Here is a 42,133-nt window from a genome sequence, read left to right as displayed (position 1 = left end):
CGACGCGCACCGGGTCACTATCGCAGCACCACCGGTTTGATCGTCAAGTCGCCGGCCGGCACCCACGCGCCCACCCCGGCCGTGAGCAGCCACCGGGCAGCCCGCCACCGATGGCCGCGGCGCCGCGCGGGCGAGGCGCTCCCCGGGCTCCGGCGGGCCGCCCGTCACCTTCTCGGCGCGGCGATGGGGGGCCCGGGTGAACCGGTAGCCCCGGACAGCCATCCCCGGTCGCGCTCCGCATACGAATGTGTGTGGATGGTGACAGGCCGCCATTTCGTGGCGGTCCGATCGACCATCACCACCCTTATCTGGAAGGGCTCTTCCCCCATGCGTACTGCGCGCCGTGTCCTGACCGTCTCCGCCCTCTGCCTCCCGCTCGTGCTCGGCGGGGCGACCATCGCCTCCGCCGCCACGCCCGACAACATCCCCTCCCTGAACTACGACCACGGGGCGTTCTCCGTCGGCCCGAACGGCAGTGCCCTGCACATCACCGACGTCCAGTTCGGTCCTGACGGCGCCTCGTTCCTCGACGCCGCCGTCGCGGTGGGCCCCAACGGCGTCGCCGGCTACGCCACCGAGACCGGTATCGGCATCGGGGGCTGATCCCCGCCGCTCCCCCATGCCGGGTGCCCCGGGACGGTTCGTCCCGGGGCACCCGCACGTCCGGGGGCCGGGCCGCGCGGGGCGCGCCGGCGGGTGCGCGGCGCTCACCCCGCCCGGCGCGGGCTGACGAGCATGCGGATGTCGTCGGCCGCCCAGAGGACGAACCGTTCGGCCGGGACCACCCGGTGGCCCGGCACGGGCCGAAAGCGCAGGCGCTTGAGGAGGACGGCCAGCAGCAGTTCGCACTCGACCATGGCCAGGGCGGCGCCCTCGCAGCTGCGCGGGCCGAACCCGAAGGGGACCCAGGCCAGCCGCGCGCGTCCGGCCGCCTGCTCCGGGGCGAAGCGCTCGGGGCGGAACCGTTCGGGCTCGGGCCAGTGGTCGGGGTTCAGGTGGACGGCCCAGAACGGGTAGAAGACCACCGCCCCGGCGGGGACCTCGTACGCGCCGAGGGTGAGCGCCTGGGTGGTCTGGCGCGCGCCGTACGGGCCGGGCGGGTAGAGGCGCATCGACTCCTGGAGGACCGTCCGCAGGTACGGCAGGCGCCGCAGGTCGGCGTACCCGGGGGCCGCGCGGTCGCCGAGGACGCGGTCCAGTTCCCCGGTGACGCGTTCGGCCGCCCCGGGGTGGCGGCCCAGCAGGTGCAGGGTCCAGGAGACGGCCACGCCGGTGGTGTGGTGGGCGGCGAGCATCGCCGCGAGGACGGTGTCGCGGATCCGGGCGGGGCGCTCGCCGGCCTCGACCAGTGCGCCGACCAGGTCGCTGCGGTCGGCGCGGGCGCCGTCGCGGTGGGCCGCGATCACCCGGTCGACCGTCGCGCGCAGGAGGGCGAGCGCCCGCGCGGTCCGCTCGGCGCGCTCCTGCGGGTCGACGGCGGGGGGCACCTGGTAGAGCCGTTCCAGGTAGTCGGCGAGCACCTCCTCGAAGGCGGCGGCGACGACGTCCGGGCCCTCCACCTCGCCGCCCAGCGCGTACGCGCAGATCATCCGCAGGGACAGGGCGGTCAGGTCCTGCTGCAGCGCGACGGCCTCGCCCCGCGCGCCCCGCGCGGCCCAGCGGTCCGCGAGGCCGGTGGCGAGCGCGGTGAAGCGGTCGAAGGCCTGCTCGTGCGAGGGGCGGCCGGCCAGGACCGAGAGCAGGGTGCGGCGCCACGGGGCGTGTTCGTCCGCCGGGAGCACTTGCAGGTTGCCGGCCTCGAACAGCGGGTCCAGGAAGGAGAACAGGCGCTCGGGGCGGCGGTCCAGGTGCGCGGTGGCCTCCAGCAGCACCGGGTCGGCGACCGACACGGCCGTCTCGGCGCCGGGCAGCTGGAACCGCGCCACGGGGCCGTACTCGGCGTGCAGCCACAGCTGGTAGGCGTGCAGCCCGCCGGCCTGCGCGATGGCGCCGACCCCGCCGTCCGGCCGGGGGTCTGGACCGGGGATCTTCATCGGACCTCCTGGTGACGCATGGTCGGATGCGCCGCCCGGACGGTGGACGCGGGCGGCGGGCCCGGGGGCCGTGGGGACCAGGATCGCGTGGGAGCGGGTCCGCCGGCAGGTGGCGACACCGGATGAAATGGCCAGCGCTTGCAAGCAATCAGCGTGCACAACTATTGTGGCGTCACGCAAAGTGCACTTGCAATCATTCGAGAAGGTTTCCCCCGGCCCCGCCTCCGCCGACAGGAGTCCGCCCATGAGCACCACCCTCTTCACCCCCTACACCCTGAGGACCCTGGCCGTCCCCAACCGCGTCTGGATGGCGGCGATGTGCCAGTACAGCGCCGCTCCGGACGGCGACGCGGCCGGCGCCCCGACGGACTGGCACTTCGCCCACGTCGCGGCCCGCGCCACCGGCGGCACGGGGATGATCATCATGGAGGCCACCGCCGTCAGCCCCGAAGGCCGCATCACCCCCTACGACCTCGGGATCTGGAACGACACCCAGGTCGCGGCCTTCCGGCGGATCACCTCCTTCCTGACGGCACAGGGCACCGTGCCGGCCCTCCAGCTCGCCCACGCCGGCCGCAAGGCGTCCACCGAGCGCACCTGGATCGACCGCGGCCGCGCCCTCGCCCCGGACGAAGCCCACGGATGGACGCCGCTCGCCCCCAGCGCCCTCCCCTTCGCCCCCACCCGGACCAGGCCCGACGAACTCACCGAGGAGCAGATCCGCGGGATCGTCCGGCAGTTCGCCGACGCCGCCCGGCGCGCGCTCGACGCCGGCTTCCGGGCCGTCGAGATCCACGGCGCCCACGGCTACCTGATCCACCAGTTCCTCTCCCCCCACAGCAACCACCGCACCGACGCCTACGGCGGCTCCTTCGAGGGCCGCATCCGCTTCGCCCTGGAGGTCGTCGACGCCGTCCGCTCGGCGTGGCCCGAGGACCTGCCCGTCCTCTTCCGCATCTCCGCGACCGACTGGCTCACCGAGAACCCGCAGGACGGCCGCACCGGGTGGACCTCGCAGGACACCGTCCGCCTCGCCAAGGAACTCCTGGCCCACGGCGTGGACCTGATGGACGTCTCCACCGGAGGCCTCGTCCCCGACGCCACGATCCACGCCGGACCCGGCTACCAGGTGCCCTTCGCCGAGGCCGTGCGCAGCGGGGCCGGCATGCCCGTGGCGGCCGTGGGCCTGATCACCGACCCCGTCCAGGCCCAGGACATCCTCGCCGCCGGCAGGGCCGACGCCGTCCTGCTCGGCCGCGAGCTGCTGCGCGACCCGTACTGGGCGCGCCGCGCCGCCGCCGAACTCGGCGCCCGGGTCTCCACCCCCGTGCAGTACCACCTCGCGTAGCGGCGCCCCGGTACGGGCGGCCGGGGGCTCACGGCGGGCGACTACCTCGACGCGTACGTCCTGGAGTGGACGCTGCACCATCTCGGCCCGGTCGCGTTCCTGCCCGGGGTGCCGGGGCCGCCGGCGCAGGGGCTGCGGCGCTCGCGCGCGCTGCTGGCGGGGATCGCCGGGGCCGCGTTCCCCGCGTCGTTCTCCGACCGGGACGCGCTGCTGGTCGGGACGGGACGGCGCGCCCCCACCGGTGCGCAGCGGGCGCACCGGGCGCTCTGGCGGGGCGGTTGCCGCTGGTCCTGGGCTGATCGGCGGCTGGGCGGCGTCGGAAATTTTTGTCGGGTCCCTGTCTAGTTCGCTTGCGTCCTGGTGTGGTGGGATGTGCCCGTCACGGGATTGAGGGCGCTGACGGGGGTGCGCGGTGAGGGGTGGACGGCTGTGCGGGCTGGACGGGGACGCGGCGCGGCTTGCCGCGGCGGGCCTGGTCCGGCTGGGTGCGCAGGAGTGGGTGGGCGACGCGGCCGGGGCTCCGGCGTGGCTGGGGCGGATGCGGGCGGCGTCGTTCGCGGACGCCTGGCTGGCGTTCGGCGAGCCGCCGGTGCCGGGGCTGCGGGTGCCGGCCGGGGAGGTCCTGCGGGCGCTCGCGTACCGGGCGGCGGAGCTGGTGCTCCAGGCCCGCGAGGGGGACGTGCCGGCGGTGCTGGAGTGGCTGGGCCGGCGGTCGGCGGAGGCCCGTGAGCAGGCGGGCCGGGCGGAGGTGACGCACCCGGCCGAACCGGCCGCGCTCGCCCTGGTGTGGCACGGCGTCCAGGCGGTCACCGCCGGGGACGGGGACGGGGGCGGGGGCGGGGACGCTTCGGCGCACGGCCGGGAGGCGCACGGTCGGGAGGCGCACGGTCGGGAGGCCCAGGGCCAGGAGGCTGAGGGCCGGGAGGCGCACGGCCGGCGTATCGACGAGCGGGGCGAGGCGTACGTCCGGGAGCGGCACCGCCGCCGGGACACCCTGGCGCTGATGCTGGCCTGTGCCCGGATCGCGGCCGCCGCGCTGGTGGAGTCGTGCGGCGGCGATCCGGGCCGGGTGGACGGGTGGCTGGAGGAGGACGCGGCCCGGTACATGGCGCTCGGCGGCCCGGCGCCGCTGTGGGTGCCGGGCCGGCCCGGGCAGCCGACGGGGTGAGGCCGGGGCTCGGCGGGACGGCGGCCGGGCTCAGCGGGCGGGGAGGCTGAGGGTGGCGTGCAGGCCGCCGCCGGGGGCGGGGGCGAGGCCGAGGTCGCCGTGGTGGGCGTCGGTGACGGCCACGACGATGGCCAGGCCGAGGCCGTGACCGCGGCGGGCGGGGTCGGACTGGGCGGTGCGGCCGCGACCCCGCAGGAAGGGCTCGGTGAGGGTGGGGACGGTCTCGGGGGCCAGGCGGGGGCCGGTGTTGGTGACGGCGAGCCGGACCCGGCCGGGGCGGTCCGGATCGGCCCCGGTGGTGACGGTGACGGATCCCCCGGTCGGCAGGTTGTGGCGCAGCGCGTTCTGCAGCAGGTTGACGGCGGCCTGGCGCAGCAGGACCGGGTTGCCGGTGGCGGGGGCGGGCCGGCAGTCGGTGGTGACGGTGACGCCCAGGGCGGCGGCCTCCTCCTGGACGGCGGCGAGGGCGTCGCGGGTGGTGCGGGCCAGGTCGAGGGGTTCGAGTTCGGGGGCGGTGTGGCCGAGGTCGGCGAGTTGGAGGAGGGCTTCGCTGATCTCGATGCCGCGCTGGTTGGTGTCCTGGAGGCGGGCGACGAGGGTGGTCCAGTCCTGGCGGGCCGGGTCGGCGGCGGCGACCTGGAGCATGGTGCGGGTGATGGCCAGGGGGGTGCGCAGTTCGTGGGAGGCGTTGGCGGCGAAGCGCTGCTGGGCGTCGAAGGAACGCTGGAGGCGTTCGAGCATCTCGTCGAAGGCGTCGGAGAGGTCGGTGAACTCGTCGCGGGGGCCGGCGAGGGCGATGCGGTGTTCGAGTGCTCCGCTCGCGGCGCGGTGGGCGGCCCTGGTGATGTCCTGGAGGGGCCGCAGGACGCGGCCGGCGATGAACCAGCCGCCGATCGTGCCGACGGCGGTGAGCAGGGCCAGGGCGTAGCCGGAGATGGTGAGCAGGGAGCGGAGGATCTCCTGGCGGGAGGGGGCGGAGAGGCGGTCGCGGGGGTTGGAGGAGGTGAGCGGGTAGTTGGGGATGTAGCGCATGCCGACGTAGACGACGGCCAGGCAGAGGGTGCCGGTGATGACGGCGAAGAGGGTGTAGCTGAGGGTGAGCCGCAGGCGGGCGGTCAGGCGGCGCGGTCGCGGCGCGGGGCGGGTGCGGGGCGGGGCGCTCACGTGGGGGTGCCGTCGGTGAGGCGGTAGCCGACGCCGGGCACGGTCTGGATCACCCAGGGTTCGCCGAGTCGTTTGCGCAGGCCGGAGATGGTGATGCGGACGGCGTTGGTGAACGGGTCGGCGTTCTCGTCCCAGGCGCGTTCGAGGAGGTTCTCGGCGCTGATGACGCCGCCGCGTGCGGTCATCAGGACCTCCAGGACGGCGAACTGCTTGCGGGAGAGGGCGACGTAGCGGCCGTCTCGGTAGACCTCGCGGCGGAAGGGGTCCAGGCGCAGTCCGGCGTATTCGAGGACGGGGGGCGCGGCCTGGGCGGGGCGGCGTGCCAGGGAGCGCAGCCGGACGACGAGTTCGGCGAGGTCGAAGGGTTTGGTCAGGTAGTCGTCGGCGCCGAGTTCGAAGCCGGCGACCTTCTCGTTGAGGCGGGCGGCGGCGGTGAGCATGAGGACGCGGCAGCCCAGGCGGTGCTCGACGATGGTGCGGCAGACGTCGTCGCCGTGGGTGCCGGGGATGTCGCGGTCCAGGACGACGACGTCGTAGGTGTGGACGGCGAGGCGTTCGAGGGCGGTGTCGCCGTCCGTGACGATGTCGCAGGCGATCGCCTCCAGGCGCAGGCCCGCCTGGACCGCCTCGGCGAGGTAGATCTCGTCCTCCACCACCAGGACCCGCACGCGCTGTTCTCCCGTCCCGCTCTTGCTGTCGTTGCTGTTGCCGTTGCCGTTGCCGTCCATTGGACACGAACGGGCCTATCGAAAACGTATCGGCTAGTGCAGACGTCCTGGTAACACCGCTTTTCCTTCCATGGTGTGGCCGCCGGGTTTCCCCGTCGCGGCGAAAGTGACGAGCGCCGGGAGGCAGGGATGGACGGGACGACGCGCCAGGAGGCGACGCGGTGGCGGCCGGTGGGGGGCGGCCGGCGGGCGGTGGCCGTGGGCACCGGGGCGGTGGTGGTGCTGGCGCTGGCCGGCGCCTGCGCGGCCGCCGATCCGCCGGCGACCGAGGCGGCGCTGCGGACCCTGGCGGCCACCGTCGCGCCGTTCTCCTCCTCCCTCGCTCCGGGGTCCGGTTCCTCGGCGGGGGCGGACGGCGACATTCCCGACGGCACGACGCTGACCCCGTTCGACACCGGGGCGCCGGCGGTGGGCAACCTGGACGGGCCGCTGCTGGCAGCCGTCCAGCAGGCCGCCCGGGACGCGCGCGCCCAGGGCATCGAGATGACCGTCACCTCGGGCTGGCGCAGCAAGGAGTACCAGCAGCGGCTGCTCGACAAGGGGGTGGCCAGGTACGGGAGTCTGGAGCGGGCCAGGCAGTTCGTGAACACGCCGGAGAAGTCGGCGCACGTCTCGGGCAAGGCGATCGACATCGGTCCGACCAATGCCGACTACTGGCTGATCCAGCACGGCGTGCGGTACGGGCTCTGCCAGGTGTACGCCAACGAGATCTGGCACTTCGAGCTGCTGACCAGCCCTGGCGGGACCTGCCCGGCGCTGTTGCCCGACGCGGCCGGGTAGGGGGCGTTCATGATCCGATCGCAGGAGGGGCTCGCGCCGGGGGCGGGGGCGGTCTCAAGGCCGGGAGCGGTGGCGGGGGCGGGACAGGGGACGGTGGGGGGCGCCTCGGCGGGTGTCTCCCGCCCGGGCGGCCGTCGATGCCGTCGGCGGCGGCGGCGGCGCGAGCCGGTCGGGCGCTGGCGGCGCGGCCGTGTGGCCGCCGCCGTGGCCCTGCTGACCGCTCTCGCCCTGGCCGGTCACCGGCGGGTGCCGAGCCTGGGCGTCCAGTTGGGGAGCCTGTGGGAGAGCGCCCTGCCCTGGGCCGGTGTCGTGGTGCCCGCCGTCCTGCTCGCCGCCGCGCTGCGGCGAGCGCCGGTGCCGGCGTGCGCCGCGGTGGTGCTGGCCGCGGTGTGGGCCGTCGTGCTCGGGCCGGTGCTCGCCGGCGGCGGGCCGCCGCCGGGGGGCGGTGCGGGCCCGACCGGCGGTGCGGGCCTGACCGTGGTCACCCACAACGTGAGCGCGCAGAACCCGGACCCCGCCGGCACGGCCCGGGCGCTGCTCGCCGCCCGCCCCGACCTGGTCGCCCTGGAGGAGGTCACCGACGCCGCGCTGCCCGTCTACCAGCGCGTGCTGGACGCCGAACTGCCGCACCGCACGCGGATCGGCACCGTCGCGCTGTGGAGCCGCTACCCGGTGACCGACGCACGGCGGCTGACCATCGACCCGGGCTGGAGCCGCTCACTGCGGGCCGAAGTCCAGGCGCCTGGTGGGCCGTTGGCCGTGTACGTGGTCCATCTCGCCTCCGTCCGGCTCAACGTCACCGGCTTCGCCACCGCTCACCGCGACCGCAACCTCGCCGCGCTCGGCGCCGCGCTGGACGAGGAGCCGCTGCGCCGGGTGCTGCTGCTGGGCGACCTCAACACCGCCGCCGGGGACCACGCGCTCACCCCGGTCACCAGCCGGCTGAGCTCCGCGCAGGACAGCGCGGGCGGCGGCTTCGGGTTCACCTGGCCGGCGGTCTTCCCGCTGGCCCGGATCGATCACGTCATGACCCGGGGCCTGCCCGCCACCGCCGCCTGGACCCTGCCCGCCACCTCCAGCGACCACCTGCCCGCCGCCGCCCGGCTGACGGTGTGAGGGGCGTGCGGGCGGCGGGCGCGGGGGCGGCGGGCCCGGGGGCCGGTGTCAGGCGAGGAGGTCGGACTGGAGGGTGACCACCTGGCGGAAGGCCGCGTCCGGGACGCCGTCGGGGTTGGTCATGGTGACGACGGCGACGAGGTCGGAGGCACAGAGGTAGGCGATGCGGGCGTTCGGGGTGCCCTTGGCGCCCTTCGCCGAGCTCTCCTGGGCGTCCAGGTGGACGCCCTCGACGGTGTCCCAGGCGCTGTGGGAGGTGCTCTTCGCGCCGGGCAGGGCATTGGGCTTGGCGTCGGAGCGCAGGGAGGAGAAGACGTTCCAGGACTCGAAGGAGGCGCCGAAGCGCAGCAGCCGGATCTGGGTGCGGGTGCCGTCGGAGGCCGTCCACTCCCGGACGGTGGCCGCCCGGCAGGCGTCCTGCAGGAGCAGCGCGCGGAGCTCGGCCGGGTCCCGCTGCTCGGCGAGGATCGCGTCGCAGGTGACCCAGTCGGCCGGAGCCTGGCCGGCGGGGGCCGTGGACGGGCTCGCGCCCGCCGACGCCGAGGCCGACGTGGAGGCGGAGGCGGTCGGGCTCGGGGTCGCGCTCGCCGACGGGGTGCCGGTGGCCGAGGCGGTGGGAACCGGGTAGAGCGCCGGGGTGAGGCTGCCGCCGGCCTCCTTGGGGGCGGGCAGCAGCAGGTAGCGCAGGTCCGCGGCGTGCAGGGCGTTCTTGCCGCCCGTACGGTCCGGCGTGCTGCTGCCGGAGGGCAGTGGCGGCAGCGTCAGCGGCGGGAAGGTGTAGCGGCCGTCGCCCGGGGTGGCCAGGCCGGGCAGGTCGGTGCGCTCGGGGGCGGTGACGGCCAGCGCGGCGCCGGTGCCCGCGAGGGCGAACACCAGGGTGGCGGTGGCCCAGCGCGCGGCCGCCCTGCGGCGGGCGCTGCGCCGGGCGAGGCGGGCCTCGTGCTCCTCGGGGGTCTCCGCGGCGGGAGCGGCGGGGAACTCGGCGAAGGTGCCCGCGGGGGTCTCGACGGCGGCCTCAGCGGGGGTCTCGGCGGGGGCGGCGGGCTCGTGCGGGGTTGCGTGGTCGGTCATGCGGACGCTCCCGGGCGGGCGAGGCGGTCGAGCTGCAGGGTGAAGAGGGCGACGATCCGGTCCTTGGGCAGCGGTGCCACGCCCTCGACGTTCATGACCACCAGGAGGTCGCCCTCGGCGGCCGAGCACTCCAGGTAGTCGATCGGCGCGGACGGCGGCGCCGGCATCAGGTAGCAGTGCGCCTCGGGGTGGCCCGGGATCTCCGGGCCGATCCGGAACAGGCCGGTGTCGCCGGTGAAGACCGCGGTGTACTCGTTGAGCTTCTGCACTTCCTGCTGGTTGAACTGGCGCAGCTTCAGGCCGACCACCAGGTCGTCCTCGCTGGTCCGGTACGTCCGCACGCCGGTGGCCTTGACGTGCAGGCCCTCCCAGTAGGAGCGGAGCTTGTCGCGCTTGTCCTTGGGGATCTGCTGGAGTTCGTCGTCCAGTTCGGCGGACAGGAACTCGGCGCCGAGTTCGGTGTCGTTGCCGTAGCCGCCCTCGTCCGGGCCGGGTTCGTAGCCGGCCGGGACGGGCAGCAGCAGGTCGCGCAGCGAACCGAAGTGGTTGCCGTTGGACTTGGCGCCGAACGGCGTGGCCGTCGCGGTCGGGACGGGCGCGGCGGACGGCCCGGCGGCGACGGCCGGGGCGGGGTCGTCGTACTGGGTCTTGATGATGCCGACGCCGATGGCCACCCCGGCCAGCGCCGCCGCTGCCGTCGCGGCACCCGCGCGCAGCAGGCGGCGGGAGGCGGGGCGCGGGGCGGCGGGATCGGCGGCGGTCGGCGCGGCGGGATCGGCGGCGAACTGCTGCTCGGCGGCGGACTGTTCGACGGCGGCCGGGGCCGCCTCGGGGGCGGTCGGCGCCGGCGTGGCGGCCGGGGTCCCGGTCATGCTGTTGTCGGTCATACCAGCCGCTCCCATTGCTGCTTGGCGAGGTCCTTCACGACATCGGGGTTCACCGGCTTGGGGTCGAAGACCTCCACCACCATCGCCACCGTGCCGCGCTGGGCTACGGCCTGGCCGTAGTAGTACCGATCGGCGCTGTCGGCCCAGTACCTGGGTTCCTCGTCCACCCGGTAGCCGCCGTTGGCGCCGTCGGCGAACGGCTTCAGGTTGCGGGTGGTGCCGACGGCGTGCGTGGCGGCTTCGTTGGCGCGGTCCGGCGCGTACTGGACCAGCGACACGCGGTACCTGGTGTCGCCCTTCTTCCAGTCCACCTCGGCCGCGCGCCGGAAGCCCCGGGAGTTCAGGTCCTTGAAGTCGCGGACCGCGCTGTCGCTGTGCTCGGCGAGCTCGCCGACCGACACCCAGCTCGGCTTGTCCGGGAATTCTCCCCAGGCGGCGCTGCCGTCCGGGGCACCGATCAGCAGTTTGAGCAGGTCGCCGTCGATGGCCAGCGGCTTGGGCTGCTGGGCGGCGAAGGCGGTCGGGTCGACCGCCACGGCCGGGTAGGACGGGCGCGCGACCTGGATCGGCGGCAGCGGCGTCGGCGGGCGCTGGGCCTGGACGGCGTAGCCGACGCCGCCGCCGGCCAGGGTGCCCAGCACCAGGCCGGACACCGCCAGCAGCACCGGGCGCGGGCGGCGCGGGGCGCGGGGCGCCCGCTCGGGGGCGGGCGGCAGGAGCTCGGAGGCCGGCGCGTCGGACGGGAACGCCTCGGCGGAGGGCGGCGGTTCGGTGGTGAACTGCGGTGCGGTGAAAGGCAGTTCAGCGGCGGGCAGTTCAGCGGCGGGCGGTTCGGTGGCGGGCGGTTCGGTGGGCGCGGTGTGGGGCCGCGGCGGGGCGGCGGGCGCCGGCGCGGTGCCGGGCGGGGGCAGCGCGGGTTCGGTGGTCACGGGGTGGCTCCAGAGGAGGGTGGGAAGGACGGCGTCGGGACGGGCGGCGGCGCGGGTTCAGCCGCGTTCAACCGCGTTCAGCTGCGCTCAGCCGCCGGAGGCGAGCCACTCGCGCTGGCGCTTCATCAGCCCGCTCAGCAGCGCCTTGTCCGGTGTCCCCTTCACCTCGACGTCGATCGTGTACTGGACGTCGCCCTGGCTGGAGATGCCGGTCATCGAGCCGGTGTACGCCTGCTGCTTGGGCTTGTGCAGGTAGCCGTGGGCGTTCGGGTCGCCGTCGATGTCGATCGGGTCCTGCGACTTGAGGGTGTATCCCTGGACGAACTCGCGCGCCATCGAGGTGGAGCCGAAGCGCAGCAGGGTGACGGTGACCTCGGCCTTGCCGTCGGCCGTCCGGTACATCCGGGTGGCGCCCGACCGGTAGCCGTACGAGCCGAGGATGTCCATGATGCCGTCCTGCTTGCCGAACAGGTCGGCGACGTCGTCGTTGGTCATGGTCATCCCGTCCGCGGGCCCGTACGACTCGCCGCCGTCCGGGATCGGGAGCAGGAAGTAGCGCAGGTCGCCCTCGTGCTTGCCGCCGTTGACGGTCCCCTTGACGGTGCTGGCCGGCTTGGGGGTGGTCGGGGCGGCGGTGGGCGTCGGCACCGGTAGCGGGGTGGCGGAGGCCGTCGGGCTCGGGCTGGAGGCGGTGGTGGTGGCCGGCGCGGGTGCGGCGGCGGCGGCCGGGCGGGTGTCCGGCCTGCCGACGGCGACGGTCACCGCGGCGCTGGTCGCCGTGACGGCAAGCAGGCCGGCGGTGGCCAGCGCGACGCCGACGGCGCGCGGCAGCCGGCGCGCGGCCGGTTCGGGTGCGGCGGCGTGCTGCGGCGCAGCGTCGGGCTGCGGTACGGCGGGGTGCTGTGGCGCAGCGGGGTGCTGCGGCACGGCGGCCGGTTCCGGCGCGGCGTCGGGCTGCTCCGGAACGGCGGCTGTTTCGTTTTCGGGCGCGGACAAGGAACTCCCCCGGGAAAATGTGGGATCTCGCGCGCGGACTTCCTCGCAAACCGCTCCCCCGGCGGTTCTCCGGACCGTCCATCACGCGTCTCAGCAGGCATTATGAGAGACCGTTCGCATCGCTGCCAACAAAGTTAATCGCCGCACTCCGGTCCAATACTCGATGAATCGGACACGTCGTGATGTAACCGCAACAGGCGGTCCTGGCGTGGTACCGGGGTACCGTGCCCCCTCCGATGATCGGTCCGGGGTACCACGGATCGCGCCGGCGCCGCGCCTAGCGTGGAGTGTGAGGGAGGCCGGGACGGTCCGGCCCCGGAGCGTAGGGGTGAGCGATGATCGAGGCGCACCAGCTGACGAAGCGGTACGGGGAGAAGACCGCCGTCGACCGGCTCGACTTCATGGTCAAGCCCGGCACGGTCACCGGCTTCCTCGGGCCCAACGGCGCCGGGAAGTCCACCACCATGCGGATGATCGTCGGGCTGGACGCGCCCACCAGCGGCTCGGTGCGCGTCAACGGGCGCCGTTACGCCGCGCACGCGGCGCCGTTGCAGGAGGTCGGGGCGCTGCTGGAGGCCAAGTCGATCCACCCGGGGCGCTCCGCGTTCAACCACCTCATGGCCCAGGCGCACACCCACGGCATCCCGCGCTCGCGGGTGGAGGAGGTCGTCGAGCTGACGGGGCTGCAGTCGGTGGCCAGGAAGCGTGCCGGGGCGTTCTCGCTGGGCATGGGCCAGCGGCTGGGGATCGCGGCGGCGCTGCTGGGCGACCCGGCGACGGTGATGCTGGACGAGCCGGTCAACGGTCTCGACCCGGAGGGCGTGCTGTGGATCCGCAACCTCCTCACCTCGCTGGCCGCCGAGGGCCGCACCGTCTTCGTGTCCTCGCACCTGATGAGTGAGGTCGCGCTGGTCGCCGACCACCTGATCATCGTCGGGCGGGGCCGGCTGCTGGCCGACACCACCGTGCAGGACCTGGTCCGCCAGGCCGGTGGCGACGTGGTGAAGGTGGCCAGCGCCGATCCGGCCCGGCTGCGCACGGCGCTGGCCGGGCCCGGGGTGGAGGTCACCGGCCGTTCCGGTTCGGAGGAGCTCCTCGTCACCGGCCTGGCCGCGCGGGAGATCGGCCTGCGGGCCGCCGAGCAGGGCATCGCGCTGTTCGAGCTCACCACCCGCACGGTCTCCCTGGAGGAGGCGTTCATGGAGCTGACCAGGGACGCCGTGGAGTACCACGGCACCACCACCGCGACCGGGCCCGCCGCCAGTGCGGGTGCCGGCGCCGAGTCCCCGAGGAGCGCGGCATGAGCACCATCGCACCGAGCCAGCCGTCCGCGGCCGCCGACCGGCGGCCCGCGCGCCCCGCCTACCGGGTGACGCCCGTGCGCGTGCTGCGCTCGGAGTGGGCCAAGCTGTGGTCGCTGCGCTCGACCTGGATCACGCTGGGCCTGGGCCTGCTGTTCCTGGTCGCGTTCGGGTTGATCGCCGCGTTCCAGTTCAAGTCGAGGATCACCTCGGGGCGCCCGATGGATCGGGGGGACTTCGCCGACGCCAGTGCCCTGAGCCTGTCTCTGTTCGGCACCAACTTCGCGCAGCTGGCGTTCGGCGTCCTGGGCGTGCTGGTCGCCGCGGGCGAGTACTCCACCGGCATGATCCGCTCCACCCTGGCCGCGGTGCCGCGCCGGCTGCCGGTGCTGTGGTCCAAGGCGGCGGTGTACGGGGTGGTGGTGCTGCTGCTGGGCACCGTCGGGGTGTTCGTCGCCTTCGCGGCCGACAGCGGCATCCTCTCCGGTACCCGCGCGGCGATGACGTTCTCCGACGCCGGCGTCCTGCGCGGCCTGCTGGGGGCCGGGCTCTACCTCGCCCTGGTGGGCGTGATCGGTGTCGCGCTGGGCGCGCTGCTGCGGTCGGTGGCGGGCGGCATCTCGGTGCTGGTGGCCTCGCTGATGCTGGTCCCCGGCCTGATCTCGCTGCTGCCCTCGTCCTGGCAGGACCACATCAGCCCGTACCTGCCCAGCAACGCGGGCCAGGCGATGTTCGCCCTGCACCACGACGCGACCACGCTGTCGCCCGCCGCGGGGCTGGCGGTCTTCCTGCTGTGGACGGTGCTCGCCCTGGCGGGCGCGGCCGTGCGCCTGGTGCGCAGCGACGCCTGAGGGCTGGGAGACTGCGTGGACGTCCCGGTGCGGTGCCCGTTCGAGTCGGGTGCCGCACCGGGCCCGTTTCGTATCCGTTCCGGGGTGAGCTGGACGAAGGTGACGACCGTTTGCGGGTGAGCTGGACGAAGGTGACGACCGTTTGCGGATGGGCTGGACGAAGGTGACGACCGTTCCGGACGAGCTGGACGAAGGTGACACCGTGAGCGAGCACGACACCGCCGTGGGGGCGGGGGGCGACCCGCTGTCGGGGTACCCGGTGTTCGCGCGCCTGGCCCGGCTGGGGCAGCGGGCGCGGCAGGCGGACCGCGACCACCCGTGGGTGCTGGACACCGCGGTGGTGGTCGCGGTCTTCCTGCTGTTCTGCCTGCCGGACCTGCTGCCCTTCCACGACGGCGGGGAGCGGGCGCGCGAGCACCGGATCGTCTTCGCCCGCCCGCCGCTGGCGGCGCTGCTGGCCTTGCAGGCGGGGCTGCTGCTACCGCTGCTGTGGCGCCGGCGGCGACCGGCGGCGGCGTTCGCGGCGGTCGCGGCCGTGTTCGTCCTGCAGTGGTCGCTGGGGGTGGCGCTGCGCGCGGACGTCGCGCTGCTCGTCGCCCTCTACAGCCTGGCCCTGCACGGGAGCCTGCGGCACCTGGCGTGGGCGTGCGCGGCGATGACCGGCGCGTCGGCACTGGTCGCGGTGGAGCTGTCCGGCGGGCTGCCGGTCGGGGACGCGCTGTTCTTCCTGTTCAGCGCGGCGACGGCGGCGGTGGCCGTCGGCATCGCGGTGCGCATCCGCCGGGCCCAGCTCGCCGGGCTGCGCGAGCGGGCGGCGCGTCTGGAGGTCGAGCGCGACCAGCGCAGCCGGCTGGCCACCGCCACCGAGCGCACCCGGGTGGCCCGGGAGATGCACGACATCATCGGCCACAACCTGTCCGTGATCATCACCCTGGCGGACGGCGGCGCGTACGCGACCGAGGCCTCCCCCGAGCGGGGCCGGGAGGCGCTGCTGCTGATCGGGGAGACCAGCCGCCAGGCGCTGGGCGAGCTGCGGCGCATGCTCGGTGTCCTGCGCGACCAGGGCGAGCAGGGCCCCGAGTTCACGCCGCAGCCGGGCATCGCCGACCTCGACGGGCTGTGCGCGCGCATCCGGGCCGCCGGGCCGCAGGTCGTGTACACCGCGCGCGGCGAGGTGGAGCGGCTGGACCGCGGGGTGCAGCTGATGGCGTACCGGATCGTCCAGGAGGCGCTCACCAACACCCTCAAGCACGCCGGGCCCGACACCCGGGCGCACGTGACGCTGGCCGCCGAGGGCGGCCGCCTGCGGGTGCGGGTGCGGGACGGCGGTCCGCCCGGCGGGGCGGTGCGCGGCGGTGCGGCGGGCGAGGAGGGGCACGGGCTCACGGGCATGCGCGAGCGCGCGGCCCTGTACGGGGGCACCGTCACCGCCGGGCCCGGGCCCGGGGCAGGATGGACCGTGGAGGCCGTCCTCGACCTCACCCCCGACGGACCCGACGGCCCCGGCGGACCCGGCGCCTTCACTCCCGATCCCGACCCCGACCCGACAGGCGGCCTGACGTGACCACGGTCCTCATCGTCGACGACCAGCCGCTCCAGCGGTACGGCTTCCGGATGCTGCTGGAGAGCCAGCCCGGCACGGAGGTCGTCGGCGAGGCCGCGCACGGCGCCGAGGCCGTGCGCCTGGCGGCCGACCTGCGGCCCGACGTCGTCCTGATGGACATCCGGATGCCTGGCATGGACGGCATCGAGGCCACCCGGCGCATCGTCGCCACCGGCGGGCGCTCGCGCATCCTCGTCCTGACCACCTTCGACCTCGACGAGTACGCCCACGCCGCGCTGCGCGCCGGCGCCAGCGGCTTCCTCCTCAAGGACGCCCGCCCGGAGGACCTCCTGGCCGGGATCCGCGCCGTCTCCGAGGGCGACGCCGTCGTCGCCCCCGCCATCACCCGACGCCTCCTGGACGCCTACGCCCACCACCTGCCCGTGCGCCCGCCCGGCGCGGCCGCCGAGGACGATCCGCGGCTGAACGCCCTGACCGAGCGCGAGCGCGAGATCCTGGTCGCGGTCGGCCGGGGCTGGACCAACGGCGAGATCGCGCAGCGCCTGGTGCTCGCGGAGTCGACCGTCAAGACGCACGTCAGCCGGGTGCTGTCGAAGATCGGCGCCCGGGACCGGGTGCAGGCCGTGATCTTCGCCTACGACCGCGGCCTGAACCGGCCGAACCCGCCGGCCTGAGCCGTCCCGCTCCTGCCGCGGGGGGCGCGGCGTCAGGGGCGCTTCTTCGGGGCGGCTTCGAGGTCGGTGGCGGCGGCGGCCAGGATGGCGCCGAAGACGTGGGCGATGACGGGCTTGCCGACCCGGCGGGCGAAGGCCGCGCCGACGAGGGGGATGGGGAGCGCGAAGCCGGTCGTCCAGACGACCAGGGTGCCCTCGGGGACCTCCTCGAAGGTCATCCGGCCGAACTCGTGCCGGGCCGGCGGGAAGCTGCGGTCGACGGTGTAGTCGAAGCCGTGCGGGGCGTTGTAGGCGGTGATCCGCTCGTTGAACCAGCCGATCAGCCAGGTGTGCAGCCGCACGGCGCCCACCCCGTAGGGCGCGCCCTCGCCGGGCCGGGCCAGGCGCGCCCTGAGCACGAACGGGGAGCGGGTGTAGTTGGTGCTCGTGGCGCACCAGTCGAACACCTCGGCGATCGGCGCCGCGATGACCCGTCGCACGGTCACGGTTTCCATGGCTCGTCCCTCTCCTGCAGCGGGGGGCGCGGGTGTCTGCCGCGCCCTGTTCACCGATGAAGACCGGGCGCGGGGCGAAACCGTGACATCGGGCGGGGGCGTCCTCGGGGGTGGCGATGCCGCCTGCCTACCATTCGGCTCTGGGCGTGCGGGCCATGAGCAGGTCGACGGCGCGGTCGGTGGTGACGGTGCCGTCGAGGATGGCGACGACGAGTGCGGTGATGGGCGGCACGCGTACGTCAGACGTCGCCGAACTCTCCGGAGCGGACGGCGGCGACGAAGCTCGACCAGGCGTCGGCCGGGAAGACCAGCGCAGGACCGTGGGGATCCTTGGAGTCACGGACCGGGACAGTGTGGACTACATTCGCATCGACCTCGACGCAGTTCCCTCCCTGGGTGCTGTATGAACTCTTGTACCAGGTGACATTGCGATCATCCATGCTCAAAGCCTTTCCGCACGTTTCGAATGAACTCGATGCTCGCTGCTCGGGACAGCGCCTCGGCCTGGAGATGATCGTACTCACTGGCCCACTCGGCCAGCGTCTCCGGATCGCGTTCGAGGTAGCCGCGCCGCTGCGTCTCGCCGTACCCCACGATGGACCTGTTCGGCATGGTCAGCAACGTAATTGGATGCCCGAACGGGCGGTTCTCGCCTGCTGCGGTAGGGCACACCTGCACCAGAAAACGGGGACGTGCAGCGAGTGCTTCCAGGTGCCTGAGTTGCGCCACCATGACGTCCCGACCACCGATCGGCCGCCGTAGCGCCCCCTCATCTATCACCACCTGGACGTGCGGCGCCGGATCTCGGGCGAGGGACTGCTGTCGGAGCAGCACCTTCTCGGTTCGTTCGTCGGCCTGCTGCCGAGTTGCGATCCCCCTCAGGACAGGCGCCTCCTGAAAAACTCGGCTGTACTCGGGCGTTTGGAGCAAACTCGGAACCAGGTTGATCTCGAACAGTCTCAGGGCGATGGCTTTCGCTTCATTGCGCAGGTACTCATCGAAGCCTTCGAACAAGACCCGCCGACCGGACGTACTCCACTCCCTGAGGAACCTCTCTCCCGACCCGAACACTCGATCAAGTGCCGTTGAGATCTGTTGACTTGGTTTCCTTCGGCCGTGTTCGAGCGCGGAGATGTACGACGATGTACAGCCGATCAGCTCGGCAAGGTGCTCCTGAGTCCAGCCTCGCTGCTCGCGCGACGTGCGAAGTAGTACGCCGAACTCGGCGGCTGGGGATGTCGGGGGGTCAAGTTCCCGCTTGTTCAAGGCTGTTCGTCCTACCAATCTGACACTGTGGGACAAGTTGAACAGCTCCGCAGCCTAGAGGACAGTTGGCGCCCCCAGTAGTCGTCGGACTACGGAACGGAGTCGCTGTCGTGACGCGCAAACGCACCCCCGTGTCCCCTGGGCCGCGATACCGCCCGCAGGTCGGCGAACTGGTTGCGGACTTGAGGTCCGTTCCGACCGGGCGGGATCAACAACTCGGCCAACCGGCCGAGTTGTTGATCCTGTCAGCACCACCACGAAATGGAGGCGCAGCACAGATGACAACCGCACCGTGGGGTACCACCCGGATGGGGCCGTTCACGGCTACCGTCCCGGTCCCGCAGTACACGCCCGTCATCGACCCCGAGACGCAGATTGCGGTGATCGTGGACGAGCACGGACGCACGGTCGAGTTGGGCGGGCATGGCACCAGCACGAGCGGCCTGACGCCCACCACGACCACGCCCGACGGAAACCCGGGCGGGCCGACCGACGCCGACAGCACCGAGTCCTACGATCAGGACCAGAGCAACGGCTGATGAACGGCCGAAGCGGGTCGGTGCTGGTGCTGACCAATCCCCTTGACGTGACCGCGGATGCGGTACTGCGGGTGCTCGCCGAGCGCCGAGTTCCGGTGGTCCGGCTCGATCCCGGCACCGACCTGCACACGGGTGCCTCGCTGATCGCCACGTACCGCACAGGCCAGCAGCAGGGCACTCTGCGCACCGCCAGCCGGGACCTCGACCTCTCCGCCGTCCGGTCCGTCTGGGTGCGCCGGGCCTCACCCTACGAAGGGCCCTCCGAACTGGACGGCCAGGACCGCCGGTTCGCCGCCGCGCAATCCCTGTGGGGTGCGGGCGGCATCCTCGCCTCGCTCCCCGCCGCACACTACGTGAACCACCCCTGGGCCAACCGTGCGGCCGAGCACAAGCCAGCACAACTGGCGGCCGCGCAGCGCTGCGGGTTCCCGGTCCCCGACACGGTGATCACGAACAGCGCGAACGAGGCGCGGGAGTTCGTGGCAGCCCGGGCCGCCGGGGCGGTGTACAAGCCGTTGTGGAACATCCCCTACTCGATCGGCGGGCAGCCTCACGCCGTGTGGGTACGCGAGGTCGATCCGGCCGACATCACCGACGCCGTGTCCGCCTGCCCGCACCTCTTCCAGGCGAAGGTGCCGAAGCTGTTCGACGCAAGGGTGACGGCCGTCGACAACCGCCTGTTCGGCGTCCGGATCGACAGTCCCGACCTCGACTGGCGGCGCCGCCAGGACCGGATGACGTGCACCCCGATCGACGTACCCGAGCCGGTCGCACGTTCGGTCGCCGCCTACCTCGGAGAACTTCGTTTGGTCTACGGCGCGTTCGACTTCGCCGTGACCGCCTCGGGCGACTGGTACTTCCTCGAATGCAACCCGAACGGCCAGTGGGCATGGCAACCGGCCGAGACCACCGAGGCGATTGCCCACGCCCTCGCCGACCAGCTACAGAAAGGCCGTGACGCATGAGCACACCGGCTGAACTCCGCACCGCTCTGGCCGACAGGCTCACCGAGGACGGCACGCTGACCGAACGCGAGTGGGACAGCGCGGTGAGGGCCGTTCCCCGAGAGCTCTTCGTCGGAACCTACTTCGCTCCGGTCGCCGGCAGCGTTCCGACTGTCTACCGACCCGTCCGTCCGGGCGAGCCCGGGTGGCTGGTGGGGATCTACGATGACCAGACACTGGTGACCCAACTCGACGGCCGCATCGGGCCCGAGGACACCGCTGGGGAGACCGTGACAGGCATCCCGTCATCGTCGTCCACCCTCCCGTCCGTCGTACTGCGCATGTGGCAGCAGTTGGGCGCCGAGGCCGGGCACCGGGTACTGGAGATCGGCACGGGCACCGGGTACTCGACCGCCCTCGGCGCACACCGCCTCGGGGACGCCAACCTCACCAGCATCGAGTACGACCCCGCAGTCGGCGCGGCAGCGGCAACGGCGATCAAGACTGCGGGATTCTCCCCCCGGTTGATCATCGGTGACGGGCTGCGCGGCGACCCGGGCGGCGGGCAGTACGACCGGATCATCGCCACCTGTTCTGTCCGGTACATCCCCCTCTCTTGGCTCCACCAGGTCAAGCCCGGCGGCCGAATCCTGGTCACCCTCTCCGGGTGGAGCTACGCGAACGCCCTCGTGCTGCTCGACGTGACCGGACCTGGCGAGGCCACCGGCCGGTTCCTGACCGGCCAAACCGGTTTCATGATCGCCCGCCCGCACGACCGACCGCCCCGCCCGACGCTGGACCTCCTGCCCGGCAAGGAACGTCCGACCCGCATCGACCCGGCGAAGCTGGACAGTTGGACGGGCGGTTGGGTAGCCCAACTTGCCGAACCCGGGGCAATCCGCATGGGTGTGGGGGCTCAACAGATCCTCTGGGACCTGGCCACCGGATCGCAGGCCCGGACGGCGCCCAACCCCACCGGCGGGTGGGCCGTGACTCAGCGCGGGCCCGTCGCCCTGTGGGACCAGGTCGAGCAAGCGGTTGAGACCTGGCAGGCGGCCGGTGAGCCGCACCAGGATCGCTTCGGGATCACCGTGTCGGCGGCCGGACAGCGGGTCTGGCTCGGCACCGAGGACGGGCCCGGATGGAATCTGCCCGTATAAACCTGGCTCAGCCCTGCGCCGAGCCGTGTCGCACCGTAATCAATCCATCATGGAATCCTCCCGTCCTGCGAGGGGGGAAGGGCCCCTGGAAACCGCCGACCGCCGTCCGGGAAGCCGCACGCGCCCTCTCCCCCGTGGCGCCGGCTGGTGCTTGGATCGGCGACCATGACTGACACTCCCTCACGTATGGCCGACCACTGGTGGTGGCGGCCCGGCTGGACCACGGGTACCCGCTGGTACACCTGGCACCTGGTCTTCGACGGCGCCGACGACCTCCACGGCCTCGCCGCCGACTACCGCCACGCCTTGGCCGACGTGCCCGGCCTCGACCTCGTCCCCGACCGCTGGCTCCACCTCACCATGCAGGGCCTCGGTTCCACCGACGAGGTGAGCGCGGCCGACGCCCGCGCCATCGTCGACGCCGCCACCAGCCGCCTTGCGAAGATCCCCGCCTTCGACCTCGTGCTGGGGCCCGCGATCGTCGCCCCCGAGGCCCTGCTCCTCACCGTCGACCCCGCAGAGCCCGTGCGCGCCGTCCGCTCGGCCATCCGCGCCGCCATCGCCGACGTCTGGCCCGAAGTCCCCGAACAGGCCGACGGCTTCCGCCCCCACGTCTCCGTCGCCTACTCCAACGCCGACGGACCGGCCCAGCCCGCCGCCGACGCCCTTGCCGGCGTCACCACCTACCCCGCGACCGCCCGCATCGCTTCCGCCGAACTCATCGTCCTCGGCCGTGACCGGCGGATGTACGAGTGGGAGGCCGCCGCCCGCGTGCCGCTCGGCTGGCAAGGGGCGGACCGGGCGCGGGCCGAAACCGTGGCGTCGGGTGGGGGCGTCCTCGGGGGTGGCGAGGGTGGGCGGGTGAACGGGGAGAGGGGGGCGGGGTGGGACGCGAGGCTTCCGTGGAGTGGGGGGCGCTGCACCGGCGGTGTGCGGTGGGTGTGGTGGCGGGGGTGGCGGTGCTGGGGGGCGCGGCCGGGCCGGTGGTGTGGGCGGGGTCGCAGGACCTGCCGGGCGATCGGCGGTGGTGGCTGGTGGTGTGCGGGGTCGCCCTGGTGGCGGCCGTCGGCGCCTCGCTGCCGCTGCTGCGTCAGGTCGCCGCCGTCGAGTACGCCGCCGCCTTCGTGGCGCTGGTGGTGCTGCTCGCACTCGCCCTGGGCACGGTGTTCGCGGCGGCGCAGGCCGCCTACGCCGTCCGGACCAGGCTGCACGAGCCGCCCGGCGTCACGGCCACCGTGACGGGCTGCCGGACGACGGGCCGGGAGCTGGACGACCAGAACCAGGGCCACGACGTCTACGGCTGCACGTACCACTGGAGCGTCGGCGGCCGGGAGTTCAGCGAGGAGCGGCCCACCGGGAAGCTGTATCCGGACGGGCACGAGACCAGGGTGTGGCTCGCCGGCGAGCGGATGATCACGGGCCGGCCGAGCCTGCTCGGGATCCCGCTGTGGATCGCGCTCGCCCTGGCCGGGCTGGTGGGCACGGTCCGGTTCGCGATGGCCCTGGCCTGGAAGGCCCGCGAGGTGGGCCTGCGGCGCTAGGGGGTGGCCGGAATCCGGGGTGGCGGGCGCGGCGCTCTGGCAGCATCGGGCGGATGGGGCAGCGGGAGGGGATCGGGCGGCGCTTCGTGGTGGGCGCGGGGTACGCGCTGTACCGGGGGCCGTTGGCGGACAGTACGTCACATCGGCACGCCGCGTTCCAGGTTGCCGTCGCGTCGGCGGGCGGCGAGGTGACGATCGTGGACGGGGCCGGGGTCCGCCACCGGGGCGCGGCGGTGGTGGTGGCGCCGATGGTGTGGCACCGGATGGCGCCGGTGCGGGAGGTGTCGGCGTTCTTCGTCGATCCGCACTGCGCGTTCGCGGACCGGCTGCGGGCGGGGTGCGGTGACGGTGTCACCGTGGCACCCCAGTGGCGGGACCTGGTGGAGGAGGACCTGTGTCCGTCCGGGGTGCTGCCGTCGGCCGAGGTGGACGTGCGGCTGTGGGCGGCGATGGAGGCGCTGACGGACCACCGGGTCGCGCTGCCGGGGCTGGCGGCGCGGGTGGGGCTGTCGCCGCAGCGCCTGCGGGCGCTGGCGCGGCGGCAGTTGGGGGTGCCGCTGGCGCGCTGGCGGATCTGGCGGCGGCTGGCCCGCGCCGCCGACGCGCTGGGCGAGGGGCGCACGCTCGCCGAGGCGGCGCTGGCGGGCGGCTTCGCGGACCAGGCGCACTTCAGCCGGCAGATGCGGGAGATGACGGGGCTGACGCCGTCCGCGGTGCTCCCGGTGCTGCGTGCCTCGGGCCGGGCGGGCGGCCCGGCGGGCGGCCAGGACCCCACGGGACCCGACGGGCGGCCTACGCGCGGCGGGCGACGTAGAACGACAGCGAGCCGGTGAGCGTGGCGACGGTCTCGGTCTCGCGCACGCCGTGGAAGCCGGCCTCGGTGATCAGCCGGGGCAGGATGCCGTCGGCGTTGGGCTGGGTGTCCTCCTTGCCGTCCGCCAGTTGCACGATGCGGAACGCCAGGCGCATGGCGGCCGTGCGCTGGCGCCCGAAGTCGGCGATGACGAGCTTGCCGCCGGGGCGCAGCGCCGTGTGCATGGAGGCGAGGACGGCCTGTTTCATGGGGATGGGGCACTGGTGGAGGACGAGGCTGGAGACGACGGTGTCGGCCGTTTCGGCGCCCACGAGGTCGGCGACGGCGTCGCCCATGCCGATGTGCCATTCGGGGGTCACTCCGGCGGCGGCGGCCTTGCGGCGGGCCACTTCGAGGGTGGTGGGGTCGGGGTCGACGCCGATGACGCGGGCGCGGGGTTCGACGCGGCCGAGGAGGACGGCCAGTGAGCCGGTGCCGCAGCCGACGTCGAGGATCACGTCGTCGGGGCGGGGGGCCACGTGCATGGCGAGCAGGCTGCGCCACAGGCGTTCGCGGGTGAGGGAGACGATGGGGTCGTAGAGGCGTACGGGGCCGAGGCGGCCGGCGGCGGGGGTGAAGGCGCGATCGGTCATGGGGGTCAGTGTCGGCCGGGGGGTGTGGTGGCGTCTTGAACGAATCGCTCGCCGGGCGGGGCGGGTTGGGGTTTCCGGGCCGGTTGCGGGGGTCGGTTGCGGGGGTCGGGTTCCGGCCCTCCGAGGGCACATAGAAAGTCTATCGACATATGACGTTGGATGACTTATCGTGATCGTCGCGGTGGTCCGGCGCGGCCGGCCCGCCGCGACCACCGTTCGGCCCTGCGAGAGGACCTCCGTGCCCCGTCGTTCCCGCACGTCCACAGCACTCGGCATCGGCGCCACCGCCGTGGTGGCGCTGGCCCTGGCCGCGCCGCCCGCCCTGGCCGGGCCCGCGGCCGCCCCCGACCCGGTGCCCTCCCTGGTGGCCGGTCAGGACACCGCCGCCCCGCAGCTGGTCACCGGCCTGGCCGAGCCGGCCGTCGGCAGCCCCGCCGACGCCGCCCGCGCCCACCTCGCGGCCCACGCCGACCGCTACCACGTCGACCCCGGCGAGCTGGCCGAGGTCGGATCCGAGAGCACCGCCGACGGCCGGCGCACCGTCAGGTTCGAGCAGCGCCACGACGGCGTGCCCGTGTTCGGCGCGCAGTACCTGGTGCATCTGACGGGCGAGGGCGCCGGGCAGCGCGTCGAGTCGGTGGGCGGCAAGTACTTCACCGGCCTGACCGCGCCGACCACCGCCACCGTCCCGGCCGCCGCCCTGCGGGATCTGGCGCTCGGCTCCGTCCAGGACCCGAAGGCCCGGGCCGCGGCCACCGCCGAGGACCACGGCCTGGTCGTCCTGCCGGACGGCGCCGGCCGGCTCGCCCAGCGCTTCACCGTGCACGCCGCCGACCCGGCGACCGGGGCGCCGGCGGCCCGCGAGGTCTTCGTGGACGCCACCGTCGGCGTGGTCGCCCTCGCCTACGACACCCGCGCCCCGCTCCCGACGGGCGGCAATGCCGGGAGCGCCGCCGACGGGAGCGCCGCGGCCGGCCTCGAACCCGCCACCGGGACCGCGCCGGACGCCCACGGCAACTCCGCCAAGGTGAACATCGCCCGCCTGCCGGACGGCAGTTACCAGCTCACCGACCTCACCCGGCCCGCCGCCATCACCACCTACGACGCGGGCGGCCGGGACGAGATGGACTTCGGCGGCGCCATCCCCGCCGACCTCCCCCCGGCCCACTCCCCCGGCCCGGACTTCCCGGCCTCCGCCGGCACCAGCGGTGCCACCGACGCCAGCGTCAACGCCGGTATCGTGTACGACTTCTACCACGACCGGTTCGGCCGCAACGGCCTGGACGGCAAGGGCGGCGCGATCACCTCCGTCGTCAACGTGACCCAGGACGGCGCCCCCTACGCCAACGCGTACTGGGACGGGAAGAAGATGGTCTACGGCAGCGGGGGCCCCAACTACTACCCGTTCTCCGCCGCCCTCGACATCGCCGGGCACGAGATGACCCACGGCGTCATATCGAACACCGCCGACCTGGCCGGCATGGGCCAGGCCGGCGCGATGAACGAGGGCATCGCCGACTACTTCGGCAACGCCATCGAGGTCACCGCCCGCGGCATGTCCATGAACGACCCGGCGGCCGCGCTGCTCGGCGAGAGCAAGTGCCGCACCGGCACCCCGCAGGCCTGCGCGGACCGCCGGATGGACGACCACCGCACCACCGTGGACGACTACCTCGGCGGCACGGTCGACAACGGCGGACAGCACCTCAACGCCACCATCTTCAGCGGCGCCCTGTGGGACGTCCGGCGCACCCTCGACCCGCTCACCGCCGACCGGGTGGTCTACCGGGCGCTCACCGCCTACCTCACCCCGCTCGACGACTTCGTGGCCGGGCGCAACGCGGCCCTGGCGGCCGGCCGCGACCTCGGCCTCAGCCACGCCCAACTGCGCACCGTGGCAGCCGCGTTCGACGCGCACGGGATCAAGCCCGGCTGGGAGAACCGGATCGGCATGGACAGCCGCACGCTGGCGCGCAACCTCTCCTACTCGATGGCGCCCCCGGCCGCCGGCGGCGGGCACTGGGTGGCGATGGCCCCCGCCCCCGACCCGGTCAAGGGCACGGGCGGCACCCGCCCCGACACCACCGCGCTGTACACCGGCTCCACCACCGGGCGCGGCGCCCCCGTCCGGCTCAGCCCCGACGACGGCCGCTACCACAGCTGGCCCGCCACCGACGGCACCACCGCCGTGTGGAAGGCCATCGGCACCACCGCCCAGAACCACAGCCGCGAACTGCTGGCCGCACCGCTGTCCGGCGCCGGCCCGGTCCGCAGCCTGTTCCTCGCCGACGGGACGGAGCCCGGCAGCCCCCAGGTCTCCGGCGGCGACATCGCCTTCACCGTGAACGACTTCACCACCCACCGCACCAGCATCCGGCTGTCCCACGACGGGGCCCCCGCGGTCGAACTGCCGCTGGCCGACGGGCACCACCCGGACGACCTCACCCTCAAGGACGGCTACCTCGCCTGGACCGAGTCCTGGCAGGACGGACAGCAGTACGTCACCGCGCCGACCGTCTACTCGATCGCCGCCGGCAAGGTCACCGCGCAGTACACCGCGCACGCCGCCCCCGGCGCCGCCACGACCACCGCCTCCTCCGCCCGGCTCGCCGGCGGACGGCTGCTGTGGCTGGACACCCCCGCCGGCGCGACCGCCCGCTCCTCCATCCGCTCCGGCGCCCTGGACGGCTCCGGCGTGACCGAGGTGCTGGCCGCCGACTCGCCGAACGCCCCGACGCGCGGCGGCAGCCTCGCCTCCTCCGACCAGGCCGTCACCTACAAGGTCGACGGCACCAAGCCCGCCGGCGGCTGGACCAACGCCGCACTGCCCAAGCTCTGGCAGCTCCCGACCGGCGGCGGCACCCCGCAGCGCCTCTCCTGCGACCGGGGCGGCCAGGACCAGCCCGCCGCCGACCAGGGCACCCGGGTGGTCTGGCTGGACTCCACCCCCGGCCGCACCGACCTGGTCGTGCGCGACCGCGCGGCGGGCACCTGCTGACCGTCTTTCCCTGACCCCTCACCCCCCAGGGGTCCGGCCCGGCACGGACGGCTCACAGCCAACCGCGCCGGGCCGCCTGCACGCCCGCCTGGAACCGCGTGGTGGCCCCCAACTGAGCCAGCAGCGCCGAGACCCGGCGCACCACCGTGCGCCGCCCCAGCCCCAGCCGCCGGGCGATGGCGTCGTCCGTGGCACCACTGGCCATCAGGGACAGGATGCGGCGGTCCCGCTCACCGATCTGCAGGTCGACGGCGGACACCGACGCCGGGACGGCCAGCCGCCAGAGCGTCTCGAACACCGCGGCCAGCGCCCGCAGCAGGCCCGAGGGCCGGATCAGCAGCGAGACGACGCCCGGGCGCCCGTCGGCCGCCAGCGTGACGATCGCCAGGTCGTCGTCGCCCAGGGCCAGCTTGAGCGGCGGCTCGTCCAGCGTGCGGGCCTGCTCCCCCGCCTCCATCATGCGCGCCATGTTGGGGCCCGCGACCGGGTCGTCGAAGGCGCAGCCGTGGTAGATCGAGCGGTAGACGACCCCGGCGGCCATCCGCTGGCGCTGCAGCACCTCCTGGTCGAGGTAGTAGGCCGAACTGCCGGAGTAGGGCGGCACGTCGATGACCCGCACCTGGTGGCGGGCGGCCAGTTGGAGGCGCCGGCTGGCCGCCAGCACCTGGGCGGCGTCCTCGACCACCTCCAGGGCGCCGTAGGTGCCGGCGTCGCGCCGAGCGAAGCGGTAGAGGCGTTCCAGTTCCGCCCCGGCCCGGCGCGCCGCGGCCTGCCGGACGGCGTCGCTCTGCAGCACCGCCTCGACCACCCGGCCGGGCGGCAGCGCCTCCCAGGCGCGGTCGCGGTGACCGTCGTCGCGGTGACGGTCGTCGCGCGGGCCGTCGTCGCAGTGGCCGTCGTCGCGCGGGCCGTCGCCGCGCGGGCCCTCACCGTTGCAGGCCACGACGACTCCCTCGTCGGCGAGTTCCCTGAGCACGGCCAGGACGGCGCCCTCGCCGAGGCCGACCCCGGCCGCCAGCTCCGCCGCCCGCGCCTGCGGACGGCCGACCAGGCAGCGGTAGATCCGGCCGCGTTCGGAGTCTGGATCCAGCACGTCGTGCACGACGTCCCCCGTCATCGTGTCGGTGTATCGGTGTGTCGGTGTGTCGGCTCGTCAGCTCGGCGCTGTGCCGTTGTGTCGGCCCGTCCGCTCGTCCGCTCGTCGGTTTGTCGGCTTGTCGTTGTGCCGGTGTCGCCCGGACGGGCCGTCGGAGGCTACCCACGCCGGTGGCGCACATGCGCCAGTGGCCCAGGTGCGCCGCAGGGCGCTCTGGCGGACCGCGAGGTGATCTCGCAAGAGTTGTCGGTGCTCAGACAGTTCCGGCGGTTCCCCCCGGGAACGGCGGCACCCTCACGGCCAAGGACGACCCATGACACCAGCCCAGCCCGCCCGGCGCCCGCCCGTGCGGCCCCCGCGCGCCCGGCTCCGGTACGCCAGGACGGCCGTCGCCGCCCTGACCGCCTGCCTCCTGCTGCTGGGCGTGCCCGCCGCGCACGCCGAGGCCCCCGCCCCGCCGCCGATGAAGGACGGCTTCGGGCTCACCCAGGTCGGCGCCCCCACCGGCAGCGCCACCAACTTCGTGCTCACCGTCACCACACCCCAGGTCGCCGGGGAGCACACCATCCGGATCCTGCTGCCCGCCGACTACGCGGCCAGCCCGGCCAAGCGCTACCCGGTCCTGTACTTCCTGCACGGCGCCTCGGACAACCCGAGCGACCCGGCCCTGGCCTACCCCGCCCTCACCGCCGCGCAGTCGATGATCACCGTCATCCCGGACGGCGGCCTGCGCGGCTGGTACACCGACTGGCTCGACCAGAACACCGCCGCCGGGGCGCAGAACTGGGAGACCTTCCACCTCGACCAGGTCGTCCCGTTCATCGACGCCAACCTGCGCACCCTGACGGGCCGCAGGAGCCGGGCCGTCGGCGGCCTGTCGATGGGCGGCTTCGGCGCGCTGCACTACGCGCAGGACCGGCCCCAGCTGTTCGGCCAGGTCCTCACCATGTCCGGCGCGAACGACCTCTCCGTGAACGAGATGATCATCCGCGGGGCCGTGGTCGCCACCCTGACCAACGCCGGCACCGTGCTGTGCGGGCCCAGCGACGGCAAGCCCTGCGGCCTCGACTTCGGCCCCACGGTCTCCAGCGACGCGATCTTCGGCTCGCCGTACCCGGTGTTCAACGCCGACTGGCGCTGGAACGCCGCGGACCCGGTCTCCCGGGTGGGCGCGCTCGCCGACACCGGCATCGCGGTCTACACCGGCAACGGCAACGGCAGCGCCTCCGACATGGAGTTCTGGGCCGAGGGCACCGCCAAGCGCCTCAAGGACCGCCTGGACGCCCTCGGTTACCGCTACCACTACGTCGACTACGGCAACGGCGCCGGCTGGGGCACCGCCTGCAACGGCGGCCACAGCGCGGGCTGCTGGGCGCAGGACCTCGTGGACTACGTCCCGCGCCTGGAAGCGGCCTTCGCCGCCGCCTGACCGGCCCGCCCTCCCCTTTCTTTCCGACTTCTCTCCCCTCTCCCTCTCCCCGTTCCCGACGAAAGGACCCGACCCCGTGCTCTCCGCCACGACCCCGAGCCGACCGGCTCCCTGGCTGCGCCTGATCGCGGCCGTCCTGGTGGCCTGTTGCGCCGCCCTGGGCTTCACCGCCTCCCCGCTCGCGACCGCGCGGGCCCACGCCGCCACGGCGCCGGCCGCCGCCTGCGCCTCCCCGCAGCAGTGCCTGACCATCAAGTCCCTCAGCAACGGGCGCCAACTCGACGTCCAGAACGGCACCATGGGCGACGGCGCCTACATCGTCACCAACTCGGCGCCCGGCTACCACCAGTCCTGGCGGCTGAGCGTCGACCCCTCCGACTTCTCCTTCACCATCGTCAACAACGACACCGGCAAGTGCATCGACCTGGCCTTCTTCACCCCGGCCCTGCGCCAGCAGACCTGCGCCGGGCAGGCCAGCCAGCGGTGGTTCCTGCAGCCGGTCGCCGGGGCCGCCGACGCGTTCATGATCCGCCATCTGGGCGACAACACCTGCCTGGACCTGCTGCTCGGCGCCCAGTACGACGACGCCTGGACCGACCAGTACACCTGCAACGGCACCGCCAACCAGCAGTGGTCCACCGGCTTCCCGCAGGCCGCCCGCAGCCTCGCCGTCGACCACGCCGCCAAGCAGTGCCAGAAGGACGTCTCCTCCTGCTCCTGGGCCGTCAAGAGCGAGGCCCCCGCGGCGCCGCTGCCCAAGATCTGCGTCTCCTCGATCTGGTTCAACAACACCAGCAGCGCCGCCCAGCAGAACTTCGCGGTCACCAACATGACCGGCTGGTCCAGCACCCTCGGCGGGGAGATCGGGGCGGAGATCTCCGGCGGCGCCCCCGGCGGCGTCTTCACCACCGCGGTCAAGACCGCCGTCAACTACAGCAACGTCTGGCAGGGCTCGACCACCGTCAACAACGCCGTCACCGTCAACGTCCCGCCCCAGCAGTACGGCTGGGTGACGCTGGCCGAGCTCGCCCGCAAGGTCACCGGCAACTGGACGTTCGACGCCCGCGGCTTCCCCTGGACCGCCGAGGACACCGTCACCGTCCCGCTCACCTCCGACCCCAGCGGCGGCGCCACCCTCTACATCGCCAACACCAGCCCCACCTTCACCAGCTGCACCTGAGCCCCACCGCACGACCGACAGCCAGCCGCCGCCCGGCCCCGCCGGGCGGCGGCCCCGCTTTCCCCCGGCCCTTCCCCTAACCTCACCTGCCCTGACCTGACCTGACCTGCTGACAATTGTCACGGTCGGCCGGTGCGGCAGCACACTGCCGGGCGGGGGCGCGGCGCGGACAGCATGGGGGCATGACCTCCACCGACGTGAACCACCCCGACACCGTTCGGGCCTTCCGCACCGTCAGGCGGCTGGTGTCCGCCTACCTGGGCCTGAGCGTCGTCACCCTGGCAGCCGCCTACGTCCTGCGCAACCACCCCGACCTGGTGAACCCGGCCGTGTGGATCCGCGGCACCCTCGTCGTGGCCAGCGCCGTGGTCACGTACCTGTTCACCACCCGGGCCGCCCGCGGATCGCACGCGGCGTACCGGCGGCTGCGGATCATCTCGGCCGTCATGATCGCCGCGATCGTCGTGATCATCTGCGTGCCGGGGACCTTCCCGTTCTGGATGAAGGCCGAGCAGGCCCTGTGCGGGCTGGTGCTGGCGGGGGTGGCCGCCGTGATCAACGGACGCCACCTGCGTACCCTGTTCGCGCGATCCGACGCGACGTGAGGCGGGCGAGGGTGGACGAGGACACGCAGGCGACCCTCCCCGGGCACGCCGCCGCGGAGCGCGCCACAGGGGAGCGCGCCCCGCAGCGGTGGGTACAGGGCTGGCGGCGGATCATGCTGAGCGCCGGGATGCTGGTCTACCCGTGCCTGACCGCCGTCGCCGTGAGCGGCAACGTGTCCGGGGCGGCCCTGGTCGCCGGGTACGCGGTCGTCGGCGCGTTCTGCCTCTGCTTCGTCCTCACCGCCACCGCGATGATCCACCGCCGGCGACGGCAGGTGCTCCTGCTGCTGGCGGTGATGAGCGCGCTGTTCCTGGCCGCGCTGCCGTTCGCCCACGAGAACGCGTTCTACCTCGCCATCGTCGTCGTCTCCTTCGTCGCCGTGCTGCGGCGCCGCCACGCCACCCTGGTGACCGTCACCGCCACCCTGGCCGCCCTGCTGGTGCCGTGGGCGGTGCCCGCCTGGCACGCCGGGCCCGGCACCTTCCAGGCGCTGGCACTGCTGTTCACCGTGCTCACCACGGGGGCGTTCGCGGAGATCGCCACCACCAACCAGGCCCTGGTGGCCGCCCGGGCCGAGGTGGCGCGGCTGGCCTCGGAGGCCGAACGCAACCGGATCGCGCGCGACCTGCACGACCTGCTCGGGCACTCGCTCACCGCGATCACCGTCAAGTCCCGCCTGGCCCAGCGCCTCGCCGCCAAGGACCCCGACCAGTCGCTGGCGGAGATGGCCGCGGTGGAGTCGCTGTCCCGGCAGGCGCTGGCCGACGTCCGGGCCGCGGTCACCGGCTACCGCGACGTCACGCTGGCCGGCGAACTCGCGCGCGGACGCGAACTGCTGCGCGCCGCCGGGGTGGTCGCCGACCTGCCGACGTCCACCGACCCCGTCGCCACGCGGGACGGGGAACTGTTCGGCTGGGTGGTGCGCGAGGGCCTGACCAACGTGGTCCGGCACGCCCGGGCCGACCGCTGCACCGTCACCGTCACCGGCTCCTCCGTGGAGATCCGCGACGACGGGACGGGCGCGGACGGCAGAACCGGCGGGACCGGCAGGACCGGCGAGGGCAGCGGGGTCGGGAAGGGCCTGAGGGGGCTGCGGGAACGGGTCGCGGCGGCCGGCGGTACCGTCGAAGCCGGCCCGCTGAGCCCGCGCGGGTGGCGGCTGCTGGTCACCGTCCCGCCGAGCGCCCGCCACGGGCGCGCCCCCGCCCGGAAAGGGACGACATGACGATCCGCCTGCTGCTCGCCGAGGACCAGGAACTGGTCCGCACCGCGCTGTGCGCCCTGCTCGACCTGGAGGACGACTTCGAGGTGGTCGCCGCCGTCGGGCGCGGCGACCAGGTCGTCGACGCGGCCCGCGAACACCGGCCCCACGTGGCCCTCCTGGACATCGAGATGCCCGGCCTCGACGGCCTGGCCGCCGCCGCCGTCCTGGCCCAGCAGGTGCCCGACTGCCGGGTCGTCATCCTCACCACCTTCGGACGCGCCGGCTACCTGCGCCGGGCGATGGAAGCGGGCGCGGTCGGCTTCGTCGTCAAGGACGCGCCGGCCGAAGTGCTCGCCGACGCCATCCGCCGGGTCGCGGCGGGCGAACGCGTGGTGGACCCGGAACTGGCCGCGGCCACCCTGGCGGCCGGCGCCTCCCCGCTCACCGCCCGGGAACGCGACGTGCTGAACGCCTCCCGCTCCGGGGCCGGCGTCGCCGAGATCGCCGGCAAGCTCTACCTCTCGGAGGGCACGGTGCGCAACTACTTCTCCTCCGCCATCGCCAAGACCGCCAGCCGCAACCGCACCGAGGCCCTGCGCACCGCCGACGACCGCGGCTGGCTGTGACACCGCCGGACGACGGGCGCAGGGCTGCCGGACTGCCGGGGCAGGCGTCAGAGCCGCTCGACGGTGACCTGGGTGATCACGACGTCCTCCACGGGGCGCTCACCGTCCGTGGGGACGGCCGCGAGGGCGTCGACGACGGCCCGGGAGTCGGCGTCGGCGACCTGGCCGAAGATGGTGTGCCGGCGGTTCAGGTGGGCGGGCGTGCCGACGGTGATGAAGAACTGCGAGCCGTTGGTGCCCGGGCCGGAATTGGCCATGGCGAGCAGGTAGGGCCTGGTGAAGTGCAGTTCGGGGTGGAACTCGTCGGCGAAGGCGTAGCCCGGGCCGCCGGTGCCGCTGCCGGTGGGGTCGCCGCCCTGGACCATGAAGCCGGCCACCACGCGGTGGAAGAGCGTGCCGTCGTAGTACGGGCCGCTGCCGGGCCCGCCGGTGCGCGGGTCGGTGTACTCCCGGGTGCCCTCGGCGAGTTCGACGAAGTTGCGGACCGTCTTCGGCGCGTGGAACTGGAACAGCTCCAGCCGGATCGGGCCCAGGGTGGTGTGCAGGGTCGCGAACAGGCCCTTGGCCATGGCGGACTCCTTTGCTCGGGTGGTCAGTTGGGGGCGGGGACCGGCTCGACGGGGCCGAAGTCGCGGAAGGTGCCGTAGGTACGCGTCGGGGTGCCCCTGATCTCGACGCGCTGGTCGAAGCGCACGGTGCGGCCCTGGGCGTCGATCCACTGGTCGAGCTGGAAGGACGCCACCCCCATGCGCTTGAGGTTGAGGTAGCGCTCGGCGTCCACGGCGCGCATCTGCTCCACGCCGAGCGTGCCGGACAGGTGGAAGGCGGGCGCGCCGTTCTGCTCCTCCATGCCCTTGCGGGCGGCGGGGCCGAGCGCCAGCAGGGCCTTCGCGTAGCCGTGGTAGTCGGCGATCCGGTCGGCGAGGGGGGACTTGCGCCAGCCGCTGCCGGACTTGATGTACGCCGCGTCCTCGGTGACGACGACCGGGTCGCCCGCCGAATCGCCGCCGGCGCCGAGGGACTCGGTGAGGCGGCCGGTGCGTACCTTGCCGTTGAGGTTGATCCGGCCGGTGGTGGTCGCGACCAGCGGGCCGCCCTCGGTGCGGAAGTCCTGGGAGGCCGCGTAGGGCGTGCGGGCGGCCTGGGCGAGGGCCTGCTCGGGGTCGATCACCCCGCCGGCGGGCGCCTCGGCCGGGGCCGAGGCAGGTGCGGACGCCGGGGCCGATGCCGACGCCGGGGCGGACGCCGGGGCCGATGCCGACGCCGGGGCGGACGCCGGGGCCGATGCCGATGCCGGAGCGGACGGCGGGGCCGATGCCGATGCCGGAGCGGACGGCGGGGCGGCGGGGGTCTGGGCCGCCGAGGGGGCGGCGTCGTCGTTGCAGCCCGTCAGCGCGGTGAGGGAGAGCACGGTCGCGGCGGCGGCCAGGACGGTGGTGCGGCGAATCGTCAAGAAAGGTCTCCGGTCGAGGGGATCGGTGTCGGCATCCTGGCACACGGCGGGCTCGCCACCGCACTCGGCGCAGGGGCGGGGCGCAGGTCAGGGGGGGTGGGTCGGGGCGCGGGTCGAGCGGATCCCGCGCGGCGCCAACTTCCCTGTAGGACAGGCCTGGTGTCCACTTGTATGGCGGATCGGCCCGGTTTCGGGTGGGTCGGGGGCGCGGGCGGGGGGCTCGGCTTGAGAGGATCGGCCCGGAAACGGGATGGACGGGAGAGGGGTGAGGCGTGGTCGGTGCCGTGCTGGTCGGTGTCCTGGTGATCGTGGTCGGCGGGTGCGTGTGCGTGGTGTGGGCCGAACGCGGCGGCCCCCGCTGGGTGCGCGCCGTGGCGTCCGTGACGCTCGCCTCGGGGTCCCTGCTGCGCCGCTCCTCGCGCAGCCGGCGCCGGAACCGGAGCCTGAGCGGCGGTGACAGCGGCGACGGTGGCGGCGGCGATGGTGGCTGAGCGCCCCGCCCGCGGGCGCGAAGACGACGAGCGGCTGCGGCGGGTCTTCGAGGCGGTGCTGGCCAAGACCCTGTCCGGGACCGGACCGCTCACCTGCACGGGCCTGGACGAGGACACCGAGAACGCGCTCTGGGCGGTCTGGGAGGCGTACCCGCACGCTTCGGCCGAGCTGGTGCAGGCCGCGCGGCGCGCCTTCGCGGGCCAGCTGGACGGCAGCAACGCGGCCCGCTGGCACGCGGACCTCGCCCGGGCGATCGCCGAGCGCAGCCCCCGCGGCTGAACGTGCGTCCCCGGACGTCCGGGCGTCCCCGGACGCGTGGGCGGCCGGGGACGCTCGGGGGCGTCAGCTCTCGGTGGAGCGGCGGCGGGAGGCGACGACGAGCGCAGCACCCGCGGCCAGGGCCGCGGCGGCGCCGCCGGCCTCCCAGCCGAGGCCCTCGGTGCCGGTGGCGGCGAGCTGGCCGGGGCGGGTGGTGACCGTGGTGGTGCCCGTGGTGGCCGTGGCCGTCCCGGCGGTGGTGCCCGCCGCGGTCGTGCCCGTGGTCGTGCCCGTCGTGGTGGTCAGGGCGGCGGGCTGGACGGCCGACTGGGCGCCGGTGGCGGTCTGCGGCTGCTCGGCGGGCCGGGCCGGCTGCGGGGCAGGCTTGTTCGCGGCCTCGTCCTCGGCGCGGGCCGTGAACTGGCCCTCCTTCAGGAAGTCCAGGATGTCCTGGTAGCTGCCCCGCAGCGCCTTGTCAGCCGCCTTGCTCAGTGCCGGTCCGGCGCCGTCGGAGATCCGGACGACCTTCAGCCGGTTGTCGGTCTGACGCCACTCGCCGAGCTCGACGTCCAAAAAGTGCCGCACGTCGGCGGCGGTGCCCGCGAGGGCCTTCTCCCCCGCCGCGCGCACGCCCGGGCCGGTCTCCTTGTCGTCGAGGATGCCCTGCACCTTGGCGCGGTCCTCGTCCTCGGCGCGGGCCGTGAACTGGCCCTCCTTGAGGAACCTGGCGATGTCCTCGGCGCCACCGTTGATGGCGGCCCTGGCGGCCTTCTTCACGGCCGGACCGCCCGATCCGAAGATCATCGCGGCCTTCAGCAGGTTGTCGCTCGTACGACACCTGTCGAGTTCGACCTCCAGGAAGTGCCGCACGTCGGCGGCGGTCCCGGCCAGTGCCTTCTCCCCCGCCGCGCGCACGGCCGATCCGGTCTCCTTGTCAGCGAGGATGCCCTGCACCTTGGCGCGGTCCTCGTCCTCGGCACGGGCCGTGAACTGGCCCTCCTTCAGGAAGTCCAGGACGTCCTGGTAGCTGCCCCGCAGCGCCTTGTCGGCCGCCTTCTTCAGCACCGGCCCGGCACCGTTGGTGATCCAGACGACCTTCAGCCGGTTGTCGGGCTGACGCCGATCGTCGAGTTCGACCTCCAGGAAGTGCCGCACGTCGGCGGCGGTGCCCGCGAGGGCCTTCTGGGCGGCCTCGCGCACGGCCGGGCCGGTCTCCTTGTCGTCGAGGATGCTCTGGACCTTGGCGCGGTCCTCGTCCTCGGCGCGGGCCGTGAACTGGCCCTCCTTGAGGAACTTCGCGACGTCCTCGGCGGTGCCGCCCCGCAGGGCGGCCGTGGCGGCCTTCTTGACGGCCGGCCCGCCGACGGCGAGGACCTGGTAGGCCTTCACCCGGTTGTCGATCACGCGCTGGTCGTGGAGCTCGACGTCCAGGAAGTGCCGCAGGTCGGCGGCGGTGCCGTTCAGCGCCTTCTGGGCCGCCTCGCGCACGCCCGGGCCGCTCTCCTGGTCGGCGAGGATGCGCCGCACCTCGGCGCGGTCGTGCTCCTCCTGGCCCGTCCCCTGGTCCTCGGCGCCCTTGGACGCGGTGTCAGGGCCGGAGACGCCGGCCGGCTGGGGGTTGTCGGCGGCGGAGGCCATCGACGGGAAGAGGACGGTGGGGGCCAGGACGGCGGCCGCGACGACGGCGGACACCCGGGGCATCTTCATTCAGCACCTTGCGTTGTGCGGAGAGATTGTGAACGCCCGCCAGCATAGATCGTCTTTTACGGTTGCCATACTAAGTATTTGCCGTCGCCCGCACCGCACCCTCGCAGCACCCGCGGCACCCGCAGCCCCAGACCCTAGGGTGGGGCGGATGAGCTTCCACGTGGTTGTCGGATACGGGCCCGCCGGGGCCGCCACCGCCCGCCTGCTGGCCGGGCAGGGGCACGCCGTACGGGTCGTCACCAGGACGGGGAGCCCCGCGCGGGGCGGGGCCCCGGTGCCCGGCATCGAGCACGTGGCGCTGGACGCGGGCGATCGCGCGCGGCTGGCGGAGACCGCACGAGGCGCAGTGGCGATCTACGGCTGCGCGGCGCCACCGCTGCCGCAGTGGGCGGCGCGGTGGCCGGCGCTGGCCTCCTCGCTGTGCGCGGCGGCCGAGGCCACCGGGGCGGTGCTGGTCATGCTCGGCAACCTCTACGGCTACGGGCCGGTGCGTGGCCCGATGACCGAGGACCTGCCGCTGGCCGCGGCCGGCCCCAAGGGGCGGGTGCGGGCGGCGGCGTGGGAGCAGGCGCGGGCGCTGCACGGGGCCGGGCGGATCCGGGCGGTCGAGGTGCGGGCCTCGGACTTCTTCGGCCCCGGGGTGACGGACGGCGGGCACCTGGCCTCGCGGGTGATGCCGGGCCTGCTGAAGGGCCGGAACATCGCGGTGCTCGGCGACCCGGGCGCGCCGTACAGCTGGACGTACCTGCCGGACGTGGCGCAGGCGTTGGCCGAGGTCGCGGGCGAGGAGCGGGCCTGGGGACGGGCCTGGCACGTGCCGACGGCCCCCGCGCTGCCGGTGCGCGTGATGGTGGAGCGGCTGGCGGCGCAGGCGGGTGTCGGACCGGTCGCGGTGCGCCGGCTCCCGCAGGCGCTGCTGGGCGCGGCGGGGCTGTTCTCCCCGCTGCTGCGTGAACTGCGCGAGGTCCGTTACCAGTTCGACCGTCCGTTCGTGGTGGACTCCTCCGCCTACGAGGCTGCCTTCGCGGTGCGCGCGACCGCGCCGGAGGAGCAGGTGGAGGCGACGGTGCGGTGGTGGCGCGAGCGGGCGCAGGGGCGTTGAGCCCCCGGGCCGGTCAGTGCTTGAGGGCGTCGGCGCCGCGGTAGCCGGCGGGCACGCCCCGGGCGAAGACCACGTCGGCGGTCATGTGGCGGGTGCGCAGCGGGAGGATCTCCTGGTAGGCGGGCGAGTCGTACCAGGCGCGCAGGCGCTGGTGGTCGGGGAACTCGATGAGGATGAGGTCCTGTCCCCAGGTGCCTTCGACGGTCTCGATCCGGTCGCCGTGGATGAGGAAGCGGCCGCCGAAGGGGTCCAGGGTGGCGTCGATGCGCTGGAGGTACTCGACGATGTCGGGGCCGAACTCGACCGAGTGGACCTGGGCCATCGCGTAGGCGGTCATCGCTGTTCTCCTGGGGGTTGGTCCGGTGTCCGTGGTCTCCGACGGTACGGGTGGGGGCGGTGGGGGCGAATCCGTCGCGGATCGGTAGGGGGTGCGTAGCGCGGCCGCCCCCGGCGGGTGCCGGGGGCGGGCCGGCGGGCGGTCAGGTCGTTGCAGGCGGTCAGGTCGCGCCGGGTCGGGTGGTCAGGTCGTGGTGGGTGGTCAGGTCACGCCGGGTCGGGTGGTCAGGTCGTGGCGGTGTCCTTGGCGGCGGGTGCCGGGTGGGTGGTGGCGGGTGCGGCCCCGGCGGGCGGGGCGGGGATGGTGGCGGCGACCGCGGCGGCGGCCAGGGCCACGCCGCAGCCGATCAGCAGGCCGACCCTGAAGCCGCTCTCCGAGGGCAGGGTGTGGCCGCCGAGGGTGGTGGTCAGCTGAGCGAGGACCACGCCGACCACGGCGGCGGAGACGGAGGTGCCGAGCGAGCGCATCAGGGTGTTGAAGCTGTTCGCCGACGCCGTCTCGGACAGCGGCACGGCGCTCATGATCAGTGCGGGCATCGCGCCGTAGGCCAGGCCGACGCCGCTGTTGCACACCAGTGTCACGACCAGGACGCCCCAGGTGGAGCCGATGAGCACCATCGAGAGTCCGTATCCGGCGGCGATCGCGAGGGAACCGGCGACCAGGGTGAACTTGGGGCCGCGCGCGGCCGACAGGCGTGCGCCCAGTGGTGAGACGGCCATCATCATCAGGCCGGAGGGCGCCATCCACAGGCCCATGGCCAGCATCGACCGGCCCAGGCCGTAGCCGGTGGCCTCGGGGAGTTGGAGCAGCTGGGGGATGATCAGCGCCTGCGCGTACATGCCGAAGCCGACCAGGACGGATGCGGCATTGGTCAGCAGGACCCGGGGGCGGGCCGTGACCCGCAGGTCCACCAGCGGTTCGGGGCAGCGCAGTTCCCACCGGCCCCAGGCGAGGAGCAGGACGGCGGCGGCGGCGAACAGGCCGAGGGTGAGGGGGTCGGTCCAGCCCCAGTCGGCGCCCTTGGAGACGGGCAGCAGGAGGCAGACCAGTCCGGCGCCCAGGCCGGCCGCGCCGACGGGGTCGAAGCGGCCGCCGGCGGGGCGCCGGGCGGGGGCGGGGACGAGGAAGCGGATCATCGCGGCGACGACGAGGGTGAGGGCGGCGGCGCCCCAGAACAGGGCCCGCCAGCTGGCGTACTGGGCGACGGCGGCGGCGATCGGCAGGCCGAGGCCGCCGCCGATCCCCATCGAGGCGCTGACCAGGGCGATGGCGGAGCCGAGCCGTTCGGGCGGCAGGACTTCGCGCAGCAGGCTGATGCCGAGCGGGACGACGCCCATGCCCATGCCCTGGAGGCCGCGGCCGATGATCATCGGTACGGCCGCGGAGGCGAGCGCGCACAGGACCGATCCGATGAACAGCGGTACGCAGCAGGCCAGGAGCATGCGGCGTTTGCCCAGCAGGTCGCCCAGGCGTCCGCTGATCGGGACGAAGACGGCGCCGGCGAGCAGGGTCGCGGTGATCGCCCAGGAGGCGTTGGACGGCGCGGTGTGCAGCAGTCGGGGCAGTTCGCCGATCAGCGGGGTGACCAGGGTCTGCATGATCGCGGCCACGGTGCCGGTGAAAGCGAGGGTGGCGACGATGCCGGTGGTGGGGGTGGTGCCGGCGGTCGGGGCGGTGCCGGTGGTGGGGGCGGTCGTGCCGCCGGGCTGGGGGCCGTCCATGGCGGGCTCCTCGGAAACGGAATGTGTATCGTGCATATTATGTGCATCGAGCACACTACATGGCCGGGTCACGCCGTCACACCCCTTTGCCATACTGGACAAGGCCCGCGAAACCCGCAGGTCAGCGGTGCGGCGATGAGGGTGAAGGGCGAAGGACGACGGCATGGGAGAACGTACGGACCTGGTCGAGTTCGAGTACATGGTGCTCGGCCGCCACCACTACCTGAGCCAGTCCGCCGCCCGCCCGCGCGGCAGCACCCTGGAGCGCAGCGCGTACATCCTGCTCAGCCGCATCCGCATCCAGGGCCCGATGTCCATCGGCGAGCTGAGCGAGGCCTTCAACCTCGACGCCTCCACCCTCAACCGGCAGACCGCCGCCATGACCCGGGCCGGCCTGGTCGAGCGGATCGCCGACCCCGACGGCGGGATGGCCCGCAAGTTCCGCCTCACCGACGAGGGCGACCGCCGCCTCGACGAGGAGCGCGAGGCCCACGTGGAGGCCCTGGACCGGGTGATGGCCGGCTGGTCCGCCCAGGACGTCACCACCTTCGCCGCCTACCTGCGCCGCTTCAACACCGACATCGAGCACCTCGACGGGCGCCCCTGGCCGCGCCCCTGACCAGTCGGGTGTCGAACGACCCCCAGGAAACTGGGATACCGGCGATTGATCGCGCGCTGACAAGCTGACCGCGGCGGACGGACCGGGTGGCCCGGGGGCCCTCCGGACCGGCCACCGCCCCTCGTCGTCTCCCCTCCTTGGAGAGCACTGTGCGTTCGCTAGTCCGGCGTATCGTCCTCGGCATCGCGCTCGCCCTGACCGGCCTGGTGCTGGTCCCGGGCGGCTCGGCCTCGGCCGACACCCCCTCGACGGTCCTGCTCAACCAGAAGTCCGAGCGCTGTCCCAACGGCGCGATATGGGGCGGGCAGGGTCTGCACCCCTGCGCGCCGTCCGACAACCCGGGCCAGTGGGTGTTCAAGCCCGTCCCGGGCCTGCCGAGCGTCTACACCGTCAACAACGCCGCCGACCAGCGCTCCTGCCTGACGGTCGACAGCACCCCCTCCGGCGTCCAGTGCTACGCCAACGACACCTCGCAGATGTGGCGGGTCACGCCGTGGACCGCGGCCGACAGCACGCCGCGCTACGGCATGCTCGGGATCCGGCTGCAGAACATCTCCACCTCCCAGTGCCTGGACAACACCGAGCACAGGATCGGCGGCGGCTGGCGGCTCTACATGTTCGACTGCAACTACGGCGGGTACCAGGAGTGGGACATCGCCCGCAACACCTACGAGGCCCTGTTCGGCGGCGTCGCCACCCACAACGGCATGACCTGGGCCACCCTTGAGCAGCGCGCCGACAACGTCGTGCACGTCGGCAACGACAACAGCAGCAACGCGTACAGCGGCGACACCCCCGCCACCGCGCAGCTGCCCGTACTGTGCCTCAAGCAGGACGGCCGCCCCGCCCCCGCCGGCGTGCCCACCAGCGGCTACCACAGCTGGGCCGGCGGCGAGGTGAAGGCCACCATCCCCACCTCCGGCAGCCAGCTCACCAGCCGGACCGCCGCCGACCAGCTCTGCGCCGGCTACTTCGGCACCGGCTTCCGGATGGCCGAGTTCCACGACGCCAACGGCTGGGGCCTGTGGGCCAACGGCACCCTGCCCGCCGGCACCCGCTTCTGGACCGCCATCAGCGACCAGCCGGCCAACCCCTGGAGCTGACCGCACCCGGACGAGGGAGGGCGGGCGCCGACCCCGGCGCCCGCCCCTTCTCATTGCCGATGTGCGCACCGACCCCGAGTCGGCCACCTGGTTTCCGGCGGTGCCGATCAGGTCGCGCGCTGTCCGTGGAGGAGGACGGGCAGCGCGCGGCCCGCCAACGCCTCGCTGACGCGGGCGGTCTGGGAGGGCGCCATGACGTCGG

Annotated in this window: 42 protein-coding genes and 1 pseudogene; 26 read left to right on the top strand and 17 right to left on the bottom strand. The window is 74.0% G+C overall.

The window, feature by feature from the left end; genetic code table 11:
* Window positions 1-327: 327 nt before the first annotated feature.
* A complete protein-coding gene (locus AB0O19_RS36545; protein ID WP_363589091.1) occupies window positions 328-603 on the top strand; it encodes a hypothetical protein in 276 nt (91 codons plus the stop codon).
* A 104-nt stretch (window positions 604-707) separates the two neighbouring features.
* On the opposite strand, the gene AB0O19_RS36540 is transcribed toward AB0O19_RS36545, so the two are convergent.
* Window positions 708-2,033, bottom strand: coding sequence for a cytochrome P450 (locus AB0O19_RS36540; RefSeq protein ID WP_363625880.1), 1,326 nt, complete (start codon window positions 2,031-2,033; stop codon window positions 708-710).
* Window positions 2,034-2,277: 244 nt separating this feature from the next.
* Here AB0O19_RS36540 and AB0O19_RS36535 point away from each other — a divergent pair, with 244 nt between their 5' ends.
* Together AB0O19_RS36535 and AB0O19_RS36530 are read left to right on the top strand one after the other, a co-directional pair.
* Window positions 2,278-3,381, top strand: coding sequence for an NADH:flavin oxidoreductase/NADH oxidase (locus tag AB0O19_RS36535; protein ID WP_363625878.1), 1,104 nt, complete (start codon window positions 2,278-2,280; stop codon window positions 3,379-3,381).
* A 412-nt stretch (window positions 3,382-3,793) separates the two neighbouring features.
* A complete protein-coding gene (locus tag AB0O19_RS36530; RefSeq protein WP_363625876.1) occupies window positions 3,794-4,549 on the top strand; it encodes a hypothetical protein in 756 nt (251 codons plus the stop codon).
* A gap of 30 nt (window positions 4,550-4,579) precedes the next feature.
* Here the strand turns inward: AB0O19_RS36530 and AB0O19_RS36525 are convergent, their stop codons facing one another.
* Both AB0O19_RS36525 and AB0O19_RS36520 read right to left on the bottom strand, forming a co-directional pair.
* Window positions 4,580-5,713: a HAMP domain-containing sensor histidine kinase gene (locus AB0O19_RS36525; RefSeq protein ID WP_363589083.1), complete on the bottom strand. Its 1,134-nt coding sequence runs from the start codon at window positions 5,711-5,713 to the stop codon at window positions 4,580-4,582.
* Window positions 5,710-6,381: a response regulator transcription factor gene (locus AB0O19_RS36520; protein WP_363625882.1), complete on the bottom strand. Its 672-nt coding sequence runs from the start codon at window positions 6,379-6,381 to the stop codon at window positions 5,710-5,712. Before AB0O19_RS36520 ends, AB0O19_RS36525 begins: the two co-directional genes overlap by 4 nt.
* Window positions 6,382-6,570: 189 nt before the next feature.
* On the opposite strand from AB0O19_RS36520, the gene AB0O19_RS36515 reads away from it, so the two are divergent.
* Window positions 6,571-7,221 (top strand): M15 family metallopeptidase, encoded by a 651-nt coding sequence (locus AB0O19_RS36515; RefSeq protein WP_363625874.1) that lies wholly within the window; start codon window positions 6,571-6,573, stop codon window positions 7,219-7,221.
* A 192-nt stretch (window positions 7,222-7,413) separates the two neighbouring features.
* The gene (locus AB0O19_RS36510) at window positions 7,414-8,337 is read left to right on the top strand and encodes an endonuclease/exonuclease/phosphatase family protein (RefSeq protein ID WP_363625872.1); all 924 of its coding nucleotides are present in this window, start codon (window positions 7,414-7,416) and stop codon (window positions 8,335-8,337) included.
* Window positions 8,338-8,385: 48 nt separating this feature from the next.
* Here AB0O19_RS36510 and AB0O19_RS36505 read toward each other — a convergent pair whose 3' ends face one another.
* From AB0O19_RS36505 to AB0O19_RS36490, 4 genes are all read right to left on the bottom strand, one after another.
* Window positions 8,386-9,408, bottom strand: a complete 1,023-nt coding sequence (locus AB0O19_RS36505; RefSeq protein ID WP_363625871.1) for a hypothetical protein — start codon at window positions 9,406-9,408, stop codon at window positions 8,386-8,388.
* On the bottom strand, window positions 9,405-10,295 hold the full coding sequence (locus tag AB0O19_RS36500; RefSeq protein ID WP_363589075.1) for a hypothetical protein: 891 nt from the start codon (window positions 10,293-10,295) through the stop codon (window positions 9,405-9,407). The genes AB0O19_RS36505 and AB0O19_RS36500 overlap by 4 nt, the downstream gene beginning before the upstream one ends.
* The gene (locus AB0O19_RS36495) at window positions 10,292-11,224 is read right to left on the bottom strand and encodes a hypothetical protein (RefSeq protein ID WP_363625869.1); all 933 of its coding nucleotides are present in this window, start codon (window positions 11,222-11,224) and stop codon (window positions 10,292-10,294) included. The genes AB0O19_RS36500 and AB0O19_RS36495 overlap by 4 nt, the downstream gene beginning before the upstream one ends.
* An 87-nt stretch (window positions 11,225-11,311) precedes the next feature.
* Window positions 11,312-12,220, bottom strand: coding sequence for a hypothetical protein (locus tag AB0O19_RS36490; RefSeq protein WP_363625867.1), 909 nt, complete (start codon window positions 12,218-12,220; stop codon window positions 11,312-11,314).
* 335 nt (window positions 12,221-12,555) lie between these two features.
* Between AB0O19_RS36490 and AB0O19_RS36485 the strand changes: the two genes are divergently transcribed.
* The 4 genes from AB0O19_RS36485 to AB0O19_RS36470 all read left to right on the top strand — a co-directional run bounded on the left by AB0O19_RS36485 (window position 12,556) and on the right by AB0O19_RS36470 (window position 16,610).
* Window positions 12,556-13,524: an ATP-binding cassette domain-containing protein gene (locus AB0O19_RS36485; RefSeq protein ID WP_363589069.1), complete on the top strand. Its 969-nt coding sequence runs from the start codon at window positions 12,556-12,558 to the stop codon at window positions 13,522-13,524.
* Entirely contained in the window at window positions 13,521-14,372 is an 852-nt protein-coding gene (locus AB0O19_RS36480; RefSeq protein ID WP_363625865.1) for an ABC transporter permease, read from the top strand. Before AB0O19_RS36485 ends, AB0O19_RS36480 begins: the two co-directional genes overlap by 4 nt.
* A gap of 148 nt (window positions 14,373-14,520) precedes the next feature.
* A complete protein-coding gene (locus AB0O19_RS36475) occupies window positions 14,521-15,936 on the top strand; it encodes a sensor histidine kinase (RefSeq protein ID WP_363625863.1) in 1,416 nt (471 codons plus the stop codon).
* A complete protein-coding gene (locus AB0O19_RS36470; RefSeq protein WP_363586833.1) occupies window positions 15,933-16,610 on the top strand; it encodes a response regulator transcription factor in 678 nt (225 codons plus the stop codon). The genes AB0O19_RS36475 and AB0O19_RS36470 overlap by 4 nt, the downstream gene beginning before the upstream one ends.
* A 32-nt stretch (window positions 16,611-16,642) precedes the next feature.
* On the opposite strand, the gene AB0O19_RS36465 is transcribed toward AB0O19_RS36470, so the two are convergent.
* The 3 genes from AB0O19_RS36465 to AB0O19_RS36455 all read right to left on the bottom strand — a co-directional run bounded on the left by AB0O19_RS36465 (window position 16,643) and on the right by AB0O19_RS36455 (window position 18,370).
* Window positions 16,643-17,104 (bottom strand): SRPBCC family protein, encoded by a 462-nt coding sequence (locus AB0O19_RS36465; RefSeq protein WP_363586832.1) that lies wholly within the window; start codon window positions 17,102-17,104, stop codon window positions 16,643-16,645.
* Window positions 17,105-17,343: 239 nt separating this feature from the next.
* Window positions 17,344-17,544: a DUF397 domain-containing protein gene (locus AB0O19_RS36460; RefSeq protein ID WP_363625861.1), complete on the bottom strand. Its 201-nt coding sequence runs from the start codon at window positions 17,542-17,544 to the stop codon at window positions 17,344-17,346.
* The gene (locus AB0O19_RS36455) at window positions 17,537-18,370 is read right to left on the bottom strand and encodes a helix-turn-helix transcriptional regulator (RefSeq protein WP_363625859.1); all 834 of its coding nucleotides are present in this window, start codon (window positions 18,368-18,370) and stop codon (window positions 17,537-17,539) included. Before AB0O19_RS36455 ends, AB0O19_RS36460 begins: the two co-directional genes overlap by 8 nt.
* Before the next feature lie 278 nt (window positions 18,371-18,648).
* Between AB0O19_RS36455 and tgmA the strand changes: the two genes are divergently transcribed.
* From tgmA to AB0O19_RS36425, 6 genes and pseudogenes are all read left to right on the top strand, one after another.
* Window positions 18,649-18,909, top strand: coding sequence for a putative ATP-grasp-modified RiPP (tgmA, locus tag AB0O19_RS36450; RefSeq protein ID WP_363625857.1), 261 nt, complete (start codon window positions 18,649-18,651; stop codon window positions 18,907-18,909).
* Window positions 18,909-19,874, top strand: a complete 966-nt coding sequence (gene tgmB / locus AB0O19_RS36445; RefSeq protein ID WP_363625855.1) for an ATP-grasp ribosomal peptide maturase — start codon at window positions 18,909-18,911, stop codon at window positions 19,872-19,874. The genes tgmA and tgmB overlap by 1 nt, the downstream gene beginning before the upstream one ends.
* A complete protein-coding gene (tgmC, locus tag AB0O19_RS36440; RefSeq protein ID WP_363625853.1) occupies window positions 19,871-21,013 on the top strand; it encodes an ATP-grasp peptide maturase system methyltransferase in 1,143 nt (380 codons plus the stop codon). The genes tgmB and tgmC overlap by 4 nt, the downstream gene beginning before the upstream one ends.
* 165 nt (window positions 21,014-21,178) lie before the next feature.
* Window positions 21,179-21,691: pseudogene (locus AB0O19_RS36435) on the top strand (2'-5' RNA ligase family protein); the annotation flags it as partial.
* A 275-nt stretch (window positions 21,692-21,966) separates the two neighbouring features.
* A complete protein-coding gene (locus AB0O19_RS36430) occupies window positions 21,967-22,554 on the top strand; it encodes a hypothetical protein (protein ID WP_363625884.1) in 588 nt (195 codons plus the stop codon).
* Window positions 22,555-22,607: 53 nt separating this feature from the next.
* Complete coding sequence (locus tag AB0O19_RS36425; protein WP_363625851.1) at window positions 22,608-23,387, top strand: AraC family transcriptional regulator; 780 nt, start codon at window positions 22,608-22,610, stop codon at window positions 23,385-23,387.
* Here the strand turns inward: AB0O19_RS36425 and AB0O19_RS36420 are convergent.
* Window positions 23,347-24,000, bottom strand: a complete 654-nt coding sequence (locus AB0O19_RS36420) for a methyltransferase domain-containing protein (RefSeq protein WP_363625849.1) — start codon at window positions 23,998-24,000, stop codon at window positions 23,347-23,349. The genes AB0O19_RS36425 and AB0O19_RS36420 overlap by 41 nt on opposite strands.
* A gap of 238 nt (window positions 24,001-24,238) precedes the next feature.
* Between AB0O19_RS36420 and AB0O19_RS36415 the strand changes: the two genes are divergently transcribed.
* The gene (locus AB0O19_RS36415; RefSeq protein WP_363625847.1) at window positions 24,239-26,998 is read left to right on the top strand and encodes a M4 family metallopeptidase; all 2,760 of its coding nucleotides are present in this window, start codon (window positions 24,239-24,241) and stop codon (window positions 26,996-26,998) included.
* Window positions 26,999-27,050: 52 nt separating this feature from the next.
* Here the strand turns inward: AB0O19_RS36415 and AB0O19_RS36410 are convergent, their stop codons facing one another.
* Window positions 27,051-28,115, bottom strand: a complete 1,065-nt coding sequence (locus AB0O19_RS36410; protein ID WP_363625845.1) for a LuxR C-terminal-related transcriptional regulator — start codon at window positions 28,113-28,115, stop codon at window positions 27,051-27,053.
* Window positions 28,116-28,407: 292 nt separating this feature from the next.
* On the opposite strand from AB0O19_RS36410, the gene AB0O19_RS36405 reads away from it, so the two are divergent.
* From AB0O19_RS36405 to AB0O19_RS36385, 5 genes are all read left to right on the top strand, one after another.
* The gene (locus AB0O19_RS36405) at window positions 28,408-29,523 is read left to right on the top strand and encodes an alpha/beta hydrolase-fold protein (RefSeq protein ID WP_363625843.1); all 1,116 of its coding nucleotides are present in this window, start codon (window positions 28,408-28,410) and stop codon (window positions 29,521-29,523) included.
* A 76-nt stretch (window positions 29,524-29,599) separates the two neighbouring features.
* Window positions 29,600-30,703, top strand: coding sequence for an RICIN domain-containing protein (locus AB0O19_RS36400; RefSeq protein ID WP_363625841.1), 1,104 nt, complete (start codon window positions 29,600-29,602; stop codon window positions 30,701-30,703).
* Between the two features lie 182 nt (window positions 30,704-30,885).
* Complete coding sequence (locus tag AB0O19_RS36395) at window positions 30,886-31,308, top strand: hypothetical protein (RefSeq protein WP_363625840.1); 423 nt, start codon at window positions 30,886-30,888, stop codon at window positions 31,306-31,308.
* Between the two features lie 11 nt (window positions 31,309-31,319).
* The gene (locus AB0O19_RS36390; RefSeq protein WP_363625838.1) at window positions 31,320-32,534 is read left to right on the top strand and encodes a sensor histidine kinase; all 1,215 of its coding nucleotides are present in this window, start codon (window positions 31,320-31,322) and stop codon (window positions 32,532-32,534) included.
* Window positions 32,531-33,139 carry a response regulator transcription factor gene (locus AB0O19_RS36385; protein ID WP_363586822.1) on the top strand — a complete coding sequence of 203 codons (609 nt, stop codon included), beginning with the start codon at window positions 32,531-32,533 and terminating at the stop codon, window positions 33,137-33,139. Before AB0O19_RS36390 ends, AB0O19_RS36385 begins: the two co-directional genes overlap by 4 nt.
* Window positions 33,140-33,186: 47 nt before the next feature.
* Here AB0O19_RS36385 and AB0O19_RS36380 read toward each other — a convergent pair whose 3' ends face one another.
* The gene (locus AB0O19_RS36380; protein ID WP_363625836.1) at window positions 33,187-33,708 is read right to left on the bottom strand and encodes a peptidylprolyl isomerase; all 522 of its coding nucleotides are present in this window, start codon (window positions 33,706-33,708) and stop codon (window positions 33,187-33,189) included.
* Window positions 33,709-33,731: 23 nt separating this feature from the next.
* Window positions 33,732-34,592: a hypothetical protein gene (locus AB0O19_RS36375; protein WP_363625834.1), complete on the bottom strand. Its 861-nt coding sequence runs from the start codon at window positions 34,590-34,592 to the stop codon at window positions 33,732-33,734.
* Between the two features lie 272 nt (window positions 34,593-34,864).
* Here AB0O19_RS36375 and AB0O19_RS36370 point away from each other — a divergent pair, with 272 nt between their 5' ends.
* Together AB0O19_RS36370 and AB0O19_RS36365 are read left to right on the top strand one after the other, a co-directional pair.
* Window positions 34,865-35,083: a hypothetical protein gene (locus AB0O19_RS36370; protein ID WP_363625832.1), complete on the top strand. Its 219-nt coding sequence runs from the start codon at window positions 34,865-34,867 to the stop codon at window positions 35,081-35,083.
* Entirely contained in the window at window positions 35,073-35,363 is a 291-nt protein-coding gene (locus AB0O19_RS36365) for a hypothetical protein (protein ID WP_363625830.1), read from the top strand. Before AB0O19_RS36370 ends, AB0O19_RS36365 begins: the two co-directional genes overlap by 11 nt.
* Before the next feature lie 63 nt (window positions 35,364-35,426).
* On the opposite strand, the gene AB0O19_RS36360 is transcribed toward AB0O19_RS36365, so the two are convergent.
* Window positions 35,427-37,049 (bottom strand): ALF repeat-containing protein, encoded by a 1,623-nt coding sequence (locus AB0O19_RS36360; protein WP_363625828.1) that lies wholly within the window; start codon window positions 37,047-37,049, stop codon window positions 35,427-35,429.
* Between the two features lie 148 nt (window positions 37,050-37,197).
* Here AB0O19_RS36360 and AB0O19_RS36355 point away from each other — a divergent pair, with 148 nt between their 5' ends.
* The gene (locus AB0O19_RS36355) at window positions 37,198-38,151 is read left to right on the top strand and encodes an NAD-dependent epimerase/dehydratase family protein (RefSeq protein WP_363625826.1); all 954 of its coding nucleotides are present in this window, start codon (window positions 37,198-37,200) and stop codon (window positions 38,149-38,151) included.
* 13 nt (window positions 38,152-38,164) lie between these two features.
* On the opposite strand, the gene AB0O19_RS36350 is transcribed toward AB0O19_RS36355, so the two are convergent.
* Both AB0O19_RS36350 and AB0O19_RS36345 read right to left on the bottom strand, forming a co-directional pair.
* Window positions 38,165-38,488, bottom strand: coding sequence for a DUF1330 domain-containing protein (locus AB0O19_RS36350; RefSeq protein ID WP_363625824.1), 324 nt, complete (start codon window positions 38,486-38,488; stop codon window positions 38,165-38,167).
* A 224-nt stretch (window positions 38,489-38,712) separates the two neighbouring features.
* Complete coding sequence (locus AB0O19_RS36345) at window positions 38,713-40,209, bottom strand: MFS transporter (RefSeq protein WP_363625822.1); 1,497 nt, start codon at window positions 40,207-40,209, stop codon at window positions 38,713-38,715.
* A 163-nt stretch (window positions 40,210-40,372) separates the two neighbouring features.
* Here AB0O19_RS36345 and AB0O19_RS36340 point away from each other — a divergent pair, with 163 nt between their 5' ends.
* Window positions 40,373-40,828, top strand: a complete 456-nt coding sequence (locus AB0O19_RS36340) for a MarR family transcriptional regulator (protein WP_363586814.1) — start codon at window positions 40,373-40,375, stop codon at window positions 40,826-40,828.
* A gap of 149 nt (window positions 40,829-40,977) precedes the next feature.
* On the top strand, window positions 40,978-41,931 hold the full coding sequence (locus tag AB0O19_RS36335; protein ID WP_363625820.1) for an RICIN domain-containing protein: 954 nt from the start codon (window positions 40,978-40,980) through the stop codon (window positions 41,929-41,931).
* Window positions 41,932-42,133: the final 202 nt, after the last annotated feature.

It is taken from the genome of Kitasatospora sp. NPDC091276 (genome assembly GCF_040684355.1).
Lineage (GTDB): Bacteria > Actinomycetota > Actinomycetes > Streptomycetales > Streptomycetaceae > Kitasatospora.
Note: the sequence above shows the minus strand (reverse complement) of the source record. Positions and strands in the feature narration are given on the sequence as shown.

Bases quoted from the DNA above. Each gene is read 5' to 3' on its own strand.
- AB0O19_RS36545 (WP_363589091.1), top strand. From the start codon at position 328: ATGCGTACTGCGCGCCGTGTCCTGACCGTCTCCGCCCTCTGCCTCCCG.
- AB0O19_RS36540 (WP_363625880.1), bottom strand. From the start codon at position 2,033: ATGAAGATCCCCGGTCCAGACCCCCGGCCGGACGGCGGGGTCGGCGCC.
- AB0O19_RS36535 (WP_363625878.1), top strand. From the start codon at position 2,278: ATGAGCACCACCCTCTTCACCCCCTACACCCTGAGGACCCTGGCCGTC.
- AB0O19_RS36515 (WP_363625874.1), top strand. From the start codon at position 6,571: ATGGACGGGACGACGCGCCAGGAGGCGACGCGGTGGCGGCCGGTGGGG.
- AB0O19_RS36505 (WP_363625871.1), bottom strand. From the start codon at position 9,408: ATGACCGACCACGCAACCCCGCACGAGCCCGCCGCCCCCGCCGAGACC.
- AB0O19_RS36500 (WP_363589075.1), bottom strand. From the start codon at position 10,295: ATGACCGACAACAGCATGACCGGGACCCCGGCCGCCACGCCGGCGCCG.
- AB0O19_RS36485 (WP_363589069.1), top strand. From the start codon at position 12,556: ATGATCGAGGCGCACCAGCTGACGAAGCGGTACGGGGAGAAGACCGCC.
- AB0O19_RS36480 (WP_363625865.1), top strand. From the start codon at position 13,521: ATGAGCACCATCGCACCGAGCCAGCCGTCCGCGGCCGCCGACCGGCGG.
- AB0O19_RS36475 (WP_363625863.1), top strand. From the start codon at position 14,521: ATGGGCTGGACGAAGGTGACGACCGTTCCGGACGAGCTGGACGAAGGT.
- AB0O19_RS36465 (WP_363586832.1), bottom strand. From the start codon at position 17,104: ATGGAAACCGTGACCGTGCGACGGGTCATCGCGGCGCCGATCGCCGAG.
- AB0O19_RS36460 (WP_363625861.1), bottom strand. From the start codon at position 17,544: ATGGATGATCGCAATGTCACCTGGTACAAGAGTTCATACAGCACCCAG.
- tgmA (WP_363625857.1), top strand. From the start codon at position 18,649: ATGACAACCGCACCGTGGGGTACCACCCGGATGGGGCCGTTCACGGCT.
- tgmB (WP_363625855.1), top strand. From the start codon at position 18,909: ATGAACGGCCGAAGCGGGTCGGTGCTGGTGCTGACCAATCCCCTTGAC.
- tgmC (WP_363625853.1), top strand. From the start codon at position 19,871: ATGAGCACACCGGCTGAACTCCGCACCGCTCTGGCCGACAGGCTCACC.
- AB0O19_RS36425 (WP_363625851.1), top strand. From the start codon at position 22,608: ATGGGGCAGCGGGAGGGGATCGGGCGGCGCTTCGTGGTGGGCGCGGGG.
- AB0O19_RS36420 (WP_363625849.1), bottom strand. From the start codon at position 24,000: ATGACCGATCGCGCCTTCACCCCCGCCGCCGGCCGCCTCGGCCCCGTA.
- AB0O19_RS36410 (WP_363625845.1), bottom strand. From the start codon at position 28,115: ATGACGGGGGACGTCGTGCACGACGTGCTGGATCCAGACTCCGAACGC.
- AB0O19_RS36405 (WP_363625843.1), top strand. From the start codon at position 28,408: ATGACACCAGCCCAGCCCGCCCGGCGCCCGCCCGTGCGGCCCCCGCGC.
- AB0O19_RS36395 (WP_363625840.1), top strand. From the start codon at position 30,886: ATGACCTCCACCGACGTGAACCACCCCGACACCGTTCGGGCCTTCCGC.
- AB0O19_RS36385 (WP_363586822.1), top strand. From the start codon at position 32,531: ATGACGATCCGCCTGCTGCTCGCCGAGGACCAGGAACTGGTCCGCACC.
- AB0O19_RS36380 (WP_363625836.1), bottom strand. From the start codon at position 33,708: ATGGCCAAGGGCCTGTTCGCGACCCTGCACACCACCCTGGGCCCGATC.
- AB0O19_RS36365 (WP_363625830.1), top strand. From the start codon at position 35,073: ATGGTGGCTGAGCGCCCCGCCCGCGGGCGCGAAGACGACGAGCGGCTG.
- AB0O19_RS36360 (WP_363625828.1), bottom strand. From the start codon at position 37,049: ATGAAGATGCCCCGGGTGTCCGCCGTCGTCGCGGCCGCCGTCCTGGCC.
- AB0O19_RS36355 (WP_363625826.1), top strand. From the start codon at position 37,198: ATGAGCTTCCACGTGGTTGTCGGATACGGGCCCGCCGGGGCCGCCACC.
- AB0O19_RS36350 (WP_363625824.1), bottom strand. From the start codon at position 38,488: ATGACCGCCTACGCGATGGCCCAGGTCCACTCGGTCGAGTTCGGCCCC.
- AB0O19_RS36345 (WP_363625822.1), bottom strand. From the start codon at position 40,209: ATGGACGGCCCCCAGCCCGGCGGCACGACCGCCCCCACCACCGGCACC.
- AB0O19_RS36340 (WP_363586814.1), top strand. From the start codon at position 40,373: ATGGGAGAACGTACGGACCTGGTCGAGTTCGAGTACATGGTGCTCGGC.